The sequence below is a fragment of the Cognatundibacterium crateris genome (assembly GCF_010078235.1).
Lineage (GTDB): Bacteria > Pseudomonadota > Gammaproteobacteria > Burkholderiales > Burkholderiaceae_D > Undibacterium > Undibacterium crateris.
The window spans coordinates 1-57,671 of sequence record NZ_JAABOS010000007.1 but is presented as its reverse complement, the minus strand read 5'-3'; the positions used below and the strand labels follow the sequence as shown (position 1 = coordinate 57,671).

The 57,671-nt window shown below is 49.8% G+C and carries 52 protein-coding genes (1 of these 52 running past the window's edge); 36 read left to right on the top strand and 16 right to left on the bottom strand.

Annotation, left to right across the window (positions count from 1 at the left end; translation table 11 throughout):
• The 13 genes from EYB48_RS13490 to EYB48_RS13430 form a co-directional block, all read left to right on the top strand.
• A protein-coding gene (locus tag EYB48_RS13490; RefSeq protein WP_162020890.1) for a chemotaxis protein crosses the window boundary here: on the top strand, positions 1 to 140 show its 3' portion. The gene continues 409 nt to the left of window position 1, outside the view; only the last 140 of its 549 coding nucleotides appear in the window; the start codon falls outside the window, past its left edge; its stop codon occupies positions 138 to 140.
• Between the two features lie 51 nt (positions 141 to 191).
• Complete coding sequence (locus EYB48_RS13485; protein ID WP_162020889.1) at positions 192 to 557, top strand: response regulator; 366 nt, start codon at positions 192 to 194, stop codon at positions 555 to 557.
• A 47-nt stretch (positions 558 to 604) separates the two neighbouring features.
• Complete coding sequence (gene cheA, locus EYB48_RS13480; protein ID WP_162020888.1) at positions 605 to 2,653, top strand: chemotaxis protein CheA; 2,049 nt, start codon at positions 605 to 607, stop codon at positions 2,651 to 2,653.
• Between the two features lie 37 nt (positions 2,654 to 2,690).
• Positions 2,691 to 3,206 (top strand): chemotaxis protein CheW, encoded by a 516-nt coding sequence (locus EYB48_RS13475; protein ID WP_162021079.1) that lies wholly within the window; start codon positions 2,691 to 2,693, stop codon positions 3,204 to 3,206.
• Between the two features lie 48 nt (positions 3,207 to 3,254).
• Positions 3,255 to 4,955 carry a methyl-accepting chemotaxis protein gene (locus EYB48_RS13470; protein WP_162020887.1) on the top strand — a complete coding sequence of 567 codons (1,701 nt, stop codon included), beginning with the start codon at positions 3,255 to 3,257 and terminating at the stop codon, positions 4,953 to 4,955.
• A 34-nt stretch (positions 4,956 to 4,989) separates the two neighbouring features.
• Positions 4,990 to 5,877: a CheR family methyltransferase gene (locus tag EYB48_RS13465; protein ID WP_162020886.1), complete on the top strand. Its 888-nt coding sequence runs from the start codon at positions 4,990 to 4,992 to the stop codon at positions 5,875 to 5,877.
• The gene (gene cheD / locus EYB48_RS13460) at positions 5,874 to 6,479 is read left to right on the top strand and encodes a chemoreceptor glutamine deamidase CheD (RefSeq protein WP_186880480.1); all 606 of its coding nucleotides are present in this window, start codon (positions 5,874 to 5,876) and stop codon (positions 6,477 to 6,479) included. The genes EYB48_RS13465 and cheD overlap by 4 nt, the downstream gene beginning before the upstream one ends.
• A gap of 41 nt (positions 6,480 to 6,520) precedes the next feature.
• Positions 6,521 to 7,594, top strand: a complete 1,074-nt coding sequence (locus tag EYB48_RS13455; RefSeq protein WP_162020885.1) for a protein-glutamate methylesterase/protein-glutamine glutaminase — start codon at positions 6,521 to 6,523, stop codon at positions 7,592 to 7,594.
• 103 nt (positions 7,595 to 7,697) lie between these two features.
• Positions 7,698 to 8,093: a chemotaxis response regulator CheY gene (gene cheY / locus EYB48_RS13450; RefSeq protein ID WP_162020884.1), complete on the top strand. Its 396-nt coding sequence runs from the start codon at positions 7,698 to 7,700 to the stop codon at positions 8,091 to 8,093.
• 343 nt (positions 8,094 to 8,436) lie between these two features.
• On the top strand, positions 8,437 to 9,669 hold the full coding sequence (locus EYB48_RS13445) for an EAL and HDOD domain-containing protein (RefSeq protein WP_328823405.1): 1,233 nt from the start codon (positions 8,437 to 8,439) through the stop codon (positions 9,667 to 9,669).
• Between the two features lie 72 nt (positions 9,670 to 9,741).
• The gene (locus EYB48_RS13440; RefSeq protein ID WP_162020883.1) at positions 9,742 to 11,418 is read left to right on the top strand and encodes a glycosyltransferase family 39 protein; all 1,677 of its coding nucleotides are present in this window, start codon (positions 9,742 to 9,744) and stop codon (positions 11,416 to 11,418) included.
• Positions 11,419 to 11,556: 138 nt separating this feature from the next.
• Positions 11,557 to 15,546 (top strand): phosphoribosylformylglycinamidine synthase, encoded by a 3,990-nt coding sequence (gene purL, locus EYB48_RS13435; protein ID WP_162020882.1) that lies wholly within the window; start codon positions 11,557 to 11,559, stop codon positions 15,544 to 15,546.
• A 498-nt stretch (positions 15,547 to 16,044) separates the two neighbouring features.
• On the top strand, positions 16,045 to 17,289 hold the full coding sequence (locus tag EYB48_RS13430) for a zinc metalloprotease (protein WP_162020881.1): 1,245 nt from the start codon (positions 16,045 to 16,047) through the stop codon (positions 17,287 to 17,289).
• A gap of 235 nt (positions 17,290 to 17,524) precedes the next feature.
• Here the strand turns inward: EYB48_RS13430 and EYB48_RS13425 are convergent, their stop codons facing one another.
• The 8 genes from EYB48_RS13425 to EYB48_RS13390 all read right to left on the bottom strand — a co-directional run bounded on the left by EYB48_RS13425 (position 17,525) and on the right by EYB48_RS13390 (position 24,639).
• Complete coding sequence (locus EYB48_RS13425) at positions 17,525 to 18,298, bottom strand: peptidylprolyl isomerase (RefSeq protein ID WP_162020880.1); 774 nt, start codon at positions 18,296 to 18,298, stop codon at positions 17,525 to 17,527.
• A gap of 50 nt (positions 18,299 to 18,348) precedes the next feature.
• Positions 18,349 to 18,621 (bottom strand): BolA family protein, encoded by a 273-nt coding sequence (locus EYB48_RS13420; protein WP_162020879.1) that lies wholly within the window; start codon positions 18,619 to 18,621, stop codon positions 18,349 to 18,351.
• Entirely contained in the window at positions 18,618 to 19,241 is a 624-nt protein-coding gene (locus EYB48_RS13415) for a septation protein A (RefSeq protein ID WP_162020878.1), read from the bottom strand. The genes EYB48_RS13420 and EYB48_RS13415 overlap by 4 nt, the downstream gene beginning before the upstream one ends.
• A 7-nt stretch (positions 19,242 to 19,248) precedes the next feature.
• A complete protein-coding gene (gene msrB, locus EYB48_RS13410; RefSeq protein ID WP_162020877.1) occupies positions 19,249 to 19,641 on the bottom strand; it encodes a peptide-methionine (R)-S-oxide reductase MsrB in 393 nt (130 codons plus the stop codon).
• A gap of 36 nt (positions 19,642 to 19,677) precedes the next feature.
• Positions 19,678 to 21,171 (bottom strand): protein adenylyltransferase SelO, encoded by a 1,494-nt coding sequence (locus EYB48_RS13405; RefSeq protein WP_235935130.1) that lies wholly within the window; start codon positions 21,169 to 21,171, stop codon positions 19,678 to 19,680.
• Positions 21,172 to 21,299: 128 nt separating this feature from the next.
• Complete coding sequence (locus EYB48_RS13400; RefSeq protein ID WP_162020876.1) at positions 21,300 to 23,159, bottom strand: chemotaxis protein CheA; 1,860 nt, start codon at positions 23,157 to 23,159, stop codon at positions 21,300 to 21,302.
• Positions 23,159 to 23,926: a protein phosphatase CheZ gene (locus EYB48_RS13395; protein WP_162020875.1), complete on the bottom strand. Its 768-nt coding sequence runs from the start codon at positions 23,924 to 23,926 to the stop codon at positions 23,159 to 23,161. Before EYB48_RS13395 ends, EYB48_RS13400 begins: the two co-directional genes overlap by 1 nt.
• A gap of 257 nt (positions 23,927 to 24,183) precedes the next feature.
• Positions 24,184 to 24,639, bottom strand: coding sequence for a putative toxin-antitoxin system toxin component, PIN family (locus EYB48_RS13390; protein WP_162020874.1), 456 nt, complete (start codon positions 24,637 to 24,639; stop codon positions 24,184 to 24,186).
• Positions 24,640 to 24,660: 21 nt separating this feature from the next.
• Between EYB48_RS13390 and yaaA the strand changes: the two genes are divergently transcribed.
• On the top strand, positions 24,661 to 25,437 hold the full coding sequence (yaaA, locus tag EYB48_RS13385) for a peroxide stress protein YaaA (protein ID WP_162020873.1): 777 nt from the start codon (positions 24,661 to 24,663) through the stop codon (positions 25,435 to 25,437).
• 93 nt (positions 25,438 to 25,530) lie between these two features.
• Here the strand turns inward: yaaA and EYB48_RS13380 are convergent, their stop codons facing one another.
• Complete coding sequence (locus EYB48_RS13380) at positions 25,531 to 26,334, bottom strand: outer membrane protein assembly factor BamD (protein ID WP_235935128.1); 804 nt, start codon at positions 26,332 to 26,334, stop codon at positions 25,531 to 25,533.
• A gap of 43 nt (positions 26,335 to 26,377) precedes the next feature.
• On the opposite strand from EYB48_RS13380, the gene EYB48_RS13375 reads away from it, so the two are divergent.
• Together EYB48_RS13375 and pgeF are read left to right on the top strand one after the other, a co-directional pair.
• Positions 26,378 to 27,430 carry an RluA family pseudouridine synthase gene (locus tag EYB48_RS13375; protein ID WP_162020871.1) on the top strand — a complete coding sequence of 351 codons (1,053 nt, stop codon included), beginning with the start codon at positions 26,378 to 26,380 and terminating at the stop codon, positions 27,428 to 27,430.
• A 6-nt stretch (positions 27,431 to 27,436) separates the two neighbouring features.
• Positions 27,437 to 28,210: a peptidoglycan editing factor PgeF gene (gene pgeF / locus EYB48_RS13370; protein ID WP_162020870.1), complete on the top strand. Its 774-nt coding sequence runs from the start codon at positions 27,437 to 27,439 to the stop codon at positions 28,208 to 28,210.
• 18 nt (positions 28,211 to 28,228) lie between these two features.
• On the opposite strand, the gene EYB48_RS13365 is transcribed toward pgeF, so the two are convergent.
• Entirely contained in the window at positions 28,229 to 28,465 is a 237-nt protein-coding gene (locus EYB48_RS13365) for a hypothetical protein (RefSeq protein WP_328823403.1), read from the bottom strand.
• Between the two features lie 63 nt (positions 28,466 to 28,528).
• Here EYB48_RS13365 and phaC point away from each other — a divergent pair, with 63 nt between their 5' ends.
• From phaC to EYB48_RS13335, 6 genes are all read left to right on the top strand, one after another.
• Positions 28,529 to 30,250, top strand: coding sequence for a class I poly(R)-hydroxyalkanoic acid synthase (gene phaC / locus EYB48_RS13360; RefSeq protein ID WP_162020869.1), 1,722 nt, complete (start codon positions 28,529 to 28,531; stop codon positions 30,248 to 30,250).
• Between the two features lie 43 nt (positions 30,251 to 30,293).
• Positions 30,294 to 31,034 carry a 3-ketoacyl-ACP reductase gene (locus EYB48_RS13355; RefSeq protein ID WP_162020868.1) on the top strand — a complete coding sequence of 247 codons (741 nt, stop codon included), beginning with the start codon at positions 30,294 to 30,296 and terminating at the stop codon, positions 31,032 to 31,034.
• Positions 31,035 to 31,332: 298 nt separating this feature from the next.
• Complete coding sequence (gene phaR / locus EYB48_RS13350) at positions 31,333 to 31,890, top strand: polyhydroxyalkanoate synthesis repressor PhaR (RefSeq protein ID WP_162020867.1); 558 nt, start codon at positions 31,333 to 31,335, stop codon at positions 31,888 to 31,890.
• A gap of 125 nt (positions 31,891 to 32,015) precedes the next feature.
• A complete protein-coding gene (gene rimO / locus EYB48_RS13345) occupies positions 32,016 to 33,398 on the top strand; it encodes a 30S ribosomal protein S12 methylthiotransferase RimO (RefSeq protein ID WP_162020866.1) in 1,383 nt (460 codons plus the stop codon).
• Positions 33,398 to 33,889, top strand: a complete 492-nt coding sequence (locus EYB48_RS13340; RefSeq protein ID WP_162020865.1) for a hypothetical protein — start codon at positions 33,398 to 33,400, stop codon at positions 33,887 to 33,889. Before rimO ends, EYB48_RS13340 begins: the two co-directional genes overlap by 1 nt.
• A gap of 123 nt (positions 33,890 to 34,012) precedes the next feature.
• The gene (locus EYB48_RS13335; protein ID WP_162020864.1) at positions 34,013 to 35,023 is read left to right on the top strand and encodes a hypothetical protein; all 1,011 of its coding nucleotides are present in this window, start codon (positions 34,013 to 34,015) and stop codon (positions 35,021 to 35,023) included.
• Between the two features lie 79 nt (positions 35,024 to 35,102).
• Here the strand turns inward: EYB48_RS13335 and EYB48_RS13330 are convergent, their stop codons facing one another.
• On the bottom strand, positions 35,103 to 35,990 hold the full coding sequence (locus EYB48_RS13330; RefSeq protein WP_162020863.1) for a type 2 periplasmic-binding domain-containing protein: 888 nt from the start codon (positions 35,988 to 35,990) through the stop codon (positions 35,103 to 35,105).
• Positions 35,991 to 36,276: 286 nt separating this feature from the next.
• Here EYB48_RS13330 and EYB48_RS13325 point away from each other — a divergent pair, with 286 nt between their 5' ends.
• Positions 36,277 to 37,449 carry a cystathionine beta-lyase gene (locus tag EYB48_RS13325; protein WP_162020862.1) on the top strand — a complete coding sequence of 391 codons (1,173 nt, stop codon included), beginning with the start codon at positions 36,277 to 36,279 and terminating at the stop codon, positions 37,447 to 37,449.
• 4 nt (positions 37,450 to 37,453) lie between these two features.
• Here EYB48_RS13325 and EYB48_RS13320 read toward each other — a convergent pair whose 3' ends face one another.
• The 5 genes from EYB48_RS13320 to EYB48_RS13300 form a co-directional block, all read right to left on the bottom strand.
• Positions 37,454 to 37,663, bottom strand: coding sequence for a hypothetical protein (locus EYB48_RS13320; RefSeq protein ID WP_162020861.1), 210 nt, complete (start codon positions 37,661 to 37,663; stop codon positions 37,454 to 37,456).
• Positions 37,664 to 37,984: 321 nt separating this feature from the next.
• Positions 37,985 to 40,720: an aconitate hydratase AcnA gene (gene acnA / locus EYB48_RS13315; RefSeq protein ID WP_162020860.1), complete on the bottom strand. Its 2,736-nt coding sequence runs from the start codon at positions 40,718 to 40,720 to the stop codon at positions 37,985 to 37,987.
• A 118-nt stretch (positions 40,721 to 40,838) separates the two neighbouring features.
• Complete coding sequence (locus tag EYB48_RS13310) at positions 40,839 to 41,342, bottom strand: hypothetical protein (RefSeq protein ID WP_202927788.1); 504 nt, start codon at positions 41,340 to 41,342, stop codon at positions 40,839 to 40,841.
• Entirely contained in the window at positions 41,339 to 42,328 is a 990-nt protein-coding gene (locus EYB48_RS13305) for an HpcH/HpaI aldolase/citrate lyase family protein (RefSeq protein ID WP_162020859.1), read from the bottom strand. The genes EYB48_RS13310 and EYB48_RS13305 overlap by 4 nt, the downstream gene beginning before the upstream one ends.
• Positions 42,329 to 42,390: 62 nt before the next feature.
• Positions 42,391 to 43,380: a malate dehydrogenase gene (locus EYB48_RS13300; RefSeq protein WP_162020858.1), complete on the bottom strand. Its 990-nt coding sequence runs from the start codon at positions 43,378 to 43,380 to the stop codon at positions 42,391 to 42,393.
• A 325-nt stretch (positions 43,381 to 43,705) separates the two neighbouring features.
• Here EYB48_RS13300 and EYB48_RS13295 point away from each other — a divergent pair, with 325 nt between their 5' ends.
• The 13 genes from EYB48_RS13295 to EYB48_RS13235 all read left to right on the top strand — a co-directional run bounded on the left by EYB48_RS13295 (position 43,706) and on the right by EYB48_RS13235 (position 57,658).
• Positions 43,706 to 44,509: a GntR family transcriptional regulator gene (locus tag EYB48_RS13295; RefSeq protein ID WP_408058302.1), complete on the top strand. Its 804-nt coding sequence runs from the start codon at positions 43,706 to 43,708 to the stop codon at positions 44,507 to 44,509.
• A 167-nt stretch (positions 44,510 to 44,676) separates the two neighbouring features.
• On the top strand, positions 44,677 to 45,084 hold the full coding sequence (gene sdhC, locus EYB48_RS13290; RefSeq protein WP_408058296.1) for a succinate dehydrogenase, cytochrome b556 subunit: 408 nt from the start codon (positions 44,677 to 44,679) through the stop codon (positions 45,082 to 45,084).
• A gap of 2 nt (positions 45,085 to 45,086) precedes the next feature.
• Complete coding sequence (gene sdhD, locus EYB48_RS13285; RefSeq protein WP_162020855.1) at positions 45,087 to 45,455, top strand: succinate dehydrogenase, hydrophobic membrane anchor protein; 369 nt, start codon at positions 45,087 to 45,089, stop codon at positions 45,453 to 45,455.
• A 2-nt stretch (positions 45,456 to 45,457) separates the two neighbouring features.
• Positions 45,458 to 47,233: a succinate dehydrogenase flavoprotein subunit gene (sdhA, locus tag EYB48_RS13280; protein ID WP_162020854.1), complete on the top strand. Its 1,776-nt coding sequence runs from the start codon at positions 45,458 to 45,460 to the stop codon at positions 47,231 to 47,233.
• 12 nt (positions 47,234 to 47,245) lie between these two features.
• Positions 47,246 to 47,956: a succinate dehydrogenase iron-sulfur subunit gene (locus EYB48_RS13275; RefSeq protein ID WP_162020853.1), complete on the top strand. Its 711-nt coding sequence runs from the start codon at positions 47,246 to 47,248 to the stop codon at positions 47,954 to 47,956.
• Positions 47,957 to 48,065: 109 nt separating this feature from the next.
• Positions 48,066 to 48,347 carry an FAD assembly factor SdhE gene (locus tag EYB48_RS13270; RefSeq protein ID WP_162020852.1) on the top strand — a complete coding sequence of 94 codons (282 nt, stop codon included), beginning with the start codon at positions 48,066 to 48,068 and terminating at the stop codon, positions 48,345 to 48,347.
• A gap of 63 nt (positions 48,348 to 48,410) precedes the next feature.
• Positions 48,411 to 49,715, top strand: a complete 1,305-nt coding sequence (gltA, locus tag EYB48_RS13265) for a citrate synthase (protein ID WP_162020851.1) — start codon at positions 48,411 to 48,413, stop codon at positions 49,713 to 49,715.
• A 287-nt stretch (positions 49,716 to 50,002) separates the two neighbouring features.
• Positions 50,003 to 52,858 carry a 2-oxoglutarate dehydrogenase E1 component gene (locus tag EYB48_RS13260; protein ID WP_162020850.1) on the top strand — a complete coding sequence of 952 codons (2,856 nt, stop codon included), beginning with the start codon at positions 50,003 to 50,005 and terminating at the stop codon, positions 52,856 to 52,858.
• Between the two features lie 61 nt (positions 52,859 to 52,919).
• Positions 52,920 to 54,167 carry a 2-oxoglutarate dehydrogenase complex dihydrolipoyllysine-residue succinyltransferase gene (gene odhB, locus EYB48_RS13255; RefSeq protein ID WP_162020849.1) on the top strand — a complete coding sequence of 416 codons (1,248 nt, stop codon included), beginning with the start codon at positions 52,920 to 52,922 and terminating at the stop codon, positions 54,165 to 54,167.
• A 10-nt stretch (positions 54,168 to 54,177) separates the two neighbouring features.
• A complete protein-coding gene (locus EYB48_RS13250; protein WP_162020848.1) occupies positions 54,178 to 54,531 on the top strand; it encodes a PspC domain-containing protein in 354 nt (117 codons plus the stop codon).
• A 49-nt stretch (positions 54,532 to 54,580) separates the two neighbouring features.
• Positions 54,581 to 56,008 (top strand): dihydrolipoyl dehydrogenase, encoded by a 1,428-nt coding sequence (gene lpdA, locus EYB48_RS13245; protein ID WP_162020847.1) that lies wholly within the window; start codon positions 54,581 to 54,583, stop codon positions 56,006 to 56,008.
• A 127-nt stretch (positions 56,009 to 56,135) separates the two neighbouring features.
• Complete coding sequence (gene zapE, locus EYB48_RS13240) at positions 56,136 to 57,233, top strand: cell division protein ZapE (protein WP_162021074.1); 1,098 nt, start codon at positions 56,136 to 56,138, stop codon at positions 57,231 to 57,233.
• Positions 57,234 to 57,241: 8 nt separating this feature from the next.
• Positions 57,242 to 57,658 carry a hypothetical protein gene (locus EYB48_RS13235; RefSeq protein WP_162020846.1) on the top strand — a complete coding sequence of 139 codons (417 nt, stop codon included), beginning with the start codon at positions 57,242 to 57,244 and terminating at the stop codon, positions 57,656 to 57,658.
• The last annotated feature ends 13 nt before the right edge of the window (positions 57,659 to 57,671 follow it).

Below are 57,671 nucleotides of genomic sequence, written 5' to 3'. Positions count from 1 at the left end.
AGTCTGAGAATGAAGATCTGGAATCTCTGCTCAAGGAAACAACGCAAAGACTTGATAAGCAGAGCGCAGATTTGCAGAGTTTGTTAAGGAAGGCAGTTCACCAGAAGCATCTGGATAGCGGTGATATTGAATTATTTTAATTTTGTGCGAAACCCAAGCTATTGGGCCTTTCATTCGTAGATGGAGTAATTATGGCCAAGACAATTTTAGCTGTTGACGATTCAGGATCGTTAAGACAAATGGTTGCATTCAGCCTCAAGGCTGCTGGCTATCAGGTGATTGAAGCTGTAGATGGACAGGACGGGCTGGAAAAAGCCAGAAATCAAGTCGTTGATCTGGTGCTGACTGATCAGAATATGCCGCGCATGGACGGTCTGACTTTGATTAAATCCTTACGTGGACTTGCTACATATCAAAGAGTGCCTATTCTGATGCTCACAACCGAGTCGAGTGATGATATGAAAGCAAAGGGTCGGGCCGCCGGTGCGAATGGCTGGCTGGTCAAGCCTTTCGACCCGCAGAAGCTAACAGAAGTTGTGAAAAAAGTGATTGGCTAAGTAAGCCATGGCTTGTTTCGCATTAATGTAAATCTCGGAGTGTAATAATGACGATTGACATGAGTCAGTTTTTCCAGGTCTTCTTTGATGAAGCAGAAGAGCTTTTGGCCGAGAAGGAAAAATTGCTGCTTGCGGTCGATGTAGCTTCGCCAGATCCGGAAGATCTCAATGCCATTTTCCGGGCTGCGCATTCCATTAAGGGTGGGGCATCCACCTTTGGTTTGAACGACATGACCGAAGTGACTCATGTCCTTGAGTCCCTGTTAGATAAAATCCGCAAAGGCGAAATGGCCTTAACAGCCGAGCATGTGGATGCCTTTTTGTCGGCAAAAGATGTGCTCAAGATGCAGCTTGATGGGCATCGTTTGGGCTCTCCGGTTGATCAGGACGCGGTAGCCGATGTCCGTATGCTGTTGCAGTCTTTGTCGCAGGACGATGCTGCAGCACCACCACCTAAACCAGCACTTAGCTTAGTAGAAGACGAACATCAATATACCACTTTCCATTCCGCATTCAGGATAGAGTTACCTGCCGTCAGTGACGCTGATGCGAATGCGCTGATGTCCGAGTTGGGTTTATTGGGAAAAATCAGTCGTGAGTCTGAAGTCCGGGATGGCATGGTCTTGCATTTGCAAACCAATGAAGGTAAAGACGATATTATCTCTATCTGCTCTTTCATCTTAAATCCGGATTGTCTGAAAATATCTGAAGAGGCGGTCGAAGGACCTGCGGCTGAGGTGCAGCTCAGTGAAGACGAACTGGGCTACGGTTTTTTTGAACCATTGGACGCAATGTTCCCGCCGCTGGAAGGTGAAGCAGCGGCAGCCGCAAGTGTCGCAGCACCGGTGGCGCCGGCCCTACCTGCGGTGACCAGTTCGGGTGCAGAGAAGAAAGCTGCCGTCAAAAAAGAAATTGAAAAACCAACTGCCAGCCAGGAATCCACCACGATCAGGGTTGGGATAGAAAAGGTTGATCAACTGATCAATCTGATCGGCGAGCTGGTGATTACCCAGGCGATGCTGGAACAGCGCACCCAGCTTCTGGATCCGATTGAGAACGAACGGCTGCTCAGCAGTGTTGCCCACCTGACGCGTAACACACGTGACTTGCAAGAAGCTGTTATGTCTATCCGCATGATGCCGATGGATTATGTGTTCTCGCGCTTCCCGCGCATGGTGCGTGACCTGGCCAATAAGCTGGGTAAGAAAGTTGAATTTGTTACCTATGGGGCTTCGACAGAGCTGGATAAAGGCTTAATCGAGCGTATTGTTGATCCGCTTACTCACCTGGTCAGAAACAGTATCGATCATGGCATTGAAATGCCGGCAGCCCGTGTCAGTGCCGGTAAAACCGAAACCGGCCGCTTGTCTTTATCAGCGGTGCATCAAGGCGGCAACATCGTCATTGAGGTCAGTGATGATGGCGGCGGTTTACACAGAGAGAAAATTCTCGCGAAGGCAAAGCAAAATGGATTGTCTGTCAGCGACAGTATGACTGATGCTGAAGTATGGCAATTGATTTTTGCGCCGGGCTTTTCTACTGCTGATGTAGTAACTGACGTTTCGGGTCGCGGCGTCGGAATGGATGTGGTCAAACGTAATATCGCTGCGATGGGTGGGGTGGTGGATATACGCTCTGCGCGCGGGTTTGGAACCACGATAACGATTTCCTTGCCTCTCACACTCGCGATTCTCGACGGCATGTCGATCAAGTTGGGTGAAGAAATTTACATACTTCCACTTGGTTATGTGGTCGAGTCTCTGCAGCCTGCACCGGACGATGTGAAAGAAGTCAATGGTAAGGGGAAAGTGATTAAGGTCAGGGATGAATACCTGCAATTGGTTGCACTGCATAAGATGTTTGCGCTTGAACCAAAATTTTTAGAGCCCTCTGACGGCATAGTCGTGATTGTTGAGGTTGATGGTAAAAAAGCAGCCTTATTTGTCGATGATCTCGTAGGGCAGCAACAGGTCGTCGTAAAAAATATCGAATCGAACTATAAGAAAGTGCCAGGCATTTCTGGCGCCACCATTCTTGGAGATGGTGGCGTTGCCTTGATTCTGGATGTGCCTGCGTTACTCCGCTCTGGTAAATAATTACAACTGACTACAAAGATTTTTTGAAGGACATATGATGACTCAAGCAACTCAATTTCAAAACGATGCAAATACTTCTGAAGAAGGCGGTGCTGTCGATGTCGCCGGACATGAGTTTTTGGCTTTTACTTTGGGAAATGAGGAGTATGGGATAGATATCCTGAAGGTGCAGGAAATTCGGGGCTATGAGGCCGTGACCAGGATCGCCAATGCGCCGGATTTTTTGAAAGGCGTGATCAATTTGCGAGGCAACATTGTTCCTGTGGTGGATATGCGTATCAAATTTAATCTTGGTACGCCATCCTATGACCAGTTTACTGTAGTGATCATCCTGAATATCGAAGGAAAAATTGTTGGTATGGTAGTCGACAGCGTGTCGGATGTAACAACGCTGATGCCAGGGCAGGTCAGGCCAGCACCAGAAATGGGAACCACATTCAGTACTGACTTTTTGATAGGCCTCGGAACGTTGGAAGACCGTATGCTGATCCTGGTTGAGATCGATAAGCTGATGTCCAGTCCTGAAATGGGCTTGGTCGATCACGCCAGTTAAATTATTACTTGTCCAAATTAGAAAATACTACATGGCGAGGAGACTGCGATGAATTTGCGTAATCTAAAAATTGGCACACGTTTGGGAGCGGGTTTCGCTCTGATTCTCGGTGCTGTCACAGTGGTAATGCTGATCGTTAATGCGATGAATGCATCAAGTCGTAAAGAGATGGCCGATAGTTTGAGCGTTGCAAACCAAAAGCAATTATTGGCGAATGCGATGAAAACCTCGGTATATGAGGGTGGGATCGCCATGCGAAACATTGGCATTCAATCGGATGTCGGCGAAATGCAGAAAGAAGAAGGCAAGGTCAAGGCGCAAAGAAAACTGTATGAAGAATCAAAAGTAAAGCTGGTCAGCCTGGGCTTGTCTGAGGATGAAAAGAAAATTCTGGCTGAGGTAGCGAGAATAGATAAGGAAATCGAACAACCATTCAAAGACGCGGTCGGACAGGCTCTGGCCTTCAATGGTGAAGGCGCGGTCAAGGTCATCACTTCGGTACTTGAGCCACTCAGTAGCAAATCGATACAGGAGATAAATAAACTGGTTGATCTGCAGACAGTAGCTGCCCAAACTGCATTTGAAAATGCAGCCCGCACGGGAACCAGACTCTCGTACTTACTGTTTGTCGTACTCATTGCTTCGGTTGCTTTCGGTGCTTTGGTTGCGTGGATGCTAACTGCAAGTATTACCAAGCCATTGAGTGAGTCGCTGCAGCTTGCTGAAACTGTCGCAAGTGGAGATTTGCGGAGTACGATAGAAGTTGAGGGTAGTGACGAAGTTGCGCAGTTATTGATTGCACTCAAAAATATGAATGACAATCTGGCCGCCACAGTCGGACAGGTCAGGACTGGTACCGAAACGATTACTGTGGCCGCACAAGAAATTGCCTCAGGAAATGCCGATCTGTCCCAGCGTACAGAATCCCAGGCTAGCTCACTGGAAGAAACTGCTTCTTCTATGGAGGAATTGACCAGCACGGTGAAACAGAATGCAGACAATGCGCGCCAGGCTAATCAACTGGTTGTGTCTGCGACGAATGTTGCTGTAAAAGGCGGTGCAGTAGTCGGTCAGGTGGTCGAAACCATGGGATCGATTAAGGATAGCTCACGTAAGATCGTTGATATTATTGGTGTGATCGACGGCATCGCTTTTCAGACCAATATTCTGGCACTGAATGCTGCGGTTGAAGCAGCACGTGCAGGTGAACAAGGGCGTGGTTTTGCGGTTGTTGCAGCTGAGGTTAGAAATCTCGCGCAACGCAGTGCCAGCGCTGCAAAGGAAATCAAGTCTTTGATCGGTGATTCGGTCGATAAAGTAGATCAGGGTAGTAAGCTGGTCGACGAAGCTGGAAAAACGATGGACGAGATTGTGACCAGCGTTCAGCATGTTGCTGACATCATGAGTGAAATTACCGCTGCCAGCCAGGAACAAAGTTCCGGCATTGAGCAGGTCAATCTTGCTATTACTCAGATGGATGAAATGACCCAGCAAAATGCTGCTCTGGTCGAGCAGGCTGCCGCCGCAGCTGAGAGTATGGAAGAGCAGTCGGTTTCGCTCGCACAGGCTGTCAGTGTATTTAAGTTAAATACAGGCAATGTCATGAGCGCTTCGGCCAGACCTGCCGTGCGTGAAGTAAAAGTGCAGGCGCCGGCGAAAAAAGCGATACCTCAGGTGAGTGCAGAAAGTAATTCACCCAAAAAACTAACAAAAAATAGTGCCGACGATGACTCCTGGGAGGAGTTCTGAGTTTGCTCCTGACTAATTACCTGGGTGCGCAACTATGACAGACAGAGTGAAATCAGAGTCCTCGAAAGAGTTTAACTTCAATTCGCGGGATTTTGATCGGGTACGTGAATTGATCTATAAGCGTGCTGGTATTTCACTGGCAGATAGTAAGCAGGAGATGGTGTATAGCCGGTTGGCAAGGCGCTTGCGGGCGACAGGCCTGACTTCATTCACGGAATATCTGAATAAGCTTGAGGGCGATCACGATAGTCAGGAGTGGGAGGCGTTTACCAATGCATTGACCACTAACTTGACTTCTTTTTTCAGAGAGGAACATCATTTCCCTATACTTGCTGAGCACGTTAAGAAGTGTGCGACACCAGTCAGTATCTGGTGTTCAGCCAGTTCTACCGGTGAAGAGCCATATTCCATTGCAATGACTTTGTGTGAGGCATTTGGGACTATGCGTCCGCCAGCGCAAATTATCGCGACTGATATTGATACGAATGTTCTCAATACTGCAGCAAGAGGCGTTTATAACGCTGACCGGATTGAAAAAATGTCGCAGGAAAGAGTCAGGAAATTTTTTCTGAAGGGAAAAGGGGCGCAAGAGGGGCTGGTTCGCGTCAGGCAGGAACTGCGTGATCTCATCACGTTTAAGCAATTGAACTTGTTGGCAGATAGCTGGCCGGTCAGCGGTGAGTTTGACGCGATTTTCTGTCGCAATGTCATGATTTACTTTGATAAGCCTACTCAGGGGAAAATCCTTAAAAAATTTGCTCCGCTGATGAAGTCGGATGCCTTGCTGTTTGCAGGGCATTCAGAAAACTTTTTATACGTTACTGATGAGCTGAAGTTGAAGGGAAAGACAGTTTACGAGCTGGCAAATTCCAGGGCTGCCAGCCGGCCATCGGTAAGTCACCTGCATAAAGGTAGTTTATGAGCTTGAGCGAAGAGCATTTTGCAACCAATGTCTACTATGACCGCACATTTGATTGTGATGCTGCCAAGATATTGCCGGGTGAATTTTATTTCACCAATAAGGATATGCTGATCGTCACTGTGTTGGGCTCCTGTGTCTCAGCGTGTATCCGTGACCGGGTGTCGGGCGTGGGTGGGATGAATCACTTTATGTTGCCTGATACGGGGGGGGATGCCGACAATCCGGTGTCGGCCTCTATGCGCTATGGTACCTATGCGATGGAAGTGCTGATTAATGAGCTTCTGAAAGCCGGTGCTAAAAGAGAAAACATGGAGGCAAAGGTCTTTGGCGGTGGTAATGTTTTGCGCGGCTTTACAGCAATCAATGTTGGTGAGCGGAATGCTAAATTCGTTTTGGATTACCTGCGCGCAGAGAGAATGCGGGTGATTGCTGAAGATCTTAATGATATTTATCCTAGGAAAGTATATTTTTTTCCACGTACCGGCAAAGTACTTGTGAAAAAGCTGAAAGTCGAGCATAACGATACATTGAGAAAACGTGAACAGGATTACGCCAGCCGTCTCAAGACCACCTCAGTTGGTGGAGAGGTTGATTTGTTCTGAAATGATGGCAGTGATAAATGTGTGGTTGTGGAGTTTGAAGAATGAAAATAAAAGTATTGATAGTTGACGACTCCGCTCTGATTCGCAGCGTAATGAGTGAAATTATCGGTAGCCAGCCAGACATGGAAGTGGTTGGCGTGGCACCTGATCCGCTGGTTGCAAGGGAGCTCATTAAGCAGACCAATCCTGATGTCCTGACGCTGGATGTGGAAATGCCCAAGATGGATGGTCTGGACTTTCTGGAACGGCTGATGCGCTTGCGTCCCATGCCTGTCATTATGGTGTCTTCGCTGACTGAGCGTGGTTCTGAAATAACGATGCGTGCCTTAGAGTTGGGTGCGGTGGATTTTGTGACCAAGCCTAAGCTGTCCATACAGAGTGGTATGCGGGAATACGCTGATTTGATTACTGAAAAAATCAGGATAGCGTCGAAAGCCAGAATTCGTCGTGCAGCAGCAGCGAGTGATCATGCTAAAGTTGCACAAGAAAGTCTGCCGTTAGTGCGTAATCCGCTGACGAGCAGTGAAAAGCTGATTATCATCGGTGCATCGACGGGCGGAACTGAGGCAATTAAAAATTTCCTGGTGCAGATGCCTTCGGATTGCCCTGGTATTCTAATTACCCAGCATATGCCTGAGGGATTTACCCGTTCTTTTGCAAAACGGCTTGATGGCTTGTGTAAGATCTCAGTGGCTGAGGCCAGTGGTGGCGAACGTGTATTACCAGGCCATGCGTATATTGCACCTGGTCATTCTCATCTGTTGCTGGGACGGAGTGGTGCAAACTATGTGACTCAGCTCGATACGGGCGAGCCTGTCAATCGGCACCGTCCCTCGGTTGATGTGCTGTTCCGTTCAGCAGCGACTTGTGCTGGTAAGAATGCGGTCGGGGTTATTTTGACCGGCATGGGCAAAGATGGTGCAGCGGGCATGCTGGAAATGAAAAATGCAGGTGCCTATAATTTTGCTCAGGATGAAGCGAGCTGTGTTGTATTTGGTATGCCGAAAGAAGCAATCGCTGCCGGAGGTACACATGAAGTTGCACCACTGAATGAATTGCCTGCTAAAGTTCTGCAATACTTGGCAACGCATGGCAGTCGGGCATTAAGGGTGTAGTTCTCACTACGTTTTTTATGCTTTTCTGCAATTTCGGCACCCAGAAATTGTAATTTGACCGATAATACTAACAACTATCTTTAAAGAAATATTGGAGTAATTCATGGCTGACCAAAATCTCAAATTTTTAGTTGTCGACGACTTTTCTACCATGCGACGTATCGTCAGGAATTTGCTCAAAGAATTGGGTTATTCCAACGTGGATGAGGCTGAAGACGGCGCAATGGGTCTGGCTAAATTAAAGAATGGCGATTTCGACTTCGTCATTTCTGACTGGAACATGCCTAACATGGATGGTTTGACCATGTTGCAGCATATTCGTGCTGATCCGGCTTTATCCAAATTGCCCGTCTTGATGGTGACTGCCGAGGCGAAGAAGGAAAATATTATTGCAGCAGCGCAGGCTGGTGCAAATGGTTATGTAGTGAAACCTTTTACTGCTGCGACCCTGGATGAAAAGTTAACTAAGATTTTTGAAAAACTCGGAAAACCAGCCTGATTCAAACTATGTGCATTGCTGAATCTGCGTGCACGCTTGAATCAGATATCAACCTGACACAAGGCTTTGTTGTCCGTATACGTGCAGACAACAAAGCCCGTTTTTTTGGTGCTGAGGTTTTTTGCAAAAAATAGCCAAATGGCCTACACAATGTACTTGTCAGCTTGATGGGTGTTGCTTTAATGCATCATTTGTTGTAACCAGCCGTAAGATAATTTGCGGTAATTTTATGAAGTCTGACAGACTGCCTGATACCTGTCCCGCGCAGCGGCAGGCTTAACAGCCTTGAACACTGTGTCTGGATTTGGTGAGCGAGGCACTCAGCTGTTAATCCGGAACTTCTTTGAAAATTGTATATATGGTCGAAACTCACTTCATCGTGCGCGAGCCTTTGCTGGATCCTAAACAAAAAGTAATAGGGTTTCAGTTTTCCTGGCAAAACAATAATCCAGCTGTGGAATCGGATGTCGATAGTCTCGATGCGTTGCTGGCGTTCGTTGCAGGTCATCTCAATGATGATGATAAAGGCTTTTTATTAGATGACAGCCTGATCTTTCTTGAAGCAGCGCCCCAGTTATTGCAAGTCGAGGGACTCAAACTTTTCCCGCCTAAGAACACCGTTCTGATCCTGCATAAAAAGCACTTCGCAGATAGCGCTAATGTGGCAGCAGTCAAAATTTTGCGTGACCTGGGCTATGGTATTTGCCTCCGTGGCGCAGAGATTACGACTCTGGAGCGCGGTTTTTTTGCCTTTGTTACGCATATCGAAGTGAAACTGAATGCAGCGAATTTCGCCTCTCAGGCCAAGGTCTATGCGTCTTTGAAGCAGTCTTCGGTCAAAATGGTGGCGCGGAATGTGGCAAGCTGGCAGGATTTTGATGCTTGCTCGGCACTTTCGCTTGATAGTTTTGTCGGTAAATTGCATTTGACACCAAAGCCAAATGCTGCAGTCAAAGCGCTCAATCCTTCCCAGACCACAATTTTGCAATTGATGGAAATGGTCAGAAAAAATGCTGACATCCAACAGTTGGAGTTGGTCGTGAAGCGCGATGCGACACTTGCCTATAAACTGCTGCGCTATATCAATTCTGCCGGTTTTGGTTTGCGCACTGAAGTACAATCATTGAAGCACGCGGTGCAGATGTTGGGTTATAGTCCACTCTACCGCTGGTTGACGGTGTTATTAGCGACAGCAAGTACCAGTGGGTATTCGCCCGTATTGCTTGAGACGGCGATCGTACGTGGTCGTTTCGCTGAATTATTAGGCCAAATGAAAATGCCTAAGGCAGAAGCTGAAAACTTATTCGTTGCCGGTATGTTTTCTCTGCTTGATAGATTGCTGGGCTTGCCTATGGATCAGATTATGGCTTCGATACAATTGCCTGAGGTCGTGACGGAAGCATTGATCTCGCGTGGTGGTTTGTATGGCCCGTATCTGGCACTGGCAGAGGCATGTGAACTCAATAGCATGTTGGTGGGATCTCTGGCTGAATCGCTCAAGATTTCTGCTGAAGATGTAAATGCAGCCCACTTGTCCGCCTTAGTTTGGGCAAAAAATGTAGCTGCAGCCGCTTAAATTATTTTACCTCCAGGCAACGGCAAGCATCTGGCTTGCCGTTTTTTTTGCTGAATTACAGATTGTGTCAGGATGAATAAAAGTACTTCATTATCAGTCCCCGTGCTGCCCTTGTGGCTGGTGTGGGGCTTTGCTGTTTATTTTTTCGGATTCTGGCTAGGGGCGTATCCGGTACTGAATAATAATGAAGGCTTGTATGCCGAAATCCCGCGTGAAATGCTGGCTTCGGGCGATTGGCGACATTGGATCATTCCACACCTGAATGGTCTGGCCTATATGGAAAAACCCCCCTTGCTGTATTGGCTTACGGCACTGTTTATGGGGATCTTCGGGCAATCAGAATGGGTAATACGGCTGGTGCCTGCCTTGTCGGGGCTGGGCTGTGTTGGGCTGATTTTATGGTTTGCCAAGTCTGTGGCTCGACCGCAGTCAGGGCGTATGGCCGCACTGATCTTTGTCAGTGGTCTGGGTGTGACTGCCATGGCCAGGGTCTTGATGTTTGACATGCTGTTGACGGTTTTTCTGATGACTGCAGTGATGGCAGCTTATCTGTACACGGAAAAACGCAAACGTAAGCATCTATACCTTGCAGCGGTCGCATTGGGGCTGGCTTTGCTGGCAAAAGGCTTTGTGGCACTGATCCTGTTTTCGGCCGTGCTGGGCGTCTATCTGGTCTTGAGGGCAACATCCTTCCGTGACATTCTGGAAGGTATTGGCCTGTGGCTGGACTGGCGCGCAATTGCAGTGTTTTTGCTGGTGGCTGCGCCCTGGCATATTGTTGCAGCGGCGACGGAACCGATTTTCGCCTGGTTTTACTTTATTAACGAACATGTTTTGCGCTTCCTGGGTAAGCGCGAGCCGCATGATTACTATGCCGGCGCGTGGTGGTATTACTTGCCACGGGTAGTGATTTTCCTTTTTCCCTGGTCTTTCCTGTTGCCGGTATTGCTGTTTGTCCGGCGTCTCATTCCGGCCGATAAGCGTTTGCATCTCTTCCTGTTGGCTGGGTGGCTGATGCCCTTGTTGTTTTTCTCGGTATCCAGTGCGAAAGCTAATTATTACCTGGTGACAGTGATGCCGTTGATGGCCATGCAAATTGCTTTCTGGCTGGAAGAGAAGGGCTATGGCGGCAAGGCAGCTATCGTGTTTCCTTCGGCCTTGCTGATGGCCTTGTTTGCCGCTGTCGCGTATTGGGGATGGGGGCAGGCTGCATCAGCCAGTGCGGAAGTCTTCGCCTTTGGTATGGGGAGAAATGAATTCATTGGTTGGGTCGGGCTCATTTTTTTATGCGCCAGTTTCCTCGTGATGCTGATTGCATTGATATGGCCAAAAGCCGGTGTGAGTACATTTGTGCTGATTCCTGTGCTGTGCCTGCCGCTGCTGTTGAATGTCGCAGCCGGTATGGATGAGAAAGTGTCTACGCGGGCGTTGGTACAGTGGACGCAACAAGCGCTGCCGCAGCATGAAGCCGTGTTGTACCGTGTTTTTGAGCAGCAATCTTCATTGCCATTTTATTTGCAGCGTGTCGTCAGAATCGTTGATATCCGCAGTAATGACCTTTACTGGGGAAATAAACTCCATAAAAATTCAGTGGCGATCGATGATTTGAGTTTTGCTGATTTGCTGGCTGAGCGCAAAGTTGCATTGTTGGTGTTGAAAGAAGATCTGGCTGATTTTCAAAATAAACCCTATGCCAAAAAGCTAACAAAGACCAAGGAATCAGGGGATACCCTGGTATTCTCGAATTAAGTCAGGTATTTCCACGGATAAAAATACATGTAGTCTGGAGTGGGTGGGGAGCAAAGGAGTATAATCTCGGTTTTCTCATCCAACCAGCGATAGTGAGAGAGAACTGTCTCGAGCTATTGCCTCAACTATCTCTCAGCCATGTTGATTTTGCCAGGCTCTAATGCCCTGTCTAGTTTCCGTACCGCCAATCTTCTTTCCCGTTTGCAAAGCATAGCGCCGGATATCGCCGGTGTCACCGCGCGCTACCAGCATTTTGTCGATGCCAGTGCTGCGCTCAGCGCTGCCGATACGGAGCGTTTGCAAGCCTTGCTGACCTACGGTGATCCTTATGCCGGACCAGAAACCGGTGAAATATTTGTTGTGATTCCCCGGGTAGGTACGATTTCTCCTTGGGCCAGTAAAGCAACTGATATCGCCAGAAACTGCGGCATGCAGCAAATACGGCGAATCGAAAGAGGGATCAGTTACTTTGTGCATATGAAGCACAGTTTGCTCGGAAAAGCGAAGTCACTCGATGCCCAGGCCCGTGTAGCGGTTGCCTTAGCCTTACATGACAGAATGACGGAGACAGTACTCGGTGATTTGCAGCAAGTGAATATGCTGTTCGGTGAGTTGGATGCAAAACTGTTGGAATCGATTGATGTACTCGGTGGTGGTAAGCAAGCGTTAATCAATGCAAATGCCGAGCTAGGTCTGGCATTATCGGACGATGAAATTGATTATCTGGTTGATGCATTTACATCTGCCAAACGTAATCCCACCGATGTCGAATTAATGATGTTTGCGCAAGCCAATAGCGAACATTGCCGCCACAAAATCTTCAATGCAGACTGGACCATAGACGGCGAAAAGCAAGACAAGTCTTTGTTCCAGATGATCAAAAATACCCACGAATTACACCCGCAAGGCACCGTTGTTGCGTACAGCGATAACTCCTCTATCATCGAGGGTGCATCTGTCACCCGTTTCTATCCTAAGAATAATACCTATCAGGCCAGTGAAGAACTCACGCATATCCTGATGAAGGTGGAAACCCACAATCACCCGACCGCCATTTCTCCTTTCCCGGGTGCCTCTACCGGTGCCGGTGGCGAAATCCGTGATGAAGGTGCGACTGGGCGTGGCGCTAAGCCTAAAGCAGGTTTGTGTGGCTTTACGGTATCCAATCTTGTGATCCCCGGTTCGGTACAGCCATGGGAAAACGCAGGTGATTGCAATACCGGTACAGCAAGCGCTGAGTTCTATGGCAAGCCAGATCGCATTGCTTCACCTTTGCAGATCATGATAGATGGACCTATCGGTGGTGCGGCATTCAATAATGAATTCGGACGTCCGAATCTGGGCGGCTATTTCCGCACCTACGAGCAGAATGTTGCTGGTACTGTGTATGGCTACCATAAGCCCATCATGATTGCGGGCGGTATCGGCAATATCTCTGCCAAACACACGCACAAAAATGATTTACCAGTCGGTAGCTTATTGATACAACTGGGTGGCCCAGGTATGCGTATCGGCATGGGTGGCAGTGCTGCGTCCTCGATGGCAACCGGTACCAATACCGCTGACCTGGATTTTGATTCGGTGCAGCGTGGCAATCCGGAAATGGAGCGTCGTGCTCAGGAAGTGATTAACTCTTGCTGGCAACTCGGTGATGAGAATCCTATCCTGTCTATCCATGACGTCGGTGCCGGTGGTTTGTCTAACGCCTTCCCGGAAATCACCAACGATGCCAAGCGCGGTGCATTGTTTGATTTGCGTAAAGTGCCGTTGGAAGAGAGTGGCCTGGCTCCAAAGGAAATCTGGAGTAATGAATCTCAGGAACGCTATGTACTCGCGATTTCACCTGAATCGCTGGCTGTGTTCCAGGCTTTCTGTGAACGTGAGCGCTGCCCGTTTGCGGTAGTTGGTACGGCGACCGAAGAGCGTCAGTTAAAGGTAATTGATCCTCTGCATGGCAATGCACCGGTCGACATGCCGATGAACGTATTGCTTGGCAAACCGCCCAAGATGCATCGTCAGGTAGAACGTCAGACTCAGACCTTGCAAGCGATAGACCTGACCGGTATCGAATTGGCTACTGCTGCAGAACGCGTGCTGAGCCTGCCTACTGTGGCCGATAAATCCTTCCTGATTACCATTGGTGACCGTACCGTCGGTGCGACCACGGTGCGTGACCAGATGGTCGGTCCTTGGCAGGTGCCGGTGGCTGACTGTGCAGTGACCACCATGAGTTTCGAAGGTTATCTGGGCGAAGCGATGTCTATGGGTGAGCGTACCCCGCTGGCCGTCATCAATGCCCCGGCATCAGGCCGTATGGCGGTGGGCGAGGCGATTACTAATATCGCTGCTGCACCGATTCAGGCTATCTCGGATATTAAATTGTCGGCTAACTGGATGGCCGCCTGCGGTCAACCGGGTCAGGATGCTGCGCTGTTTGATACGGTGAAAGCGGTAGGCATGGATGTTTGTCCTGCACTGGGCATCAGTATCCCGGTCGGTAAAGATTCCCTGTCTATGCGCACCACCTGGAGTGATGACGGTGCGGCCAAGTCAGTCACCTCGCCAGTGTCGCTGATTATTTCTGCCTTTGCTCCTGTCTACGATGTACGTCGTTCACTGACTCCACAATTGCAGCTCGATAAGGGCGATACCAGCCTGATTCTGATTGATTTGGGCCGTGGTAAAAATCGTCTGGGCGCGTCTGCCTTTGCGCAAGTCATGCAACGCATCGGTGATGAAGTGCCAGATCTGGACCAGCCGGAAGATCTGAAAGCTTTCTTTGCTGCGATTCAGACTCTGAATCGTGAAGATAAATTACTGGCCTACCATGACCGCTCTGACGGTGGTTTGTATGCCACCTTGTGCGAAATGGCATTCGCGGGTCGCGCTGGTTTGTCGGTGAATCTGGATATTCTGGCGATGGACGGCGGCCATGCGGCTGACCAGGGTGATGCGAAAAACTGGGCCGGCCAGATTCCTGAACGCAGAAATGAACTGACCCTGCGCGCTTTGTTCAATGAAGAGCTGGGGGCAGTGATACAAGTTCGTACTGAGCAGCGTTCAGAAGTAATGGATGTGCTGCGTGCGCATCAACTGGGTGCCTGCAGCCATATCATCGGCAAAGTGAATGCCGGAGACAGCATAGAGTTTACCCGTGATGTGAAGCAGATCTACGCTGCGAAGCGCAGCAGCCTGCATCAAATCTGGAGCAAAACCAGCTGGCAGATCGCCCGTTTGCGTGACAATCCGGCTTGTGCTGACGCTGAATATGCGCGCATTCTGGATGTCAATGATCCGGGGATGCAGCCACGTATCAGCTTTGATATGCAGGAAGATATTGCTGCTCCGTTTATCGCAACCGGTGTCCGTCCTAAGGTAGCTATCCTGCGTGAGCAAGGCGTGAATTCGCACATCGAAACGGCCTATGTGATGCACAAGGCTGGATTTGAAGCAGTCGACGTTCACATGAGTGATCTGATCGCTGGTCGCGCTAATTTGCAAGACTTTAAGGGCCTGATCGCTGTTGGTGGTTTCTCCTACGGTGACGTATTGGGTGCGGGTGAGGGCTGGGCGAAAACCATCCTGTTTAACCAAATGATGGCTGAGCAGTTCTCCGGCTTCTTCCATCGCGATGACACCTTTGGTCTGGGTATTTGTAATGGCTGTCAGATGATGAGTAATCTGAAATCCATCATCCCTGGTGCGCAGGCATGGCCTAAATTCACGCGTAATAAATCGGAGCAGTTTGAAGCCCGTTTTGCGATGGTGGAAGTGCTGGAGTCGCAATCGATTCTGTTTGCCGGTATGGCCGGTACACAGACGCCAATCGCAGTCGCGCATGGTGAGGGCTTTGCTGACTTTTCACAGACAGGCAATCAGAGCGAGGCAAGCGCCGCTCTGCGTTTTGTGAATAATGCAGGTCAGGCCACTGAGGCTTATCCTTACAATCCAAATGGCTCGCCAGACGGTATTACTGCGGTGACCAATCTGGACGGGCGCTTCACAGTGATGATGCCGCATCCTGAGCGCGTATTCCGCTCAGTGGTTCAATCCTGGGCACCAGAGTCCTGGGGCGAGGACACACCATGGATGCGCATGTTCCGCAATGCGCGTAAGTGGGTGGGCTGATCTGTTGTTCACTTCGATGTTCGCGTCGAATCAGCAATAAAAAAACCGGGTCAGCACCCGGTTTTTTTTGTTTGTTGATGCAAGGCCGTAACCCTCAAAAGTAGGACGCATCGAGATGTGCCGCAAAACCATGCTTATCGCGTATCAGATGTTCCCGATAATGGTGTAAGCGGACTGCAGACAGCGTTTCTGTTAAAGGGATACTTTTTGAAACTCTACTTTTGATCAAGCGCACCGTTGTCGCAAAATTGCAGTCCTCTTGAAGTAATTTGATCTCATAATGGAGGGGGGCGGTAATACTACCCAAGCATGAATGGTGAACTGATGGCGCTCTTTTACCACGTGAGCCGATATGCGAAATTCTGTGATGTATCTGATCTGTAAATGATTACGCGTTGGCTCAAGCTAATTGATCACAAAACATAGGTAGCACCCAGATGCAGGCTAGTCGATAACTCGGCATATTCAGCTGAACGACGTTCCATGCGGCGCATCGCGATGCGTACCACTTGTGCGGGTTACAGCCTTAAAAGAGATTCGGTTGCCATCGGGGGAGTGGTTGGCACACCTAAGTTGATGTTAGCCAGCCCGCCAATTTCTGAAAAGGCTTATACCCAGAAGATGACTATTTCAATCGCACACGCGAAAGAAAAATTACAGCTTAACGAAGGAGATATTCAAATGTGGTTTCCGGATACCCCAATATCAACAGTGGATCTACCTGTTATGTATTTAGCTGCTAACAAATTGTTGACAAATACTAGCTCTCCTAAATTTAAGTTTGGTGTCTGCCAAATAGTGTCGTCTGAATCGACAGACGTATATCCGATATTGAATGCGGGAGACTATGTGAGCCGGTATCTTGGAAAGAGCATGGATTTTAGTAATAATCCTGATGGGAGCTTGCGGAAAGACACAACTGTGCGTGTTATTAAACAACCAAAGCATGGTAGATTGGGGCAACCATTTCCAAATGAGAATCGGTTTATAAAATATGACTATAACTACATCCCGGACTTAAAAGAAGATTTTGTAGGAAACGATCAGTTTATAATTGATGTAAGCGCTGACGGAATTACGGTCAGAATTTATTACACTATGTCAGTGGATGTAGGACAACCATATCAACATTTGAACGAAAAAGGTGAAAAAGTTGTTGATGCCCACCGTTGTCCAAAAGAGCGGTGGAAAATCTCCTCGAACCTGCCAACGGGCACAGATGACTTCACCAACTGGCAAACCACAGCCAATCTAAACGCCATGCTAGCCAACGCCAGCGGGTCACTGACTAACTTCAGCGACCTGGCAGGTACAGCAGTAGGCCAAACCACAGGCACTGGCAACACCGCCCAAATCACCCTCGACACCAACGCCGCAGGCCACGGCTGGTTCATCGACAGCACGCCAGATCAAAACGACGAGTTCTTGCCAACCTCGAACCCGGATGTCTGGATCGCCAAAGCAGGCTCCGCCGCCGATGGCAAGATGGATATGCTCTCTGCGCTCTTGCATGAATATGGGGATGCTTTAGGAATAGAGCACAGCGGCGATGATGGAGATTTCATGGTCACCAGTTTGCAGCCGGGCGAGCGTCGTCTGCCTGGCTCAGAAGAATTGAGCTTGATGGCAATGTACCGACTCCGTCGCGCTGACTATGGTTGGGTCTTGAATGTCGATCAAACGCAATTGGCGTCAGGCGTTGAGCTTGCTGCCAGCCATGTTGGATCGGGTGGATTTTGTTGAAGAAATAGGTGTTTGGGTACCCAACAAAAAAGCAGAAATGATAGGGAGATACAAGGCGGTAAATCACATGAACAGAGTTTGTCGAGATCTACCCTAGCAGCGGATTGCACCTAAGCCCATTGTTCATTGGCGGTAGCGTTGAATGCTTGCTTGCCCTGATCGTTGATCAAGCAATTTTGAAAGCAAAAAAAAAGAGGCATCACTGCCTCTTTTTTTGTTGCTGAGTAAGCTGAGATCACTTCACAACTGCTTTTTTCAGCAGGGATTGCTGGTAAGCCTGTACTTTTTGTTGTTGCATACCACTGACGATTTGCTGTTTCAATTCTTCCAGGGATGGGAATTTGATTGGGCGTACGTCGTCAACTTTGATGATGTGGAAGCCAGCATCTGTCTTAACCGGTGCTTCTGTGAACTGACCTTTTTGCATGGCGCTCAGAGCCTGTGCGAAAGCAGGTGGGAAGCCAGCTGGTACTGCCCAATCCAGATCGCCACCGCGCGATGCAGAGCCAGTATCCTTAGACTGTTTTGCCAGTTCTTCAAATTTAGCGCCAGCTTTCAGTTTAGAGATGAGTGCTTTCGCGTCGTCTTCTTTTTCCGTCAGAATATGGTAGACATGGTATTCCTTGTCACCAGCCTGGGTTTTTGCTTTGTCGTATTCAGCTTGGATGTCAGCATCAGAGATAGGGCTTTTTTTCAGTTGCTCTATCATCAGGGCGCGGATGATCAGATCCTGGCGGGACATTTCCAACTGAGCGATGACATCAGCATTTTTGGTGATGCCAGACTTATCAGCTTCTTGCAGGAACACTTCACGTGCGATCAATTGTTCTTTGACGGCTGCGCGCAATTGTGGCGAATCCTGTTGACCTTGTGCTGTGAGTTGCTTGACAACTGCTTCGATGCGTGCTGCCGGGATTGCTTTGCCATTGACGGTGGCGAGGGTTTGAGCCATTGCTGGCACAGCTGTTGCGAGAAGTACTACCAGCAAATGAGCAGGTTTAAAAGTCATTGTCTGTTCCTAAAATAACAAATATTGAATTGGATTGATAAATGAACTGCTTAGGTCGGTATCTCTGACGGAGCAAGCGCGACTATCGCCAGCGCGTGAACTTCCGTATGCATCATATCGCCAACGGCATCATACACCAGACGATGACGGGATACGCGGTTTAAGCCCTCAAATTGCTGACAAATTATTTTGACACTGTAATGACTTCCACCACTGGCGGCGCCGGCATGGCCAGCGTGGGCAGCAGAGTCATCCTGCAAGTGACATTCGAGCGGCTGCAAAGTTTCGCTCAGTTTGAAACGGAGTTTTTCAAAACGTGTCATGCCTCGGTATCCTCGATGTATTTAGACAAAAACAGGCTTTGGCCTATGATAAAGGCGGGCATGATGCCGACCAGTGAAACCAGTTTAAATGTGGCCCAGGCAGAGGTGCTGAATTGTTGGGCGACAAACAGGTTGGCTAAGCCCATCAGTGTGAAATACGCGATCCAGACCAGACCCAGTCTGCTCCATACGGTTTCAGGCAATTGCACCTGCGCAGACATCGCCGCTTTAATCAGATTCTTTTTGAAAATGAGCTGGGACAGCAGTAATGCGCCGCCATAGCACCAGTACAGCACGGTGGGTTTGAGCTTGATGAAGGTTTCGCTGTGGAAGTAGATAGTCGCACCGCCAAACACCATGATAGTGATGAATGATACCCACAACATCGCATCGACTTTCACGCGTTTCAGCAGCAGGTAACTGATTTGCAAAACGGATGCCAGCAAGGTAATTGCCGTGGCAAAGATGACGGCCGCCACTTCTGCTGGTGCCTTGCCACCAGCGATAAAGCCAGACAGGAAATGCTGTACCCATTCCTGCGCCATGGCCGGGTTGCTTTCGCCCCATTTAAACGCGATAAAAAAAAGTAGAACCGGAAATACGTCAAAAAGAAATTTCATGCAATGCTCAGGGTAACGGATCAAAAGTTAAAGAAGCAGAGTTAATGCAATAGCGCAAACCTGTCGGTGGCGGACCATCCGGAAAAACATGACCCAGATGGGCGTCGCAGATGTTACACAAAATCTCAGTGCGCGTCATGCCAAAAGAGTGGTCTTTCTCTTCTCTCACATTGGCAGGGTTCAGCGCGCGGAAATAGCTGGGCCAGCCGCATCCCGAATCAAATTTAGCGTCTGATGCGAATAAGGGCGTCTGGCAGCAAACGCAGGTATAGATGCCAGCTTCATGGTGATCCCAGTATTTGCCGGTAAACGCACGTTCCGTCGCTGCGTGACGGGTGACCTCAAATTGCATGGGGTCGAGTAAGGCCTTCCATTCGGCTTCAGTTTTTTTGATTTTCATCGTAGTCCTCCTTGTTATTTGGTTCAGGCATTCGATTCAGGATGAGCAACTGACTTCCAGGTCTGCCGCCCAGTCCGGCGGCAGGGCGGCATAGTGTTCATGCTCAGGCTGCTCTTCAAATGGCGTTTGCAATACCTGCATCAGGCGTTGGATTTCTGAGAAATCCCCTTGTTGCGCCCGTTCTATCGCTTGTTGTGCCAGGTAATTACGTAGCACATACTTTGGGTTAGTCGCGAGCATAGCAGTTTTCCTTGCAGTGTCTGGCCGTGTTTCCGCAGCCAGGCGCTGGCGATAGCGTTGCAGCCAAAGTGCCAGTCCGGCGCGGTCTATGAACAGATCACTCAAGCTGTGATCGGCTTCGCTGGCTTGCTGATTCAGGTAGCTCAGTGCCCTGAAGCTATTGGTCATATCGGCATGATTAGCCTGCAATAACTGGAAGAAGTCGTCAATCAGGACTTTGTCCTCGGGTTGGCTGGATGCCAGTCCGAACTTGGCGTTGCTCAGTCTGGCCCAGTGTTGCTCAAAGCTTGAGCGGTAGCTGCTGAGGGCTTGCTCGGTCTGCTCAACCGAGCCTATCAGCGGCAGTAAAGCCTGACCCAACGCGTACACATTCCAATTGCCTATGCTGGGCTGATTGCGATAGGAATAGCGGCCCTGTTGGTCGGTATGGTTGCAAATATGGTTTTCATCAAAGGCTTCCATGAATCCGAAGGGCCCGTAATCGAGCGTCAGACCCAGTATCGACATATTGTCGGTATTCATCACGCCATGCATAAAGCCGACTGCCTGCCAGTGGGCGATCATTTCAGCAGTGCGCTCGCATACTTGTGTTAACAATGCCTGATACGGGTTCTCATGCTGCAGGCAGGCAGGGAAATAGCGCTGAATGACGAAGTCGGCCAGTTGTCGCAGCTCTTCAAATCTGCGTTGGTAATAAAAATGTTCAAATGAGCCAAACCGTATAAAGCTGCTTGCGGTGCGCGTGACGACAGCACTGGTTTCTGGCGTTTCGCGATAGACCATTTGTGCTGAACCTGTGAGGCAGAGTGCGCGTGAAGTCGGGATGCCTAATGCTGCCATCGCTTCTGAACATAAAAATTCACGTATTGAAGAACGTAACACGGCGCGTCCATCGCCTGAGCGCGAGTAGGGTGTTAGTCCAGCCCCTTTCAGCTGAATTTCTGTTTCTTGTCCTGCGCCGTCAGGTAAGGCTCCCAGCAGGATGGCGCGGCCATCGCCTAGTTGTCCGGCCCAGACCCCGAACTGATGCCCGGAATACACGGCGGCCAGTGGCTGCACCTGTACCGGTGTCTGATTACCGGAGAGCAGGGTGATGCTTTCTTCAGCTCGCATCAGCTCTTCTGTGATACCCAATTCCTGCGCCAGTCGGCTGCTATGCGCGATGTAGTAGGGGCGGGATAGTGGCGTTGCCTGTAGCCGCGTGAAAAAAGCATCGCCCAGTTGCGAGAACTGACTGTCTTGTAATTGTTCGCTGAGTGGGGTCATTTGATTTGGGTGGAGTGCGCTCATAGTGGCTGGTGCAGAAGTGAAGCGCGTATTGTGACAGACTCAGAAAAAACTGGCTGGCGTTCACCTGAAATGAAAAGCCCCCTGGCTGAGCAGGGGGCTGGAGCAGGCTGATGTCGCTGACAGATAAATCAGGCAGTCATCATTTCGCGTACTTTGCAACCATCGATCAGGAAGGACAGGCTGATCACGAGTACCAGTTCGCCTTCGGCCGAGCGTGCAGTTCCGGTAATGCCTGGTGTGGAAATACAGGTCAAAGGTTTAATCACCAGATCCGCTGTGCCATCCACCGCATCCACACTCAGGATGTAAGGATTTGGTGCGGCGATGACGATACCAACCCGTTCTGACGATGGGGTGTAACCCAGTATCCGTCCCAGCGATTTGACTGGCAATGGACGTCCCAGATCGCGCAATACCGGTTGTCCGCCTACGCTCTCAAAGGTCTCAGGCAGCTCGACCACACGCTGTACCGTTGCCATCGGCAAGGCCAGCGATGCGCCATCTGTTCTGACCAGCATGGTAGGAACGATAGACAATTCAATTGGCAGGCGGATCAGGAAGGTGGTGCCTTTACCCAGCTCGGAAGAAATCCGGATTGCACCACGATGCCGTTCAACTGCAGTCTTGACCACGTCCATGCCCACGCCGCGCCCGGAAACGCTGGAAGCGACTTCCTTGGTGGAGAAACCTGGCAGGAAGACCAGCTGAAAGGCTTCATCGTCAGTGCGCGCATCGTGAGAATTGATGAGACCTTTGGAGATCGCCTTTTCACGCAAGCGCTGCGCATCCATCCCTTTGCCATCGTCAGATACTTCTATCATGACGCTGCTGGCTTCTTGCCAGGCTTTCAGGGAGATCGTAGCGCGTGGCGATTTGTTGGCGCGCAGACGTTCTTCTGAGGTCTCGATACCGTGATCCAACGCATTACGCAGCATATGCACCAGCGGATCATACAAGCTGTCGACCACGACACGATCAACTTCGGTTTCGGCACCCGTGATGTTCAGGTCTACATCTTTACCCAAGTCACGCGCCAGTTCACGCACCAGGCGTGGGAACTTCTGGAACAGACGTCCAACTGGCTGCATGCGCGTGGCCAGCGTTGCGCGTTGTAACTCGGTTGAGTAGCGCGAAGCGCGTGTCAGCGTCTCGGTCAGCGCCGACATGATCGGTGCTGCCTGACCATCAAATTTAAACTGCGCTAATTTTTCCAACAATACGGCAGCCTGATTCGCAGCCTGTACTGATTCACCGGCGACTTCAAGCAAGACGTTCAGCTTGACCGCATCAATACGGATGCTTTCTTCTTTTGCCGGTGCGTTTTGCTTGATGTCTGCTGCCGACAGCGAAGTTTTGATCGCCTCGGCTTCTTCTTTAATGGAAGCGGGTGGTGCAGCTGTCTCGCTTGCAGCAACTGGCACGGCGGCGGCTTCCGGCAGGGTGCCAGGCGGTGTCACAGCACGGTAGTAAGAATCCCAGTCTGGTTCACCATTCGCACTGGCAGCCGCTGAAGAGCTTGCTGGCGCTGATGCCACTGCTGCCGGGGCGGCTGCCGCAACTGGTACTGCTGCTGGCTTGGCAGGCTCGGCCTTTTTGCTGTTCGCACCACCTTCTATGGCATCGGTCAGCATTTTTTCCAAAGCCTTGGGCATGGTTGAAAGCTGTTCCGGCGGGGTGCCATTATTCAGTGCTGTGAGCTGATCTGCCACGAAGCCGCTGGCTTCCAGCGCAGCTTCAATCGCTTCTGGCGTAACTGCTGCCTGCCCGGTACGCAGAGCGTCAAACAGATTTTCAGTCAGATGGCAGGCGGATACCATCGCGGTCAGGTTCATGAATCCAGCGCCACCTTTGATGGTGTGGAATGAACGGAACACTGCATTCAGTGTGTTCATGTCGCCGGGATTACGCTCGAGTGAAAGCAGATGTTCTTCTACATTTGTTGCGAGGTCGAGCGCCTCAACAACAAATTCTTTGAGCATGTCATCCATTAGAATCCCAGGCTATCAAGAAGATTGTCGACGTCATCCTGTTCCAGTGCTGCGTTAGGAACAGATGGTCCCTCCATCAATTCAACGGCTTTCTCTTTCAGGTCAGAAGGTGCGTTGTCGAGCAGAATCTGCGCCAGTTCACGTTCGACCGCTTTGTTAATGGCAACCACTTTTTTGATCAGCTGACCAGTCAGATCCTGGAAGTCCTGCGCCATCATGATATCGAGCAGGCGCGCTTTTTCTGCATCAGTTGAAGCAAGGACGGTGTTGGCGAATTCTTTAGAATCGGATGCCAGACTCTTGAACTCTTCTACACTCATTTTTCCTTCGAACAGATCAGTCCAGCGCTTATCCATGGATTTGGCCTTCTTAGCCAGCTCATCCTGTTCCGGCATGCCAAGGTCAGTTGCATTGAGCACTTTGTTTGCTGCCTGCTCGGTCAGTGTCGCCACATATTCAAGGCGATCCTGGGCATCAGCTACCTGGATGGCTACGTCAGATAATGAGCGGTCGTAACCCAGTTGTCGCATGGAGTCATGTAGCATTCTGACCACATTGCCCAGCCGGTCAAACATAGGGCGGCTGGCATCCTCTTCAGAACTGCGCAAATTTAACTTGGCAGGCTGTTCGCTGACTTGCAGTGTGGCTGGTGCGGCGGATTCTTCTTCCTGCGGGGCAACTGATGCAGCCGGAGCGGCGTCGCTGTCCTGGCGCTGGTTCGCCATTTCTTCAAATAGGGCTTCCAGATCGTCTGCTGAGTCGGTCATTTATTTATTCTCCATAATCGCTGTGACTTTTGTGCAATTTTTCCACAAATATCATGGGCTGGTATTAATTTCTGGCAAAAGGAAAGCAAACTGAGGTCGCCATGATCTTGTATTGGGTTGGAGTCATTATTAGTCCTTATCGAATTCAATAAGCATGGCGTTCAAGCAAAATAATCTCCACATCATAGTAGCAGGAGTTTATGACAGAGTAACCTACAGCAACAAAAATTATCGTGCTTTTGTTGAATAAATACAGTTCAGTTGAGATTTTCCAACCGACTTTGCAGATATTGCTCGGGAGTTTCGATAGAAAACAGCCCCATTTTGCGTATGCGTTTGGCTAATTTAAGTAATGCTTTGTCTTTGGTGATCAGAATTCCTGCAGCGCCGTCGCGCGCCGATTCGAGAAATTTCTGGTCATCTTTATCCTTGCAGACCGGCAGTGTGATCAGTGGTGCACTATCTGCTTCAATGATGTGGATGTGGTGGTCAAATGCTGCATGGACGGATGCGCGCGTTTCATCGGTGATCGGTAAATGGGGGTAGCGCAATACCGCCAGCCATTCGTCCTTGCATTCTTGCTTTGCAATCGCCTGTACCCTGTGTGACGCCAAATCATCCAGCAAATGTTGCCAGCGTGGATCGCGAAATACAAACAGGTCCAGACAGACGTTGGTGTCAATTACGATGCGCTTAGGTATTATGTCGCTCATTTTCTTAATTCAATAAAATTTATGTTGATCGTATTATCGCCTGCAAAGAGTCTGGACTTCGAAAAAAAAGCACCTGTCGTAACGATGACTGAGCCGGTATTACTGGATCAGGCCGGAATGTTGATTGATCGTATGCGTGAAGTGTCGGCTTTGGAGTTGCAGCAGTTGATGGCGATTTCCCCGGCGCTGGCAGAGTTGAATGTGCAACGCTTCCGTGACTGGCAGGCGCAGCCAGATCGGGAGCGTATCAAGCAGGCTGCGTTTGCATTTAATGGCGATGTGTATGATGGTTTATCTGCCTCCACCTTGCCTTTAAAGAGCATGGATTATCTGCAGTCGCATGTTCGAATCTTATCCGGCTTGTATGGCGTGTTAAGGCCTTTCGATGCATTGCAGCCATATCGCTTGGAAATGGGGACTGCTCTGCAGAATCTGCGTGGCCGGAATCTGTATGCGTTCTGGGGTGATCGTGTCAGTCAGCAGATCAATCTTCAGCTGTCGCAACTCAAGCTAAAGACGGTGCTTAATCTCGCGTCTGAAGAGTATTTTAAAGTGATAAAAAATAAGGCTTTACAGGCAGAGGTGCTGACGCCAGTGTTTCAGGACTGGAAGTCGGGGCAGTATAAAGTGATTTCTTTTTTCGCCAAGCGTGCTCGTGGTTTGATGGCGCGCTATTGCATTGAACATGGCATTCAGGATGCTATCGCTTTACGCGGCTTTGATCTGGACGGCTATCGTTTTATTGAGGAAGAGTCTACGCCATCGCGCCTGCTGTTCCGGCGTAAGCGCGATGAGTAAGCTGTCAGGACGGTCAAGTCACCTGGTCCGGTACTGAAATAAAAACGGCCAGCTGTGTCGCTGGCCGTTTTTATTTGCTTACCTGGTGCTGAATTACCAGAATTTCCACCATGCCGCACGGTTTTTTGCATTACCGGTCAGGTAGGCACTTTGTGGGAAGTTCTTCAGGAAGACACGATTGGCATCGTCACGCAGGTCCGTCATGCCTAAAGAATCGTAGGATTTCACCAGAATAAACATCGCTTCCTCGATGGCAGGCGCGTCCGGATACTCAGTAATAGCTGATTGAGCGCGGTTTGCTGCAGCCAGATAGGCGCCACGGCGGTTGTAGTAGCGCGCAACGTGCACGTCATACTGCGCGAGGGCATTGACCAGATACTTCATGCGCGACAAGGCGTCCGGTGTGTATTTGCTGTCCGGGAATTGCGTGACTAACTGTTTGAATGCATCAAACGAGTCGCGCGAAGCTTTAGGGTCGCGTTCTGTGATGTCCTGATTTGCCAGGAAATTCAGTAAGCCTAACTGATCGTTGAAGGTAATCAAGCCACGCAGGTAGTACATGTAGTCGAGATTGGCGTGATTCGGGTGCAGCTTGATAAAGCGCTCTACCGCAGCTAATGCCTGAGCCTGATCGCCTTGTTTGTAATAGGCGTAGGCAGTATCCATCTGTGCCTGCTGCGCGTAAGTACCGAAAGGGAAGCGGGATTCCAGCTTTTCAAAGTACTGAATTGCTTTTTCATACGAGCCACTTGCCATTTCATCTTTGGCTTCAGCGTATAATTTTGCTGCTGACCAGGTTTTGGTCTCGTCACTCTTATCACCCAAGGTACCGCATCCACTGACAGCCAACGATGTGGCGAGCGCCAGAACCAGCATTTTCAAAGATTTTATGTGCATAAATTTGTGCATGAGCAGGAAAACAATTTACGGATTATAGCCGATGGCAAAAAATGTGAAACAAACTACGACAGTCATTTTGACAGATTCTTCGCTTAATTCCTCTTTTATTGAGGCGATTGAGCTCGAAAATGATGATGAACTGTCTGCTGAGCCGGATGCGGTCGCTGAAACGATAGAACTCAAGCTGACTTCAGATGCATGCGGCGAACGCTTGGACAAGACCATCTCCAAACTGGTTCCTGAATATTCCAGAAGTCGCATCCAGCAGTGGATAGAGTCGGGTTTTGTCAGTGTCGATGGAAAGCCAGGCAAAACAAAGATGACCATGTTGGGCGACGAAAAAATCCTCATTCATCCACAAGCCGCTCCTGACGAGCACGCATACTCACCTGAAGCGATTGATCTGGATGTGGTGTACGAAGACGATGCCCTGATCGTGATTAACAAGCCGGCGGGAATGGTGGTACATCCTGCCGCCGGGAATTGGTCAGGTACTTTGCTCAATGCCTTGCTATATCGCTGGCCGCAACTCGCAGGTGTGCCACGCGCTGGTATCGTGCATCGACTTGATAAAGATACCTCAGGCTTGATGGTAGTCGCAAAAACACTCATCGCGCATACTGATCTGGTGCGTCAATTGCAAGAGCGCACGGTGAAGCGCGAATACTATGCGCTGGTATGGGGTACGCCGAATCTGTCAGGCACAGTCGATGCCGCGATGGCGAGGCACCCGCGTGACCGTATCAAGATGGCGGTTTCAAAAAGCATCGTCGCCAAACCAGCCATTACCCATTATCAGCGGATTGGCGTTGGCATGCTGGAGAAGTTTCCAGTCAGTCTGGTTGCATGTCAGCTCGAGACCGGACGCACGCATCAGATTCGGGTTCATATGCAGTCTCTGGGCTTTGCGCTGGTTGGTGATCCTTTGTATGGCAAACAGCATCTGGCCAGATTCTTTTCCAGGCAGGCATTGCAGGCTCGTCGCCTGGGTCTGATTCATCCTGTCACTGGAGAAAACTGTGAATGGCAAGTCAAAATTGCTGAAGATTTCTCTGCGTTACTGACGCAGGCTGGTGTCTCAGCGCCGGAGTAAAAAAGTATGGATATCCTGCGCAATCATCAGATTATTCCTGACTGGGCAGGATTGCCTGCTCACATCAAGGCATTCAGTACGACACGGCATGGTGGTGTCAGTCAGGGTGTTTATGGTGACTCTGTTGGCCGCGGCGGGTTGAATCTGGGCGACCATGTTGGTGACCAGCTCCACGATGTGATTGAGAACAGAAAACGTATTTCTGGTCATTTTTCATCTGATGTCATATTTCTATCACAAGTTCATGGCATTATTGTTGCTGAGGCGGAATTGTTGCGGCCAGGTATGCAGGCCGATGCGGTCATTGCAACGACAAAGGGTCAGGTTTGTGCTGTTATGACCGCGGATTGTCTGCCAGTCTTGTTTTGCGACAAGGCTGGTACGGTCGTTGCTGCGGCTCATGCGGGATGGCGTGGCTTGGCAAGTGGCATATTGGAAAAAACCGTTGTTGCGATGCGGCAGAAAGGTGCTGGCGATATTTCAGCCTGGCTGGGGCCTGCAATTGGTCCCCGTGCATTTGAGGTGGGTCAAGAGGTGGTTGACACATTTACTTTTAAAAATGATCATGCTATACATTGCTTCAATGAAATTTCTTCCAGCGCTGCTGAACGCAAGTATCTGGCAGATATCTATGCACTTGCTCGTCTGGAGTTAGAACGGTGTGGAGTCAGTCAGGTTGCTGGTGGGCAGTGGTGCACGGTTGAAGACGCTGATAATTTTTATTCTTACCGGCGCGATGGTGTGACCGGGCGTATGGGGAGTTTTATTTCTATCGTTTAAGTGCTCAAGGGGGTGTTGTTACTCAGAATGGAATTCGGTATCTTTTTTGTGCTCTGCAGAAATTCTTTGCTGCATTGCAGCTATTCTTTGCGCCTTAGTGTGCTTGCGTTGTGATGAGCGCATCAGGTATAAAAGGATAGAAAGGGGGACAACGCAGTACATGATGAAGGTCATGATGCCAGCGACGATAGAAGTCTCCGTCATCGCCATCAGAAGAACGACGTAAATCCAGGCAATAGAAATGATGTTGAGCACTGTGTTGTATCCGGAAGCTAAAAATTTTTTTGTCGAACATTACCCGAAAATCAGGAGTCACGCATGAAGACCTTTGATCCTCAAGCTATGTACTCCGAATGGATGTCACAGCTAGCGAACCAAAAACCTTGGCAGGAGTGGGTGAAGCCTGCGAATTCATTGACAGATCTGCCTGTCATGGATGTTCTGAAAGAAGCCGGCGCAAAGATAGATCCTGCGTTATTCACCAAGTTGCAAACCCAGTATATGCAAGAATTCGGACAGTTGTGGCAAGATTTTACGCTGTCTAAGCTTCCTACATTAAACGACCGGCGTTTCTCAGCTGCGGGCTGGCAAAACCACGCAATGCATGCGTACAGTGCCGCCAGTTACTTACTCAATGCACGCTTTCTGCTGGCCTTATCCGAAGCAGTAGATGCCAATCCTAAGACTAAACAGAAAATCAATTTTGCTGTGCAGCAAATGATTGATGCCATGTCACCTGCCAATTTCCTGGTGACGAATCCGGAAGCGCAAACCAAACTGATAGAAAGCAAAGGCGAGAGTCTGGCTAAAGGAATCAGCCAGATGTTGGCTGATATGCAGAAAGGGCGCATCTCACAGACTGATGAGTCAGCATTTGAAGTGGGTAAAAATGTTGCGACTACGGAAGGAACAGTCGTCTTTGAAAATCGCCTGTTTCAGTTGATACAGTACACGCCGCTGACTAAGACGGTTCATCAGCGTCCTTTGTTGATGGTGCCGCCATGCATCAATAAATTTTACATACTTGATCTTCAGCCTGAGAACTCCGTGGTGCGTTACGCCGTCGAGCAAGGGCATACCGTGTTCCTGGTGTCCTGGGCGAATCCGGATGAACATCTGGATCAGGTCACTTGGGATGACTATATCGAAGAGGGTGCTATCAAGGCCTTGGAAGTCGCGTGTGCGATCAGTAAGCAGCCTCAGGTTAATGCTTTCGGTTTTTGCGTTGGCGGAACGATAGTCTCGACTGCGCTTGCAGTACTGGCAGCACGTGGGGAGCATCCGGCCAGCAGTCTGACATTACTGACGACCTTGCTGGACTTTTCAGATACAGGCGTGCTGGATGTGTTCGTTGACGAAATGCAGGTCGCGATGCGTGAGCAGACTATAGGCAAGAAAGGACTGTTGCCTGGACGTGACCTCGCCAGCACTTTCTCCAGCCTGCGTGCAAATGATCTGGTCTGGAATTATGTGCAGTCGAATTACCTTAAAGGTGAGGCACCGCCGCCATTTGATTTGTTGTACTGGAATTCCGACAGTACCAACTTGCCAGGCCCAATGTTTTGCTGGTATTTGCGCAATACCTACCTTGAAAACAAATTGAAAGTGCCAAATGCATTGAAAGTTGCTGGCGAGCAGGTGGATTTGGGTCTGATCGATGCACCTTGCTTTATTTATGGTTCGAGGGATGATCATATCGTGCCATGGCAGGCAGCCTTCGCCTCTTTGGCCTTACTCAATCCGGCACACCGCGAGCGCAACCTATTTGTGCTGGGCGCCTCGGGTCATATCGCAGGTGTGGTGAATCCTCCTGCTAAAAAGAAACGCAGTTATTGGTTGAATGATGATCGTCAGCAAACAGCCTCAGATGCTTGGTTGGCCGGGGCGTCGGAACATGCCGGAAGTTGGTGGCCAGTCTGGTCTGAGTTCCTGTCTGAACATGGCGGCAAGATGGTCAAAGCACCGGCTCAGCCCGGCAATACGCAATTTAAAGCAGTTGAGGCAGCGCCGGGACGTTATGTCAAAGTCAGGGCAGCTTAGTTAAGTGCTTGTTTGAGAATTACATTTATTCAGGAGAACAAAAATGACAAAACGTGTTGCGTATGTAACTGGTGGTATGGGTGGAATCGGTACCTCAATTTGCCGTCGTCTGTGCCGCGAAGGTTTTACTGTGGTAGCAGGATGCGGACCAAATTCTCAGCGCCGTGAAAAATGGCTGGCTGATATGCGAGCTGAAGGCCTTGATATTCATGCATCAGAAGGTAATGTGTCTGACTGGGACTCCACCAAGGCAGCGTTTGATTTGGTGAAAGCAGAAATCGGTGAGATTGATGTTTTGGTCAATAACGCCGGTATCACCCGCGATGGTCAGTTCCGTAAGATGAGTAAAGCAGATTGGGATGCCGTGATGGACACCAACCTGAACTCTCTGTTCAATGTCACAAAACAAGTGATCGAGGGCATGGTCGATCGCGGTTGGGGCCGTATCATCAATATTTCTTCGGTCAATGGCCAAAAAGGGCAGTTTGGTCAAACCAATTACTCGACAGCAAAAGCAGGTATTCATGGCTTCTCGATGGCGCTGGCGCAGGAAGTGGCGACCAAAGGGGTGACAGTCAATACGGTATCGCCGGGTTATGTTGGTACCGATATGGTGCGCGCAATTCGTCCGGACGTACTGGAAAAAATCGTTAACGGTATTCCGGTTAAACGTCTGGCTGAACCAGAAGAAATTGCTTCTATCGTGGCCTGGATTGCGTCTGACGAAGGTGGTTATGCGACTGGTTCAGACTTCTCCATCAATGGTGGCTTGCATATGGGCTAAGCAGTTTGCGGTGTCTCCATTGAAGTTGTTGTGGTGACACCGCAGTATTTGCACATATTTCTGCAAGTGAATTGTTGCAATGCGGTAAAATAAGTCGTGCTGACTTTGCACCGTCGGTTGTAGAGCAAACTGGTGTTTTAACACCGGTTTGTTCTGAACAGTAATATTATATTTTTACAAGAATCATAATTTTAGGGGACAAACAGAGTGGGCTGCGATGTGGCGACTACTCTGCTTGCTGAGTCAAATCCGGTCTCGTAACAGATGCCCGGAAGTCGTTTTATTACTTGAGATTTCAATGAACAGCGCAAAAAAAACCACGCAGCACCTGATCAAGAAATACCCTAACCGTCGTTTGTATGACACGCAAACCAGTAGCTACATTACCTTGGTGGATGTAAAACAGTTTGTATTGGAAAACGATGATTTTGCAGTTGTTGATGCAAAAACCGGTGAGGATTTAACCCGCAGCATACTCTTGCAGATTATTTTGGAAGAGGAGGCCGGTGGTCAGCCTATGTTCTCCAGTGCCGTGCTGTCGCAGATTATCCGTTATTACGGTCATGCTATGCAGGGCATGATGGGATCGTATCTGGAAAAGAACGTACAGGCTTTTATCGATATTCAGAATAAGCTGGCTGAAAATTCCAAAGGTATATACGAAGGTAAGCCTTTCAGCCCGGAAATGTGGACCCAGTTCATGAATGTGCAGGGCCCGATGATGCAAGGAATGATGGGCAACTATATTGAGCAAAGCAAACACCTGTTCATCCAGATGCAGGAGCAGATGCAGAGCCAGGCTAAGAATATGTTTAATGCATTTCCGTTCAATCCTGAAGATCAGAATAAAAAATAATGCGCCTGAGTCAGCTGTTAAGCTGCTGATTTTTCAGGAAAAACAGCGTCTGAACGGGTAAATGAATGCGGTAACAGGTACAATAGCGGATTCGCTCTTGTACCTTTTTTGTTTTTAAAGCATTTATGTCTATCACTGAAATCCGTCGTCAGGACGCCGCGTCCAGCCCTAAAGTGGGCTTTGTTAGTCTGGGTTGCCCAAAAGCTTTGGTCGATTCTGAACAGATACTTACTCAATTGCGTGCTGAGGGCTACGATACCGCGAAGTCCTATGACGGTGCCGATCTCGTGATCGTAAATACCTGTGGCTTTATCGATGCTGCAGTTCAGGAGTCCCTGGATGCGATCGGTGAGGCACTGGCTGAGAATGGCAAAGTCATCGTTACCGGTTGTCTGGGCGCCAAAAAGGACGCAGATGGCAAGGATATGATTCAGTCTATCCATCCTAAGGTATTGGAAGTTACTGGCCCACACGCTGTGGGCGAAGTGATGGCTGCTGTCCACAAGCATTTGCCTAAACCCCATGAGCCTTTTATCGATTTAGTGCCTGCTCAGGGCGTAAAGCTCACACCTAAGCATTTTGCATATCTGAAGATTTCTGAAGGCTGTAACCACCGTTGTAGTTTCTGTATTATCCCTTCTATGCGCGGCGATCTGGTCTCGCGACCTATTGCTGACGTGATGCTGGAGGCGGAAAACCTGTTCAAGGCGGGCGTGAAAGAATTGCTGGTGATTTCTCAAGACACCAGCGCGTATGGCGTGGATGTGAAATTCCGTACTGGCTTCTGGAATGGCAAACCGGTTAAAACCCACATGACCCAGTTGGTAGAGGCATTGGGTGAATTGGCTAAACAATATGATGCCTGGGTACGCCTGCATTATGTGTATCCTTACCCACATGTGGATCAGATCATTCCATTCATGAATAATGGTCATGTTTTGCCTTACCTGGACGTGCCTTTACAACATGCCCATCCCGATGTGCTCAAGCGCATGAAGCGTCCGGCCAGTGGTGAAAAAAATATTGAACGCATCAAAGCCTGGCGTGAGATGTGCCCTGAAATCACCATACGCTCGACCTTCATCGCCGGTTTCCCAGGTGAAACTGAAGAAGAGTTTGAATATTTGCTGGATTTCCTGAAAGAAGCGCAAATCGACCGCCTCGGCTGTTTTGCTTATTCGCCAGTGGAAGGTGCGACTGCGAATGAAATCGCGGATCAGTTGCCGGATGAAGTGCGTGAAGACCGTCGCCGTCGCGTGATGGAATTGCAGGAAGAAATCTCCAAACAACGCTTGCAAGCGAAAGTTGGTAAGACGGTGCGGGTTTTGATCGATGCGCTGGATCGTAGCGGTGGTATCGGCCGTAGCGCAGCCGATGCGCCGGAAATTGATGGCGTGGTCTATGTGAAGCCACCATTTGAACCGCATCGTAAATTGAAAGTCGGCGAATTTGTGGATGTACGCATTACTGCCGCAGATGCGCATGATTTATGGGGTGAAGCGGTTTGATGATGCGGGGCGTATCAGTCAAATTTGTGCGTCGTTTTTGCGTACGCCTGAGTCTGGGCATTGGCCTCAGTCTCAGCGCATACGCGCTGCAAGCACAGGCTGCGGTGACTGAATCTGCTCCGGCCAGCGCTACCGTACAGCATCCTGTACTCAAGCATGCCGTGGAATTTAGCGGCATGCTGGGCAAGCAAGCCGTGCATGTCTTTCTGCGTCCCAAGAAGGATGAAATTGATGGGCTGGAAGGATATTACACCCTGACTACCAGCGGCAAGACACCGCCCAAACGCATACTGCTGGCTGGTGAGCTCGCTGGTGATCGCATCAGCCTGGAAGAATCGCAAGACGGCACGGAAGTGTCGGGGCAATGGGATGCTGAGCTCAAAGCAGGGCAATTGACAGGAAGCTGGCTGTCCGCCGATGGCAATACCAGTATGGAGTTCACACTCAAGTTACGCAGTCCGCGGATGCTTCGGCAAGCTATAGCTAAATAGTTTTAGCTTGATTTTATTGCTGATTTTTTTGCAATAATCCTGTTTCTTTAAAATATCCTCGTTTTCCTTATAGTTTTCGCCAATATTGCCGTAACTCCAGATCATGGTGGTCATTTGGAGCTTATGATGCACATTCTCACCTCCCAGGTGGCGCTCGCCACCACCCAGTCTTCCAGTCGCACAGAAGTAGTGGTAGGGCGCAACGGTGCCAGCTTCAGTGCGCAGGCTACGCAAAGTCAACAGACGTTTGCCGCATCCACGGTTCAGATTTCCGAATCAGCTCAACAACTTGCGCAAGCTGAGGCAGGCGGAGCAGGCGCGGCAGCGTTGAGCAGTTCTGCGCTGGACCCGCATTTGCAGACCATGATTGCGTTGTTGCGTGAAATGTTTGGGCAGGAAGTGAATTTGCTCCAGCCCATGCAGGCGGTAGGAGCACAACACTCCGGCTCCAGTCAAGGCTCGCAGGCTTCCCCTGGTGTTCGTCAGCGGATAGAAACGGTTGCCATCCGGGAGACGACGAGTTTGCAATTTGAAGCCAGCGGTCAGGTGCAGACCGCAGATCACCAGACGATACAATTCCAGTTTTCTTTTGCATTGCAGACTGAAACCGAGTTGGTCAGGACAGTCCGGACACGTGCTGAAGCTGGTATGCGAGATCCGCTGGTGCTGAATTTTTCAGGAAATTCGGTCAGCCTGAATGGCCAAAAATTAAATCTGGATTTATTCAATGATGGTCAGCAAAGAGCGATACCTATGCTGAATAACGGCGCATATTTGGCACGTCGTCAGTATCCTGAGGACGAGATCAGGCAGGGTTCGCAGTTATTTGGCCCGGCGACTGGCGATGGTTTCGCGGAACTGGCTAAGCTTGATGCGGATCATAATCAGTGGATAGATGCTGCTGATCCTGTGTTTGCTGAGTTGGGCTTACTGTCTTCCGGTCCGCAAGGAAAGTCGCAATTTACGAGTTTGCGGGAGGCGGGAGTAGGGGCTTTATATCTCGGTCAGGTCGCAACTGAAAAACTGCTGACGACGCCGGACCAAAAGCTGGCGGGCAAGTTAGGCGCCACTGGTCTGTGGCTGGGAGAGCATGGTCAGGTTGGTAGTATGCAGCATATCGATTTGCTGGTTTGATGTCGGGTTGGTCCGCAGTGCTTGAGGCACCGCGTGGCATCGCTGAGCCCTGGCCAATACTGCACCGGGACTGACTAGCTTATTTGCCAGGTACGTACCAAAGCATAGGGTCGTTCAGAGGTACGTTTTTCGGCAACGTGGGATTTTCCAATCGGATCAGACGCCGGTTCTTCAGGTTCAGACTATCAATTGCCGTTTTATGATATTTGAGGAAGATGGCGTCCAGACTGCCATCTTTTTGCATGATATTTAAACCTGTAGTAATTCGCTCTCTGAGTTCTTTATCCTGGTGATTAAAGAAGAAATAATAAGGAAATGGATAATACAGCAGCAGATTCTTTTCTATCGTCAGTTCGGGATGATCATGGCGATTAAGCTCCATCTCCCCAAGAATTTCACCTATCCCCCTGGGAAATGCGTCAAAGCGCTGTGCTTCCAGCATTTTAAATAGTTGTCCATATTGCGCCTGGACTACTGGTATATGATGGAAATCATAAATCTGATTATCCACCCAGCCCACTCCCTGACCAAACTTCAGGCCTGTGAGGTCCGCCAAATTTTGTACGCGATCAAATTTTGCCTGCTGATCTTTGCGTATCATGAGTACGCGATAGCCGAGCAGGCCCTTACGTAATGGAATGCGGATAGGCGTAAATTCTTGCTCCAGTGCCTCAGTGCTGGGACTCCATACGATGTTAACTCTTCGTTCTTTTTGTGCCAGCTCCATCAGATATCGCTTTTTTGGCATAGCAATGGCACTGGGTTGACATACGTAGTCACCAAAACGGTAGCGGGTTTTTTCCAGCGCAGTGATTAAAACTTCGATCACATCGTTATAGCGCGGGTCATTCGGTGTTTCGCCGGCAGGGTAGATCACTTTCGTGATGGCTGAAGCACTCCCTGTGTAGGTGGCGAACCAGAGGCCAAGCAGGATAGCGGTATAGGTTCGCAGAAAAAAATGATACATACACGAAGGCTAGAGTGAAATGTGCTGGCAATGAGGGAAAGGCTTAAGGATGTTGGATGTCAATATCATCTTTCTCAAAAGTTGGTTGGCAATTGCCCCAGGATATGAACCAAAGAATTGATCATTTTAAGCGGAAATCACCTACACTAGGTTTAAAAAAGAACAGCCATTTAACAATTAGAAATGTATTTGCCTGATGAAGGCAGTTTGCCAGTCAGTTTTCTGGCGCAGATCCGTAATGCCCGGATTTCTCCGGCTAGCAAATTATGAAAACAGGAGGCTTAATATGCGTGATCAAGATCATCTGGGAATCCATACCCGGTTGGTGCATAGCGAATACCAGGCACCACAGGGATTTTCTGCATTTTCCTGCGGGATACACCATGCGTCCACGGTGTTGTTTAAAGACGTAGCAGCGATGCGGGCCCGCAGTTGGCAGGAAAAGACTTCGTATACCTATGGCCTGCATGGTACGCCGACCAGTTTTACACTGGAGGCGAAGCTCGCCGAAATTGAAAATGCCAAGCATTGCATCCTGGTACCCAGCGGTTTGGCCGCGATCAGTCTGGTCAATTTCAGTTTTTTGAAGCAGGGCGATGATGTGCTGATGCCAGGCAACGTGTATGGGCCGAATCGCGACCTTGGAATCTGGATGCACAAGCAATACGGCGTGATGGCCAGGTTCTACGATCCACTAATTGGTGCCGGAATCTCGGATTTAATACGTGATAACACGCGCCTGATCTGGGTCGAGGCACCAGGTTCTGTGTCTATGGAAGTGCCTGATGTGCCGGCAATTTGCGCTGCTGCGCATGCACGTGGCGTGCTGGTTGCACTGGATAATACCTGGTCGGCTGGTCTGGTTTTTCCTGCGTTTGAACTTGGTGTCGACATCGTGATGCAGGCCCTGACCAAATTCCAGAGTGGTGGCTCCGATGTATTGATGGGTGCGGTGTTGACGCGCGATGATGCTTTGTACCAAAGACTGCAGACGACACATATGCGGCTGGGTTTTGGTGTCGGTATGGATGATGTCTATTTGGTGTTACGCAATTTACCCAGTATGAAATTACGTTTCGATGCGCATGATCGCAGTGCGCGTGAGTTAGCCAGCTGCTTGCAAGCACGACCGGAAATTCGCAAAGTATTACATCCGGCTTTGCCGTCCTGTCCCGGGCATGAAATATGGAAACGTGATTTCCAGGGGGCGGCAGGTTTGTTTTCAGTGCTGTTCGATACGCGTTACAGTGAAGAGCAGACCGACCGTTTCGTCAATAGCCTGAAGCTGTTTGGTATTGGCTTTAGCTGGGGTGGAGCGCATAGCCTGTGTATTCCATATCGCATAGAACAGATGCGGGATCGTTGGAAAGAGAAGGGGAATTTAGTCCGCTTTTATGTCGGGCTGGAAGATACTCAGGACCTGATCGCTGATGTGGAACAGGCCCTGGCGCAGTTGTAAGCGATTATTTGCTGGCTGCTGTTGCATCGGATGCAGCGGCAGCTGGTGCTGTTACGACAGGTGTTTCAGCACTGGCGCTGGCTGAGGCTGAATGGACTTCGGTCGGATTGTGGGCTCCTGCTTCGCCTTGCATATCCACTTTATCGCCAGCTTTGAAAATCATAAACAAAGCAGCAGCTGCAAAAACGATAAAACCAACAAGAATTTTCCACATAATAGTCTCCGGTATCAGGATGTTTGTTAATTGCTCTATCTTGCAACGACTAGTGTTGCAAGCGCATGAGTCCAGACTATCCTGAGTTCCTTACAGCTTCCTTGCAACTTGAAAAAGCGTGTTTACCGGAGATCACCTGCTTGCCTGATTCAGCGTAGTTGCCCTGAATTCTAGTGTCCGCAAGTATGTTGATGGGCGTGTTTTTATCTTTAGATTGCTGACTTAAGTTGCACCTTAGTCAGAGCCTTGTGCTGCATTGATGGTAGCGGCGAAAAAAAACCTCCGCAGCGCGGAGGTTTTTTAACTGACGGATGAGACCGATCAGGCAGACAGCAATTGACGCAGGACGAATGGCAGGATACCGCCATGTTTGTAGTAGTCCACTTCGATCGGTGTATCGATGCGCAGCAGGACTTTCACTTCTTGCGTGTCGCCGTTTGCACGGGTGATCACCAGTGTGACTTCCTGTTGTGGTTTGATGTCGCTTTCTATGCCTTTCAGATCGAAAGTTTCATTGCCAGTGATGCCCAGGGAGTCAACGCTGTCGCTGCCCAGGAATTGCAGAGGCAATACACCCATACCAACCAGGTTGGAGCGATGGATACGTTCAAACGACTTGGCGATAACTGCTTTCACGCCCAGCAATTGCGTACCTTTAGCCGCCCAGTCACGGGAAGAGCCAGTACCATATTCTTCGCCACCGAAGATCATGGTTGGTGTGTCTTCAGCGATGTATTTCATCGCTGCGTCGTAGATCGACATCTGTTCGCCAGTTGGCTGGAACAGTGTTTCGCCGCCTTCGACACGGGAGCCATCTTCACGTGCAGGTATCATGAGGTTTTTGATACGTACGTTAGCGAAGGTGCCGCGCATCATGATCTCATGGTTACCACGACGGGAACCGTAGGAGTTGAAGTCCGCTTTCAGGACGCCATTTTCTTTGAGCCATTTACCTGCAGGGCTGGATTCTTTGATCGAACCAGCTGGGGAGATATGGTCAGTGGTGATGGAGTCGCCGAATACGCCCAAAGCGCGCGCGCCGGAAATGCCATTTGCTGCCGCTTTTGGCTCCATTGTGAAGTCAGCAAAGAACGGAGGCTCAGCAATGTAAGTGGACGTTGGCCAGTTGTAGACTTCGCCTTCTGCCACGCCTTTGATGTTTTCCCACAGCTTGCCTGGTGCACCTTTGACATCCGCATAGTTCTCTTTGAACGTTTTGGAGTTCATCGCGAATTTCATCAGCTTGTTGATTTCTTCGCTGCTTGGCCAGATGTCGCCCAGGAAGATATCTTTGCCTTTGACACGGCCAACTGGCTCTGTCATCAGATCTTTGGTGACATTGCCGGCGATCGCGTAAGCAACAACCAGTGGTGGCGATGCCAGGAAGTTGGAACGGATATTCGGATGAATACGCGCTTCAAAGTTACGGTTGCCGGACAATACTGCAGCTGCCACGATATCGTTAGCAACGATTGCTTCGTTCATCGCAGGAGTCAGATCACCCGCGTTACCGATACAGGTGGTGCAACCGTAAGCTGTTACGCCGAAGCCCAGTTTTTCCAGGTATGGCAACAGGCCAGCTGCTTCCAGGTACTTGGTTACCACGCGCGAGCCAGGAGCCAGCGATGTTTTGATATGAGTAGGTACTTTCAAGCCAGCTTCAACGGCCTTCTTCGCGACCAGACCCGCTGCCAGCAAGACGCTAGGATTGGACGTGTTGGTGCAGGAAGTGATGGCAGCGATCAGTACGTCGCCGTTTTTAACTTTGATGCCGTCTGCGTTGGTGTATTCTTTGGCCAGATCGTCAGCGTTTTTGTTGAAGCCGTTTTCTGCAACTGGTTTAGAGAACAGATCAGCAAACGTGGATTTCACATTGCCGATTTCGATACGGTCCTGAGGACGTTTCGGGCCTGCCAGGGAAGGTGCAACTGTGGCCAGATCCAGAGACAGTTCTGTGGTGTAGTCGATGTCGCCTTTTTTCGGGATGCCGAACATTTTCTGGGCTTTGAAATAGCCTTCGAATGCGTCGATTTCAGCCTTAGTGCGGCCTGTACCTTTGAAGTAATCGATAGTTGCTTCGTCAACTGGGAAGAAGCCCATGGTCGCGCCGTATTCCGGTGCCATGTTAGCGATGGTTGCGCGGTCTGTCAGGGACAGGGAGCGTGTGCCTTCGCCGAAGAATTCAACAAACTTACCAACGACTTTTGCTTTACGCAGCAATTCAGTGATAGTCAGTACCAGATCGGTTGCAGTTACGCCTTCACGCAGTGCGCCGGTCAGGTTGACACCAACCACGTCTGGTGTCAGGAAGTAGACTGGCTGACCCAGCATACCGGCTTCCGCTTCGATACCACCAACGCCCCAGCCGACTACGCCGATACCATTGATCATGGTGGTATGGGAGTCAGTACCGACCAGTGTGTCAGGATAGTAAACGTCGTTTTTCTTCGCGTCTTTGACTTTGTGTACGCCGCGTGCCAGGTATTCCAGGTTAACCTGGTGAACGATACCGAAGCCTGGAGGAACCACGCCGAAAGTGTCGAATGCCTGCATACCCCATTTCATGAACTGATAGCGTTCATTGTTACGGGAGAATTCCAGTTTCATGTTCAGATCCAGCGCTTTCTTTTCGCGGAAATGATCGATCTGTACAGAGTGGTCAACGACCAGATCAACTGGAACCAGTGGTTCGATGTTTTTTGGATTTTTACCTTGCTTTGCTGCGACATTACGCATCGCTGCCAGATCTGCCAGCAGAGGAACACCGGTGAAATCTTGCAGAACAACGCGTGAAACAACGAAAGGAATTTCATCAACGCGGGCTGCAGTCGCACCCCAGTTGGCTAATTGCTTGACGTGTTCTTCAGTGACTTTCTTGCCGTCGCAGTTACGCAGAACAGATTCCAGAACCACGCGGATAGAAACTGGCAAACGGGAGATTTTAACGCCCAGGGATTTTTCCAGTGCAGGCAAAGAGAAGAACTTGCCTTTCTTCGTGTCTGAAATCTTAAAATCTTTCAGGGTTTTGAATGCATCTTGGTACGCATTTTGGCTCATGGCTGTTCCTTATTTTTACAAATATCAACGATCAAAACATGCTAACTACAGAAAGGCCCTGAATCATGCTGATGTTGAAGTTTCCATTGATCAGGGCTTAAAACAAAATTGGTGCTGCTTATTTCACCTGGGATTGCACTTCACCAGCTGCCGGTGTTGCGGCGGCGGTTTCTGCCAGTTCCGGGTCGGTCGTTTTGCATTCATTGGCGAGTTGCTGGCCCTTGCGTGAATCCAGTAACAAGCCTTTGGATGGAATGCCGATAAAGACAAAGCCGGCTTTACGGTTTTCAAAACGATTGGCGCCGGTAGAAGTTTCTATGCGCTTCATGCGGTACAGTTGTTTTTTCCAACGCAGGGCAACGTGATCCGGATCTTCAGCGTTGGTGTACATGGTCAGGCTATTACCCAGTTCGCACTTATATTCCAGGCTGCGATGAGTAGTAATATCGGGCACGATATCGTCTTCATCTTTAACTTCCGGTGCAACGGGTTCTTTGGCGGCTTTTGCAGGTTTTGTTGCCGCTTTGCTTTTTGCAGGAGCTGTCGTCGCGTGAGCGATTGGCGCACATGCAAGTCCGCTTGCGAGCATCAATCCTGCTACGCGAATCATTAAGTCTTTCATTGAGAGTCTCCTTCAAGTAATACGTGTGCCTGAGCAGGCAATTCTTTGGCACTCAGTTGTGCCCGTTTTAATACCGTCCAGTAGTAACGATAACTGGCGCGGTCATGTAAGCGGCCTGCATATTGTATTGGCCCCCAGGATGCGATGCGGGCTTGCAGCAGTATGGCGCAAGCCAGTTCTGTTTCCGTGTCCGTTGGGGACATCGCATTGACAATATGCGGAATCTGGCTTGGGTGGATGCTCCACATTCTGGTATAGCCCAGCTGGCAGTATGCTTGTGCAGCATCTTGAGCAGCGCTTGTTGGGTCAGAAATGGAGGTGCAGACGTTGTGGGAAGCGACTTTGCCGTAACGGTGGCAGGCAGCGGCAATTTCCAGCTTGGCGCGCAGAATCAGCGGGTGGCTGAACTGCAGCGGGCTGCGCATGGCATCACCCGGTATTGCACCGTAGTGCGACGATACAAAATCCATGATGCCGAAAGACAGACACTCCACTTGCGGCAGGGCGGCAATCGCCATCACATCCGCCAGTGCGTCATGGGTTTCGATTAATACATGGACAGGGAGTAATTCAGTACGACCGGACTGTGCGGCATAATCATTGATTTCAGCGATTGCAACTGCAAGCTGACGTGCTGAGCTGACTTTTGGTAAGACCAAATAAGCGAGTTTTTTCGCGGCTGCTGGCAGGATCAGTTGCAAGTCCTGGCTGAAGGCAGCATGATCTATATCATGAACACGGACGCCGATACGCTGAAACCGGTTGTTTTCGCTGTTGATCAGTTGTGCGACCAGACTGGCGTGTGCAGCTTCATTGCCGGCGGCAGCACCATCTTCGCAATCAAACGTAATATCAAAACAGGGGCCCAGTTCTGACTGTAGCTGCATCGACTTGCGCATCAGTTTTTCAGAGCCAGCATAATGATCGCATACCGGTAACATAACCGGAGTCAGCTGGTCTTGAAATAATACTTGAGATGGATGCATCAGTCGGTGAGGGCAGAAGGAGTTGGGCGACTTCCCGATTGCTGAAGTCGCCCTGATTACGATTAACCTACGAGGTGTTTTACACCGTCACGCTCTTCTTGCAATTCTTTGAGAGTGACGTTGATGCGCTCGCGGGAGAATTCGTCGATTTCCAGACCTTGAACGATGGTGTATTCACCATTGACGGTAGTCACTGGGAAGCCAAACATTGTGCCTTCAGGGATGCCGTAAGAGCCATCAGAAGGGATGCCCATGGTGGTCCATTTGCCGTTTGTGCCCAGAACCCAGTCACGTACGTGATCGATCGCTGCGTTTGCTGCGGAAGCTGCGGAAGACAAGCCGCGTGCTTCGATGATGGCTGCGCCACGTTTGCCAACTGTAGGCAGGAATACGTCTTTATTCCATTCGTGGTCGTTGATCATGTCTTTGACAGATTCGCCACCGATAGTTGCGAAACGGTAGTCTGCATACATCGTTGGAGAGTGATTGCCCCAAACGCACAGTTTTTCGATGTCAGCAACAGCTTTACCTGTTTTTGCAGCGATCTGAGACAGTGCGCGGTTATGATCCAGGCGCAGCATTGCAGTGAAGTTTTTCGCTGGCAGGCTAGGAGCGGATTTCATTGCGATGTAAGCATTGGTGTTCGCAGGATTGCCGACTACCAGTACTTTTACATTGCGCGATGCGACTGCATCGAGTGCTTTACCTTGTACAGTGAAGATCTGTGCATTGGCTTCCAGCAGGTCTTTACGTTCCATGCCTGGGCCACGTGGGCGAGCACCAACCAGCAAAGCGACGTCAGCATCTTTGAATGCTGTCATCGGGTCGCTGTGTGCAGTCATGCCAGCCAGCAGTGGGAATGCGCAATCGTCGATTTCCATCATGACGCCTTTGAGCGCTTTTTGCGCTTTTTCGTCTGGGATTTCAAGCAATTGCAGGATGACAGGCTGGTCTTTGCCCAGCATATCGCCATTGGCAATACGGAACAAAAGGGAATAGCCGATTTGGCCGGCAGCGCCGGTAACCGCTACGCGCATTGGGGATTTCGCCATGATGCTTCTCCGAAGTGGTAAAAAAACGATGTTCAACTTTGCCGCTGCTAGCGTGCGGCTGGTGCAAATGCGCAATGATACTGCCGAAATTGCTAACAGTCAGCCGAAATTGATATGAATCATCGACTCCAGCCTTTACATTGCACGTCTTCGCGCTATATTGCTCGGTAGGGTAAGACTTCCTGCGCCCCTGCCTGATTAATCGTACGGGAGTTTAGGTGTTGTGGTCTGCTGTGTCAATCACTATCTTATGTCTTATATAAGACATATCACTTATCAGTTTGCTCTGGACGAAGTGGGTGCTTTTGTGGTGAAATTGCGGACTATGACTTCGACTACGCCAAATGCCAATAGTTATACCGCCAATGCAGCGAGCCCAGGCTCGGGCGTTGCTGCGTCGATGGCCGGTAATTCACCTACTTTCAGTCCGCTGTATCAGCAGATTAAGGCCTTGATTACGCAAAGCCTGCAGTCGGGTGAGTGGAAGCCGGGTGAGTTGATACCGAGTGAAATTGAGTTGGCTGCGCGCTTTAAAGTCAGTCAGGGTACGGTGCGTAAGGCGATTGATGAACTGTCGGCGGAGAACCTGGTAGTGCGGCGACAGGGTAAGGGTACCTTTGTGGCGACCCATCACGAAGCACGTGCTCAGTTCCGGTTTTTGCGTCTGGCTCCTGATGAGGGTGTGCCACATTATCCTGAAAATAAAATCATTGAAGTGAAGCGCTTGCGTGCGCCAGCTGAGGTGGCGCGTTTGCTGGAAATTAAATCCGGTGACTCGGTGGTGTTTATCCGTCGTGTTCAGTCCTTTTCCGGTGTGCCTACTATTCTGGATGATTTGTGGTTGCCCGGTTCTATTTTCAAGGGACTGACTGCGGAGCGCCTGAATGAGTACAAAGGGCCAATGTATGGCTTGTTTGAAACGGAATTTGGTACGCACATGATACGCGCCTCGGAACAGATCCGTGCCGTTTGTGCAGATGCAGCAGTGGCTGAGTTGCTGCAGTTGCCGCTTGGGGCTCCTTTATTGAATGTAGAGCGGGTTTCCTATACCTATGGTGATAAGCCGGTTGAGCTGAGGCGTGGGCTTTATCTGACTCAGCATCATCACTACCGCAATGAGTTAAGTTGATTTTGCATATAAGCTTATGCCGGTTTTGCGCCGCTTCCGGCGGGATCTCGTGAAAAGGTTTAAGATAATGATGTTTTCGTGCAACTCAAGTTTTTCTTGGTGCAATGCACCAAATCGGCGAAAATAAGAAGATTTGTGTAACAGACTAGTTAATGGGGAGATTATTTATGTCTGAAGTAGTGAAAAGTGGGCGACGTCACGGAGTGATGCGCCTGGTTGATGCGACAGGGTACCGATTGCCACTCGCTGGCGTCGTTTCTATTCTGCATCGTATCAGTGGCATGCTGATGTTCTTTCTGCTGCCATTTATTCTCTGTCTGCTCGATAAGAGTCTGGCGTCTGAGTATGGGTTTTACGCAATCCGCAGTCTGACCTCCGGTTGGTTTGTTAAGTTGGTGATATTGGCGCTGGTCTGGGCCTATCTGCACCATTTCTGCGCTGGCGTCCGTCACTTGTTCATGGACTTACACTATGGTCTCGATAAGCATACTGCGCGTAAATCTGCGGCAAGTGTGCTGGCGATCAGCCTGACTCTGGCTGCGCTGATTGGCTTGAAATTGTTTGGAGTATTCTAAAAATGGCAAATAACAACATTGGCCCTAAACGCCTCGTTGTCGGCGCACATTACGGTCTGCGTGACTGGCTGGCGCAGCGTGTAACGGCAATCGTCATGGCGCTGTACACCGTGCTGTTGCTGGTTCTGTTCCTGACAGGCAGTAATTTTAGTTACGAAGGCTGGGCGGGTATTTTCGCTCACCAATGGTTCAAACTGGCGACTTTTGCTGTCATCGTTTGCCTGCTGTATCACGCCTGGGTGGGCCTGCGTGATGTGTGGATGGATTATGTAACCAGTAACGTATTCGTTCGTCTGGTATTTCAGGTTGCCACCATCTTGTGGCTGGTTGCTTGTGCTGGTTATGCAGCACAGATTTTGTGGAGAGTATAAACGTGGCTGCAATTAAATCCACAATTCCTACCCGTCGTTTTGATGCGGTAATCGTCGGTGCCGGTGGTTCAGGTATGCGTGCCTCGCTGCAATTGGCTGAGGCTGGTCTGAATGTCGCGGTACTGTCTAAAGTATTTCCTACCCGTTCCCACACCGTGGCAGCGCAGGGTGGTATCGGTGCCTCGCTCGGTAATATGTCTGAGGATAACTGGTACTGGCACATGTTCGACACCGTCAAAGGTGGCGACTATCTGGGTGACCAGGATGCGATCGAATTCATGTGTCGTGAAGCACCGAAAGTGGTCTATGAATTAGAGCATTTCGGTATGCCTTTTGACCGCAATGCGGATGGCACCATTTATCAGCGTCCATTCGGCGGTCATACTGCCAATATGGGTGAGAAGCCTGTGCAGCGTGCTTGCGCGGCAGCTGACCGTACTGGTCATGCTCTGTTGCACACTCTGTATCAGCGTAATGTACGTGCCCGTACCCATTTCTTCGTAGAGTGGATGGCGATCGACATCATCCGTGATCAGGATGGTGATGTGCTGGGTGTGGTTGCGCTGGAAATGGAAACCGGCGAAGTCATGATGCTGCAGGCGAAAACCACGCTGTTCGCAACGGGTGGTGCTGGTCGTATTTTTGCTGCTTCTACCAATGCCTTCATCAATACCGGCGACGGTATGGGTATGGCTGCACGTGCAGGCTTGCCTTTGCAGGATATGGAATTCTGGCAATTCCACCCAACCGGTGTTTCCGGCGCGGGTGTGTTGATTACCGAAGGTGTGCGCGGTGAGGGCGGTATCCTGATCAATAGTCAGGGTGAGCGTTTCATGGAGCGTTATGCGCCTACATTGAAAGATCTGGCGCCACGTGATTTCGTTTCCCGCTCTATGGATCAGGAAATCAAAGAAGGTCGCGGTTGTGGTCCAAATAAAGATCACGTATTGCTGGATCTGCGTCACATCGGTGCGGACACTATCAAGAAACGTCTGCCATCGATTCTGGAAATTGGTCACAAGTTCGCTAACGTGGATGCGACTAAAGAGCCGATTCCTGTGGTGCCAACCATTCACTACCAGATGGGCGGTATTCCTACCAATATTCACGGTCAGGTGGTGGATTTCCGTAATGGCTCCAACCAGATCGTTAATGGTATGTATGCGATCGGTGAATGTGCCTGCGTTTCTGTGCATGGTGCGAACCGTCTGGGTACCAACTCTCTGCTGGATCTGGTGGTATTTGGTCGTGCGGCAGGTAACCACATCGTGGCACAAAGCCTGAAGGCAAAAGAGTTTAAACCTTTGCCGGCCGATGCAGCTGATAAGGCAATGTCCCGTCTGGCTAAGCTGGAATCCTCAACTGGTTCTGAGCGCGTGCAGGACGTGGCAAATGCGATTCGCAGCACCATGCAGCAGTACTGCGGTGTGTTCCGTACTGACGAGCTGCTGCAGACTGGCTATCAGAAAATTATGGAAATTAACGAGCGCTGCAAGCACGTTTCTTTCAAAGATAAATCCAAAGTATTCAACACAGCACGTGTAGAAGCACTGGAGCTGGATAATCTGATCGAAACCGCGAAAGCGACCATCACTTCTGCGGTTGCCCGTAAAGAATCGCGCGGAGCGCATGCTCACCGTGATTACGAAAAACGTGATGATGAAAACTGGATGAAGCATACCTTGTGGTACACCGAAGGCAATCGCCTCGACTACAAGCCAGTCAATACCAAGCCATTGACTGTTGAGACCTTCAAGCCAAAAGCTCGTACCTTCTAAAGAGAAATTGATATGGCACGTACACTGAAATTTAAAATCTATCGCTACGATCCGGATAAGGATGCAAAGCCTTACATGCAGGATCTGACTGTGACTCTGCAAGACACAGACAAGATGTTGCTTGATGCGTTGCAACGCATTAAGGCAGACGTAGATGATTCTCTGGCCTTACGCCGTTCTTGCCGCGAAGGTGTTTGCGGTTCCGACGCGATGAATATCAATGGCAAAAACGGCCTGGCATGTACTACTAACCTGAATGAGCTGACCGAGCCTATCGTGTTGCGCCCATTGCCGGGCTTGCCGGTGATCCGTGATCTGATCGTTGATATGACGCAGTTCTTCAAGCAATACCATTCGATCAAGCCTTACCTGATCAATGAGTCCATTCCTCCGGAAAAAGAGCGTCTGCAAACTCCGGCTGAACGTGAAGAGCTGGATGGCTTGTATGAATGTATTCTGTGCGCATGCTGCTCGACTTCCTGTCCTTCATTCTGGTGGAATCCGGACAAGTTCGTCGGTCCTGCCGGCTTGTTGCAGGCATATCGTTTCATTGCAGATTCCCGCGATCAGGCAACTGGTGAGCGTCTGGATAATCTGGAAGATCCGTATCGTCTGTTCCGCTGCCATACCATTATGAATTGCGTGGATGTCTGCCCTAAAGGTCTGAATCCTACCCGTGCTATCGGTAAGATTAAAGAACTGATGGTTCGTCGCGCCGTCTAAGTTTCAATTAAGCGCTAATGTAAATAGAGGCGGGTGGTTTCCCGCTTCTATTTCATGCAGCTTTGTGTAGAGCTGCATGAAATAGAAAGCATCAAAAAAGAAAGTAACTATGTCTGAGCTGGCAGGTGGTTCCCATCAGGATGATCCGGTAAAACGTGCGCGACTGCGTTGGCGCGCGCGCCGGGGTTTGTTAGAGAATGATTTGATATTGACGCGTTTTCTGGATGCGCATGAAACAAATCTGAGCGATGAAGAGGTGGATGCCTTCAGTCGCCTCATGGAATTGTCCGACAATGTGCTGATGGATTTGATTATGGCAAAGAAAGAGCCTGAGGCGGAAGTGGATCTGCCGCATGTGCACGCTTTGCTGGCCCGGCTGCGCAGCGCCTGACGGGATATGATTTTTTTTGTGTTTTTTTGATTAACGACTCACCTCTTATCTGAAGGAAGAGCCATGACTAATTCCGAAACAAAAGCAACCCTCTCATTTTCCGATGGTTCCCCATCGCTGGAAATGCCGATTTACAAAGGATCGATCGGTCCTGATGTAATCGACATCCGTAAGTTGTACGGCTCTACAGGCATGTTCACTTATGACCCAGGCTTCATGTCTACTGCTGCATGTAATTCTTCGATTACTTACATCGATGGCGACAAAGGTGAGTTGCTGTATCGTGGCTACCCAATTGAACAACTCGCAGTAAATGGCGGTGACTTCCTCGAGACTTGCTACTTGTTGTTGAATGGTGAGTTGCCGAACGCTGCTGAAAAAGCAAATTTCGTTTCTACAGTGACGCGCCACACCATGGTGCACGAACAGATGCAATTCTTCTTCCGTGGCTTCCGCCGCGACGCGCATCCTATGTCTGTGCTGGTGGGTACAGTTGGTGCGCTGGCTTCGTTCTATCACGATTCTCTGGACATCAATGACGAACGTCATCGTGAAGTATCAGCTATCCGTCTGATCGCGAAAATGCCTACCCTGGTTGCGATGGCGTATAAATATTCTATCGGTCAGCCTTTCGTATATCCACGTAACGACCTGTCCTATAGCGCAAACTTCATGCATATGATGTTCTCTACGCCATGCGAAGAGTACAAAGTCAATGAAGTATTGGTACGTGCTTTGGACCGTATCCTGATTTTGCATGCAGATCACGAGCAAAATGCATCCACTTCGACAGTTCGTCTGGCTGGCTCTTCCGGCGCAAATCCGTTTGCGTGTATCGCAGCAGGTATCGCCTGTTTGTGGGGTCCTGCTCATGGCGGCGCGAATGAAGCGGCACTGAGCATGCTGGAAGAAATCGGCAGCGTAGACAATATCCCTGAATTTATCGCTCAGGTGAAAGACAAAAACTCTGGTGTGAAGCTGATGGGCTTCGGTCACCGCGTCTACAAAAACTATGATCCACGTGCAAAACTGATGCGTGAAACCTGCTACGAAGTATTGAATGAGCTGGGTCTGCAGGATGATCCGCTGTTCAAACTGGCGATGGAGCTGGAACGTATCGCTCTGGAAGACGAGTACTTCGTTTCCCGCAAGCTGTATCCTAACGTTGACTTCTACTCTGGTATTGTTCAGCGCGCACTCGGTATTCCAACTGCACTGTTTACAGGCATCTTCGCATTGGCGCGTACAGTGGGCTGGATCTCTCAGTGGAAAGAAATGATCTCTGATCCTGAGCAAAAAATCGGTCGTCCACGTCAATTGTTCGTGGGCTCCCCGCGCCGCGACGTGCCTGCAATGGATAAACGTTAATCTTTATTTATCCATGCCGGAAAATAAAAAAGCGAGTCTGAATGACTCGCTTTTTTTTTCTCCGGTAAATATGCTATGCTTCGGCTCGAATGTAAATTTTAGATGTTTTTTCGTTTCAAAATCAAAAAGTATGTTGTTCCCAATATGTGTTTTGACTTCGTAGCGAGAACTGTTTGAAACAAGCCCTTCCCCACAACTTGATGTGCAATCCGCTAACCGGTCAGGCCGTGTCGCGGAAGGTTAGATTAACCCGCTAATCTCGCGAAACGCGAAGAAAGGTGAGCAAGATGATGCAACAATATAACGCTAACTCGTACTTGTTCGGCGGTAATGCGCCGTATGTAGAAGAACTGTACGAAGCCTATCTGAATAATCCTGGTTCTGTTCCTGAAAACTGGCGCGCCTATTTCGACGCGATGCAGCACGTACCAGCGGTTGATGGTTCCTCCAAGCCTGACGTGGCCCACGCACCTGTGGTTGCCTCTTTTGCTGAGCGTGCAAAACAAGGTCCTATCCGTACCGTTAATGCTTCCGCAGACGCGGAAATGGGTCGTAAGCGCGTCGCTGCACAACAGCTGATCGCTGCATATCGCTTCCTGGGTAGCCGTTGGGCCAACCTCGATCCGCTGCAACGTCAGGAGCGCCCAAGTATTCCTGAGCTGGAGCCTAGCTTCTATGGTTTCACTGATGCGGACATGGATATCCAGTTCAATATCAGTAATACCTATTTCGGATCTGAAACTGCATCCTTGCGTGATCTGATTAACTCTCTGAGAGATACTTACTGCCGCTCTATTGGTGCGGAGTTCATGTACATCTCTGATCCAACTGAAAAACGCTGGTTGCAACAAAAGCTGGAATCTATCCGTTCCACGCCATCGTTTACACCAGAAAAGAAAAAACATATTCTCGATCGCCTGACTGCAGCCGAGGGTCTGGAGCGCTACCTGCATACCCGCTATGTTGGTCAGAAACGCTTCTCGCTCGAAGGTGGCGAAAGCTTTATCGCTGCGATGGACGAAACTATTCAACGCGCTGGTGAGCGTGGTGTGCAGGAAATCGTTATCGGTATGGCGCACCGTGGCCGTTTGAATGTCCTGGTGAATACCCTGGGCAAGATGCCACAAGATTTGTTTGCTGAATTTGAAGGCAAACATGGTGACGATCTGCCAGCTGGCGACGTGAAATATCATCAAGGCTTCTCTTCTGATGTATCGACTCCAGGCGGTCCGGTGCATTTGTCACTGGCATTTAACCCATCCCATCTGGAAATCGTGAATCCTGTGGTTGAAGGTTCGGTTAAAGCACGTATGGATCGTCGTGGCGACAAAGACGGTGCGCAAGTCTTGCCTATCCTGGTGCACGGTGATGCAGCGTTTGCAGGTCAGGGCGTTGTGATGGAAACCCTGAATCTGGCGCAAACCCGTGGTTACGGTACCGGTGGTACTGTGCATATCGTGATCAATAACCAGATCGGCTTTACTACTTCCGATCCGCGTGATGCGCGCTCCACTACTTACTGCTCCGACGTCGTGAAAATGATTGAAGCGCCGGTATTGCACGTGAATGCGGATGATCCTGAAGCGGTTGTTTTGGCGACGCAGATCGCGATGGACTATCGTACAGAATTCAAGAAAGACGTTGTTGTTGACATCATCTGCTATCGTAAACTGGGTCATAACGAACAGGATACGCCTGCACTGACACAGCCTTTGATGTATAAGAAAATCGGTCAGCATCCTGGTACTCGTAAGATGTATGCAGACAAGTTGGCTGCGCAGGGTACGATTCCTGCGGATGGTGGCGATCAAATGGTGAAAGCCTTCCGTGATGCGATGGATGCTGGTAAGCATACGCACGATCCGGTGATTTCCAACTTCAAAAATAAATACGCAGTTGACTGGATTCCTTTCCTGAATCGCAAATGGACTGATGCAGCTGATACAGCGATTCCAGCGACAGAACTGAAGCGTCTGGCTGAGCGTATTACTGTTGTGCCAGAAGGATTTAAGCCACATAGCCTGGTTGAAAAAGTGCTGGGTGACCGTGCTGCGATGGGCCGTGGTGAAGTTAATCTGGACTGGGGTATGGGCGAGCATCTGGCTTTCGCATCGCTGGTTGCATCTGGCTATCCTATCCGTATCACGGGTCAGGATGCTGGTCGCGGTACTTTCGTGCATCGTCACGCGGTATTGCATGATCAGAACCGCGAACGTTGGGATTCCGGTACTTACATCCCACTGCAAAACGTCTCTGACAAACAAGCGCCATTTACTGTGATCGACTCCGTGTTGTCCGAAGAAGCTGTTCTGGGTTTCGAATACGGTTACTCGACCGCAGAGCCAAATACGCTGACTATCTGGGAAGCGCAGTTCGGTGACTTCGTCAATGGTGCGCAGGTCGTGATCGATCAGTTTATCAGTGCCGGTGAAGTGAAGTGGGGTCGTGCTTCCGGTCTGGTCATGATGCTGCCGCATGGTTATGAAGGCCAGGGTCCTGAGCATTCTTCCGCACGTCCTGAGCGTTTCCTGCAACTGTGTGCTGACAACAATATGCAAGTTGTACAGCCTACGACTGCAGCGCAGATTTTCCATCTGTTGCGCCGTCAGATGATCCGCCAGTTCCGTAAGCCACTGGTGATCATGACACCTAAGTCTTTGTTGCGTAACAAAGATGCAGGTTCGCCTTTGAATGATCTGGCAAAAGGCAGCTTCCAGACCGTTATCGGTGAAGTTGACGAGAAAATCGATGCGAAGAAAGTTAAACGCGTGATCGCTTGCTCCGGTAAGGTGTACTACGATCTGGTTAACTCCCGCAAAGAACGTGGTCAGACAGATACAGCGATTATCCGCGTTGAGCAGCTGTATCCGTTCCCGCATAAGAGCTTCGTTGCTGAGCTGAAGAAGTTCCCGAATATGACAGAATTGGTCTGGACTCAGGATGAGCCGCAGAATCAGGGCCCTTGGTTCCAGATTCAGCACAATATTTTTGAAAGTCTTGAAGAAGGCCAAAAACTGGCTTACGCAGGTCGCCCAGCCAGTGCATCTCCTGCAGTTGGATACTACGACAAGCACTACGCACAACAAAAAGCATTGCTGGAAACAGCATTTTCCAAACTGAAGGGCTTTGTCCTGACTAAATAATGACGCGGCGCTGCACCAGAAGCTGGTGCAGCGTTTGGCTACCCGTAACGGAGAGTAAAAAATGGCAATTATCGAAGTAAAAGTTCCTCAGTTATCTGAGTCCGTCGCAGAAGCAACCTTGCTGACGTGGCATAAAAAAATTGGCGAAGCAGTGACTCGCGATGAAAATCTGGTGGATGTGGAAACCGATAAAGTTGTGCTGGAATTGCCAGCACCTGATTCCGGTGTCATCACACAAATCATCAAAGGCGACGGCAGTACCGTTGTTGCTGGCGAAGTGATCGCGATTCTGGATACTGATGCATCTGCAAAAGTCAGCCCATTGGAAGTGTCTGCTGCTCCGGTCGTGGTTGCTGCAGCTGCAGCGCCTGCTGACTCCAAATCCGCAGCTGGCGTAGCGATGCCTGCGGCAGCAAAGATTTTGGCAGAAAACGGCTTGTCTGCTGGCCAGGTTGATGGTTCCGGTAAAGATGGTCGCGTGACTAAGGGTGATGCACTGGCAGCGGTTGCCGGTAAAGCGGCACCTGTGGTTGCTCCTTTGGCCGCGCCGGTTGCTGCTAAGCCAGCTCTGCAACAAGTGGCTGCGCCTGCTGTTGCCAACCTGGGTGACCGTCCTGAAGAACGCGTTCCTATGAGCCGTCTGCGTGCACGTATCGCTGAGCGTCTGGTGCAGTCTCAATCGACCAATGCGATTCTGACGACATTTAATGAAGTCAACATGGCGCCAGTCATGGAATTGCGCAATAAGTACAAAGATAAGTTTGAAAAAGAACACGGCGTGAAGCTGGGCTTTATGTCTTTCTTTGTTAAAGCTGCAGTCGCTGCATTGAAAAAATACCCTATCCTGAACGCATCGGTAGATGGTAACGACATCGTTTACCACGGTTACTTCGATATCGGTATCGCGGTTGGTTCTCCACGTGGTCTGGTGGTGCCTATCCTGCGTAACGCGGATCAAATGAGCATTGCTGAAATCGAAAAGAAAATCGGTGAATTCGGTGCCAAGGCTAAAGATGGCAAGCTGACTCTGGACGATCTGTCTGGCGGTACATTCTCTATCTCTAACGGTGGTACTTTCGGCTCTATGCTGTCGACACCTATCATTAACCCGCCACAATCTGCGATTCTGGGTGTGCATGCAACGAAAGATCGTGCTGTTGTTGAAAACGGCCAGATCGTTGTGCGTCCAATGAACTATCTGGCGATGTCTTACGATCACCGTATCATCGACGGTCGTGAAGCGGTTCTGGGTCTGGTAGCGATGAAAGAAGCGCTGGAAGATCCTGCCCGTTTGCTGTTGGATCTGTAAGCTAAGCACTGTGAGCATCGCTGAAGAAATCCAGCGTTTGCATCATCTGCATCAGTCGGGCGCACTGACTGATGCAGAGTTCGCTCTTGCTAAAGCAAAGCTTCTGTCTTCCTCGGAGGCAGAAGCTTTTTCGCAATCTGCGGGGCAGCAAACTGGTCTTGGTGCAGATACTTCGCTGCAGCAGCTGAATCAATTCAGACGTTCTAAGACTGATGCCTGGTTTGCCGGAATTTGTGGCGGGCTGGCTCGTATGACCGGACTGGATTCCTGGATCTGGCGCTTGCTCTTTGTGTTTTTTTCTTGCTATTTCGGTGCGGGATTGCTCGCTTATCTGCTAGCCTGGATATTCATTCCGGAAGAGTAGCGATCCTTGTGCTGAGTATTATTTAATTTTTGTATTGTCAGGAATTTTCATGAGTAAACAATTTGACGTTGTCGTTATTGGCGGTGGCCCTGGTGGCTACATTGCGGCTATCCGTGCTGCTCAGCTGGGCTTTTCCACGGCTTGTATCGATGCCTGGACCAATGAAAAGGGCGGCCCTGCACCAGGTGGTACCTGTACTAACGTCGGCTGCATCCCATCGAAAGCTTTGTTGCAATCCTCCGAGCATTTTGAGCATGCCGGCCATGCGTTTGCTGATCATGGTATTCAGGTTGGTGAGTTGAATATTGACGTCGCCAAAATGCTGGGTCGTAAAAACACGATCGTGAAGCAAAACAATGACGGTATTATTTATCTGTTCAAGAAAAATAAAGTCAGCTTCTTCCACGGCCTGGGTTCTTTCGTCAAAGCGGACGCGGCTGGCTATGAAATCAAGGTAGCTGGCAAAACAGAAGAAACCATCACAGGTAAGCACATCATCGTCGCAACCGGTTCGAATGCACGCGCATTGCCAGGTACACCATTTGACGAACAGATCGTGTTGTCCAATGAAGGTGCACTGAATATCACAGAAGTGCCTAAAAAGCTGGGTGTGATCGGTGCCGGTGTGATTGGTCTGGAAATGGGTAGTGTATGGCGCCGCCTGGGTGCAGACGTTACCGTTCTGGAAGCGCTGCCAACTTTCCTTGGTGCTGTGGATGAACAGATCGCTAAAGAAGCGCATAAGCTGTTCGTTAAGCAAGGCCTGTCGATTAATCTTGGCGTTAAAATTGGTGAGATCGCCAATTCCGGCAAGGATGTATCGGTCGCCTATACCGATGACAAAGGTGTTGAGCACAAAGCGGTATTCGATAAGCTGATCATTTCCATCGGCCGTACACCAAATACCAATGGCCTGAATGCGGAAGCAGTCGGATTGGCGCTGGATGAGCGTGGCTTCGTTGCTGTTGATGGCGACTGCAAAACTAATCTGCCTAACGTTTGGGCGGTTGGTGACGTGGTGCGCGGTCCTATGCTGGCACATAAAGCAGAAGAAGAGGGTGTTGCAGTGGCTGAGCGTATCGCCGGTCAGCATGGTCACGTCAATTTCAACACTATCCCTTGGGTTATTTACACTTCGCCTGAGATCGCATGGGTTGGTCGTACCGAGCAGCAGTTGAAAGCAGATGGCGTTGCTTACAAGGCTGGCACTTTCCCGTTCATGGCAAATGGTCGTGCACGTGCCTTGGGTGATACTTCTGGTATGGTGAAATTCCTGGCCGATGCGAGCACGGATGAAATCCTGGGTGTACATATCGTTGGCCCTATGGCATCTGAATTGATTTCTGAAGCCGTGGTGGCGATGGAGTTCCGCGCTTCTTCCGAAGATATCGCACGTATTTGCCATGCACATCCTTCCTTGTCTGAGGCAACGAAGGAAGCAGCATTGGCAGTTGATAAGCGTTCCCTGAACTTCTGATAATTCGGCAAACTAAGCGGTTTGCCTGTTATCTCTATATCCCGCTGTGCTTGTGGAAATGAGCAGTATGGCGGGATTTTTTGTTTTCGCTGCCTTCGTGAGAGGTGGCTTGCTCGAATTGTTAACTATGAATGTACAAGAGTTTTATCAGAAGGCATTGGATGAGCGTGGCTTTCAATCCGATGATGCTCAGCGCAATGCAGTTGCGCGGCTGCAGGTCGCATATGATGACTGGGTGGGCTATAAAGCGAAACGCTCCAATAAATTCACCCGACTCTTGACGCGACCCGAAGTGCCTCGTGGCGTTTATATGTGGGGCGGTGTAGGGCGCGGTAAATCCTTTTTGATGGACAGTTTTTTTTCTGTGGTGCCGGTGGTTCGCAAAACCCGCTTGCACTTTCATGAATTCATGCGCGGCGTGCATCGCCAGCTGGACGAGTTGAAAGGTGTCGCAGATCCCTTGGATGAGGTGGCGAAACGTGTCGCCAAAAAATACCGTTTAATTTGCTTTGATGAATTCCATGTGTCAGATGTGGCAGATGCCATGTTGTTGTACAACTTGCTCAAGGCCTTATTTGATAATGGTGTGTCCTTCGTCATGACGTCCAACTATCAACCGGACACCCTTTATCCGGATGGTTTGCATAGAGATAGAATGTTGCCGACCATCGCACTGTTGAAAGAAAAGCTTGATGTCCTGAATGTCGATTCTGGCAATGATTACCGTAAGCGTGCGCTGGAGCAGGTGCAGGCTTATCTGACGCCGCTTGGTGCTGAGACCGATGCCAGTTTGCGCGCAGCATTCTCCCGGCTGTCGGATGCGAGTGAAGAGGATGCAAAAATAGAAGTCGAAGGGCGTGTTTTAAAATGTCTGCGTCGCGCCGGCAGTATTATCTGGTTTGATTTCCAGGTCTTATGCGGCGGCCCGCGCTCTCAGAATGATTACCTTGAAATAGCGAGTCGTTTTCATACTGTGATTTTATCCTCAGTGCCCTGCATGTCTGCTGCTATGTCCTCTGAAGCGCGGCGTTTCACCTGGCTGATAGATGTGTTCTATGATAACAAGGTGAAGTTGATCATTTCCGCGGAAGTAGCACCTGAGCTGCTGTATACGCAAGGGGTGCTATCCAATGAATTCCATCGTACTGTATCGCGCATCATAGAAATGCAATCGCAGGAGTATATGGATGCGGATCAGCGCCAGGTCGTTAATTCTATTATTTAGGGAAGAATGTGAGCATTTCTGTCTATCTTAATCGTGCATCCCTAGCGATATTGCTTATCACCGGTTTGACTTCGCTTCATTGCGCTGCTGCAGTCAGCGATGAATTGAAATCGGTTGCTGAAAAAGTCAGCGCGTTGAATGTGCACTTCCCGGCTAGCTCAATTACCACTAATGATGTCGCAGTTGTCGCGTTGGATGAGACTCAGCGTTTGGAGCAGGAATTGCAGGCCTGGTATACGAATGCAGAGCGTGATTGTCGTCAGCGATTTTTTGTTAATGATTGCCTCAGGCAGGCCAAGAATCAACGCAGGGACTATTTGCCGATAATTCGTCGTGTCAGTCAGGAGGCGAAGGCCTTGCAGCGTCAGTTGCGTGTATTGGCTGCAGATGAGCGCTTAGCCAAAGAGCAAATCAAGGAAAAGTAATTTAGGAAGTTTT

Coding starts and splice junctions, on each gene's coding strand:
- cheY (WP_162020884.1), top strand. CDS start 7,698: ATGGCTGACCAAAATCTCAAATTTTTAGTTGTCGACGACTTTTCTACC.
- cheD (WP_186880480.1), top strand. CDS start 5,874: ATGAGCTTGAGCGAAGAGCATTTTGCAACCAATGTCTACTATGACCGC.
- EYB48_RS13375 (WP_162020871.1), top strand. CDS start 26,378: ATGGCAAAAAATGTGAAACAAACTACGACAGTCATTTTGACAGATTCT.
- gltA (WP_162020851.1), top strand. CDS start 48,411: ATGACTAATTCCGAAACAAAAGCAACCCTCTCATTTTCCGATGGTTCC.
- EYB48_RS13485 (WP_162020889.1), top strand. CDS start 192: ATGGCCAAGACAATTTTAGCTGTTGACGATTCAGGATCGTTAAGACAA.
- EYB48_RS13470 (WP_162020887.1), top strand. CDS start 3,255: ATGAATTTGCGTAATCTAAAAATTGGCACACGTTTGGGAGCGGGTTTC.
- EYB48_RS13295 (WP_408058302.1), top strand. CDS start 43,706: ATGACTTCGACTACGCCAAATGCCAATAGTTATACCGCCAATGCAGCG.
- EYB48_RS13455 (WP_162020885.1), top strand. CDS start 6,521: ATGAAAATAAAAGTATTGATAGTTGACGACTCCGCTCTGATTCGCAGC.
- phaR (WP_162020867.1), top strand. CDS start 31,333: ATGAACAGCGCAAAAAAAACCACGCAGCACCTGATCAAGAAATACCCT.
- pgeF (WP_162020870.1), top strand. CDS start 27,437: ATGGATATCCTGCGCAATCATCAGATTATTCCTGACTGGGCAGGATTG.
- lpdA (WP_162020847.1), top strand. CDS start 54,581: ATGAGTAAACAATTTGACGTTGTCGTTATTGGCGGTGGCCCTGGTGGC.
- EYB48_RS13420 (WP_162020879.1), bottom strand. CDS start 18,621: ATGACACGTTTTGAAAAACTCCGTTTCAAACTGAGCGAAACTTTGCAG.
- EYB48_RS13425 (WP_162020880.1), bottom strand. CDS start 18,298: ATGACTTTTAAACCTGCTCATTTGCTGGTAGTACTTCTCGCAACAGCT.
- yaaA (WP_162020873.1), top strand. CDS start 24,661: ATGTTGATCGTATTATCGCCTGCAAAGAGTCTGGACTTCGAAAAAAAA.
- EYB48_RS13390 (WP_162020874.1), bottom strand. CDS start 24,639: ATGAGCGACATAATACCTAAGCGCATCGTAATTGACACCAACGTCTGT.
- EYB48_RS13380 (WP_235935128.1), bottom strand. CDS start 26,334: ATGCACATAAAATCTTTGAAAATGCTGGTTCTGGCGCTCGCCACATCG.
- purL (WP_162020882.1), top strand. CDS start 11,557: ATGTTGATTTTGCCAGGCTCTAATGCCCTGTCTAGTTTCCGTACCGCC.
- EYB48_RS13325 (WP_162020862.1), top strand. CDS start 36,277: ATGCGTGATCAAGATCATCTGGGAATCCATACCCGGTTGGTGCATAGC.
- zapE (WP_162021074.1), top strand. CDS start 56,136: ATGAATGTACAAGAGTTTTATCAGAAGGCATTGGATGAGCGTGGCTTT.
- acnA (WP_162020860.1), bottom strand. CDS start 40,720: ATGAGCCAAAATGCGTACCAAGATGCATTCAAAACCCTGAAAGATTTT.
- phaC (WP_162020869.1), top strand. CDS start 28,529: ATGAAGACCTTTGATCCTCAAGCTATGTACTCCGAATGGATGTCACAG.
- EYB48_RS13400 (WP_162020876.1), bottom strand. CDS start 23,159: ATGGATGACATGCTCAAAGAATTTGTTGTTGAGGCGCTCGACCTCGCA.
- EYB48_RS13305 (WP_162020859.1), bottom strand. CDS start 42,328: ATGCATCCATCTCAAGTATTATTTCAAGACCAGCTGACTCCGGTTATG.
- EYB48_RS13310 (WP_202927788.1), bottom strand. CDS start 41,342: ATGAAAGACTTAATGATTCGCGTAGCAGGATTGATGCTCGCAAGCGGA.
- EYB48_RS13320 (WP_162020861.1), bottom strand. CDS start 37,663: ATGTGGAAAATTCTTGTTGGTTTTATCGTTTTTGCAGCTGCTGCTTTG.
- EYB48_RS13430 (WP_162020881.1), top strand. CDS start 16,045: ATGCGTACCACTTGTGCGGGTTACAGCCTTAAAAGAGATTCGGTTGCC.
- EYB48_RS13475 (WP_162021079.1), top strand. CDS start 2,691: ATGACTCAAGCAACTCAATTTCAAAACGATGCAAATACTTCTGAAGAA.
- sdhC (WP_408058296.1), top strand. CDS start 44,677: ATGTCTGAAGTAGTGAAAAGTGGGCGACGTCACGGAGTGATGCGCCTG.
- EYB48_RS13355 (WP_162020868.1), top strand. CDS start 30,294: ATGACAAAACGTGTTGCGTATGTAACTGGTGGTATGGGTGGAATCGGT.
- EYB48_RS13340 (WP_162020865.1), top strand. CDS start 33,398: ATGATGCGGGGCGTATCAGTCAAATTTGTGCGTCGTTTTTGCGTACGC.
- EYB48_RS13465 (WP_162020886.1), top strand. CDS start 4,990: ATGACAGACAGAGTGAAATCAGAGTCCTCGAAAGAGTTTAACTTCAAT.
- EYB48_RS13415 (WP_162020878.1), bottom strand. CDS start 19,241: ATGAAATTTCTTTTTGACGTATTTCCGGTTCTACTTTTTTTTATCGCG.
- odhB (WP_162020849.1), top strand. CDS start 52,920: ATGGCAATTATCGAAGTAAAAGTTCCTCAGTTATCTGAGTCCGTCGCA.
- msrB (WP_162020877.1), bottom strand. CDS start 19,641: ATGAAAATCAAAAAAACTGAAGCCGAATGGAAGGCCTTACTCGACCCC.
- EYB48_RS13330 (WP_162020863.1), bottom strand. CDS start 35,990: ATGTATCATTTTTTTCTGCGAACCTATACCGCTATCCTGCTTGGCCTC.
- EYB48_RS13405 (WP_235935130.1), bottom strand. CDS start 21,171: ATGAGCGCACTCCACCCAAATCAAATGACCCCACTCAGCGAACAATTA.
- EYB48_RS13395 (WP_162020875.1), bottom strand. CDS start 23,926: ATGACCGACTCAGCAGACGATCTGGAAGCCCTATTTGAAGAAATGGCG.
- EYB48_RS13270 (WP_162020852.1), top strand. CDS start 48,066: ATGTCTGAGCTGGCAGGTGGTTCCCATCAGGATGATCCGGTAAAACGT.
- EYB48_RS13300 (WP_162020858.1), bottom strand. CDS start 43,380: ATGGCGAAATCCCCAATGCGCGTAGCGGTTACCGGCGCTGCCGGCCAA.
- EYB48_RS13335 (WP_162020864.1), top strand. CDS start 34,013: ATGATGCACATTCTCACCTCCCAGGTGGCGCTCGCCACCACCCAGTCT.
- rimO (WP_162020866.1), top strand. CDS start 32,016: ATGTCTATCACTGAAATCCGTCGTCAGGACGCCGCGTCCAGCCCTAAA.
- EYB48_RS13260 (WP_162020850.1), top strand. CDS start 50,003: ATGATGCAACAATATAACGCTAACTCGTACTTGTTCGGCGGTAATGCG.
- EYB48_RS13440 (WP_162020883.1), top strand. CDS start 9,742: ATGAATAAAAGTACTTCATTATCAGTCCCCGTGCTGCCCTTGTGGCTG.
- cheA (WP_162020888.1), top strand. CDS start 605: ATGACGATTGACATGAGTCAGTTTTTCCAGGTCTTCTTTGATGAAGCA.
- sdhD (WP_162020855.1), top strand. CDS start 45,087: ATGGCAAATAACAACATTGGCCCTAAACGCCTCGTTGTCGGCGCACAT.
- EYB48_RS13275 (WP_162020853.1), top strand. CDS start 47,246: ATGGCACGTACACTGAAATTTAAAATCTATCGCTACGATCCGGATAAG.